This window comes from Gordonia sp. WA4-43 (assembly GCF_020520305.1).
Taxonomy (GTDB): Bacteria; Actinomycetota; Actinomycetes; order Mycobacteriales; family Mycobacteriaceae; genus Gordonia; species Gordonia hongkongensis.
This window is the reverse complement of sequence record NZ_CP084736.1, coordinates 4,482,282-4,539,952: the sequence shown is the minus strand read 5'-3', so window position 1 is coordinate 4,539,952 and position 57,671 is coordinate 4,482,282. Positions and strand designations below refer to the sequence as shown.

General features: G+C 67.7%; 51 protein-coding genes, 1 pseudogene and 1 riboswitch (2 of these 53 cut by a window edge). Of the genes and pseudogenes, 20 read left to right on the top strand and 32 right to left on the bottom strand.

Features of this window, described 5'->3' with window-relative positions; translation table 11 throughout:
- The 3 genes from LEL84_RS20535 to LEL84_RS20525 form a co-directional block, all read right to left on the bottom strand.
- Positions 1–408 carry the 5' portion of an Hsp70 family protein gene (locus LEL84_RS20535; RefSeq protein WP_226512640.1) on the bottom strand. The gene continues 1,377 nt to the left of window position 1, outside the view, so 408 of the gene's 1,785 nt are visible here — the first part of the coding sequence; it begins with the start codon at positions 406–408; its stop codon lies beyond the left edge, outside the window.
- Between the two features lie 45 nt (positions 409–453).
- On the bottom strand, positions 454–2,307 hold the full coding sequence (locus LEL84_RS20530; RefSeq protein WP_226514372.1) for a dynamin family protein: 1,854 nt from the start codon (positions 2,305–2,307) through the stop codon (positions 454–456).
- Between the two features lie 69 nt (positions 2,308–2,376).
- A complete protein-coding gene (locus LEL84_RS20525; protein WP_226512639.1) occupies positions 2,377–3,759 on the bottom strand; it encodes a dynamin family protein in 1,383 nt (460 codons plus the stop codon).
- A 159-nt stretch (positions 3,760–3,918) separates the two neighbouring features.
- Here LEL84_RS20525 and LEL84_RS20520 point away from each other — a divergent pair, with 159 nt between their 5' ends.
- The 7 genes from LEL84_RS20520 to glsA all read left to right on the top strand — a co-directional run bounded on the left by LEL84_RS20520 (position 3,919) and on the right by glsA (position 9,355).
- Positions 3,919–4,278 (top strand): hypothetical protein, encoded by a 360-nt coding sequence (locus LEL84_RS20520; protein WP_226512638.1) that lies wholly within the window; start codon positions 3,919–3,921, stop codon positions 4,276–4,278.
- Positions 4,279–4,341: 63 nt separating this feature from the next.
- Positions 4,342–4,881, top strand: a complete 540-nt coding sequence (locus LEL84_RS20515; protein WP_068970782.1) for an RNA polymerase sigma factor — start codon at positions 4,342–4,344, stop codon at positions 4,879–4,881.
- A gap of 137 nt (positions 4,882–5,018) precedes the next feature.
- The gene (locus LEL84_RS20510) at positions 5,019–5,345 is read left to right on the top strand and encodes a hypothetical protein (protein WP_058251199.1); all 327 of its coding nucleotides are present in this window, start codon (positions 5,019–5,021) and stop codon (positions 5,343–5,345) included.
- A gap of 59 nt (positions 5,346–5,404) precedes the next feature.
- Positions 5,405–6,286, top strand: coding sequence for a helix-turn-helix domain-containing protein (locus LEL84_RS20505; RefSeq protein ID WP_226512637.1), 882 nt, complete (start codon positions 5,405–5,407; stop codon positions 6,284–6,286).
- 381 nt (positions 6,287–6,667) lie between these two features.
- Positions 6,668–7,483, top strand: a complete 816-nt coding sequence (locus LEL84_RS20500; protein WP_396266600.1) for an endonuclease domain-containing protein — start codon at positions 6,668–6,670, stop codon at positions 7,481–7,483.
- Positions 7,484–7,695: 212 nt separating this feature from the next.
- Positions 7,696–8,067 carry a glyoxalase superfamily protein gene (locus tag LEL84_RS20495; RefSeq protein ID WP_058253291.1) on the top strand — a complete coding sequence of 124 codons (372 nt, stop codon included), beginning with the start codon at positions 7,696–7,698 and terminating at the stop codon, positions 8,065–8,067.
- Positions 8,068–8,089: 22 nt separating this feature from the next.
- Positions 8,090–9,355 (top strand): glutaminase A, encoded by a 1,266-nt coding sequence (gene glsA / locus LEL84_RS20490; protein ID WP_226512635.1) that lies wholly within the window; start codon positions 8,090–8,092, stop codon positions 9,353–9,355.
- Here glsA and LEL84_RS20485 read toward each other — a convergent pair.
- The gene (locus tag LEL84_RS20485; RefSeq protein ID WP_226512634.1) at positions 9,352–10,374 is read right to left on the bottom strand and encodes an AraC family transcriptional regulator; all 1,023 of its coding nucleotides are present in this window, start codon (positions 10,372–10,374) and stop codon (positions 9,352–9,354) included. The two genes, glsA and LEL84_RS20485, sit on opposite strands and share 4 nt — an antisense overlap.
- A gap of 116 nt (positions 10,375–10,490) precedes the next feature.
- Here LEL84_RS20485 and LEL84_RS20480 point away from each other — a divergent pair.
- From LEL84_RS20480 to LEL84_RS20460, 5 genes and pseudogenes are all read left to right on the top strand, one after another.
- Positions 10,491–11,944 (top strand): annotated as a pseudogene (locus tag LEL84_RS20480) (aldehyde dehydrogenase).
- 56 nt (positions 11,945–12,000) lie between these two features.
- The gene (locus LEL84_RS20475) at positions 12,001–12,798 is read left to right on the top strand and encodes a maleylpyruvate isomerase N-terminal domain-containing protein (protein WP_226512633.1); all 798 of its coding nucleotides are present in this window, start codon (positions 12,001–12,003) and stop codon (positions 12,796–12,798) included.
- 65 nt (positions 12,799–12,863) lie between these two features.
- The gene (locus tag LEL84_RS20470; protein WP_226512632.1) at positions 12,864–13,700 is read left to right on the top strand and encodes an SDR family oxidoreductase; all 837 of its coding nucleotides are present in this window, start codon (positions 12,864–12,866) and stop codon (positions 13,698–13,700) included.
- A gap of 31 nt (positions 13,701–13,731) precedes the next feature.
- A complete protein-coding gene (locus LEL84_RS20465) occupies positions 13,732–15,246 on the top strand; it encodes an acyl-CoA synthetase (RefSeq protein ID WP_205334027.1) in 1,515 nt (504 codons plus the stop codon).
- Between the two features lie 321 nt (positions 15,247–15,567).
- On the top strand, positions 15,568–16,548 hold the full coding sequence (locus tag LEL84_RS20460) for an alpha/beta hydrolase (protein WP_165630493.1): 981 nt from the start codon (positions 15,568–15,570) through the stop codon (positions 16,546–16,548).
- A 60-nt stretch (positions 16,549–16,608) separates the two neighbouring features.
- Here the strand turns inward: LEL84_RS20460 and LEL84_RS20455 are convergent, their stop codons facing one another.
- The 16 genes from LEL84_RS20455 to rplJ all read right to left on the bottom strand — a co-directional run bounded on the left by LEL84_RS20455 (position 16,609) and on the right by rplJ (position 39,340).
- Positions 16,609–20,565 carry a DNA-directed RNA polymerase subunit beta' gene (locus LEL84_RS20455; RefSeq protein ID WP_226512631.1) on the bottom strand — a complete coding sequence of 1,319 codons (3,957 nt, stop codon included), beginning with the start codon at positions 20,563–20,565 and terminating at the stop codon, positions 16,609–16,611.
- Positions 20,566–20,629: 64 nt separating this feature from the next.
- Positions 20,630–24,136, bottom strand: coding sequence for a DNA-directed RNA polymerase subunit beta (locus tag LEL84_RS20450; protein WP_226512630.1), 3,507 nt, complete (start codon positions 24,134–24,136; stop codon positions 20,630–20,632).
- A 343-nt stretch (positions 24,137–24,479) separates the two neighbouring features.
- Complete coding sequence (locus tag LEL84_RS20445; protein ID WP_319005250.1) at positions 24,480–25,271, bottom strand: hypothetical protein; 792 nt, start codon at positions 25,269–25,271, stop codon at positions 24,480–24,482.
- Between the two features lie 281 nt (positions 25,272–25,552).
- Entirely contained in the window at positions 25,553–26,206 is a 654-nt protein-coding gene (locus tag LEL84_RS20440) for a hypothetical protein (RefSeq protein WP_065629321.1), read from the bottom strand.
- 102 nt (positions 26,207–26,308) lie between these two features.
- A complete protein-coding gene (locus LEL84_RS20435) occupies positions 26,309–27,550 on the bottom strand; it encodes an MCE family protein (RefSeq protein ID WP_226512628.1) in 1,242 nt (413 codons plus the stop codon).
- Complete coding sequence (locus LEL84_RS20430) at positions 27,547–28,890, bottom strand: MCE family protein (protein ID WP_159370212.1); 1,344 nt, start codon at positions 28,888–28,890, stop codon at positions 27,547–27,549. The genes LEL84_RS20435 and LEL84_RS20430 overlap by 4 nt, the downstream gene beginning before the upstream one ends.
- The gene (locus LEL84_RS20425; protein WP_058253303.1) at positions 28,890–30,221 is read right to left on the bottom strand and encodes an MCE family protein; all 1,332 of its coding nucleotides are present in this window, start codon (positions 30,219–30,221) and stop codon (positions 28,890–28,892) included. The genes LEL84_RS20430 and LEL84_RS20425 overlap by 1 nt, the downstream gene beginning before the upstream one ends.
- A complete protein-coding gene (locus LEL84_RS20420) occupies positions 30,221–31,327 on the bottom strand; it encodes an MCE family protein (protein ID WP_065629320.1) in 1,107 nt (368 codons plus the stop codon). Before LEL84_RS20420 ends, LEL84_RS20425 begins: the two co-directional genes overlap by 1 nt.
- Before the next feature lie 5 nt (positions 31,328–31,332).
- Complete coding sequence (locus LEL84_RS20415; protein WP_058253304.1) at positions 31,333–32,415, bottom strand: MCE family protein; 1,083 nt, start codon at positions 32,413–32,415, stop codon at positions 31,333–31,335.
- A complete protein-coding gene (locus LEL84_RS20410) occupies positions 32,412–33,779 on the bottom strand; it encodes an MCE family protein (protein WP_068970875.1) in 1,368 nt (455 codons plus the stop codon). The genes LEL84_RS20415 and LEL84_RS20410 overlap by 4 nt, the downstream gene beginning before the upstream one ends.
- A 1-nt stretch (position 33,780) precedes the next feature.
- On the bottom strand, positions 33,781–34,662 hold the full coding sequence (locus LEL84_RS20405) for an MlaE family ABC transporter permease (RefSeq protein WP_058253306.1): 882 nt from the start codon (positions 34,660–34,662) through the stop codon (positions 33,781–33,783).
- A 2-nt stretch (positions 34,663–34,664) separates the two neighbouring features.
- Positions 34,665–35,471, bottom strand: coding sequence for an MlaE family ABC transporter permease (locus tag LEL84_RS20400; RefSeq protein ID WP_226512627.1), 807 nt, complete (start codon positions 35,469–35,471; stop codon positions 34,665–34,667).
- A gap of 2 nt (positions 35,472–35,473) precedes the next feature.
- Positions 35,474–36,700, bottom strand: a complete 1,227-nt coding sequence (locus LEL84_RS20395) for an ABC transporter ATP-binding protein (RefSeq protein WP_226512626.1) — start codon at positions 36,698–36,700, stop codon at positions 35,474–35,476.
- A gap of 373 nt (positions 36,701–37,073) precedes the next feature.
- Positions 37,074–38,033, bottom strand: a complete 960-nt coding sequence (locus tag LEL84_RS20390; protein WP_226512625.1) for a hypothetical protein — start codon at positions 38,031–38,033, stop codon at positions 37,074–37,076.
- 299 nt (positions 38,034–38,332) lie between these two features.
- Entirely contained in the window at positions 38,333–38,722 is a 390-nt protein-coding gene (gene rplL, locus LEL84_RS20385; protein WP_004019500.1) for a 50S ribosomal protein L7/L12, read from the bottom strand.
- An 87-nt stretch (positions 38,723–38,809) separates the two neighbouring features.
- The gene (gene rplJ / locus LEL84_RS20380; protein WP_004019499.1) at positions 38,810–39,340 is read right to left on the bottom strand and encodes a 50S ribosomal protein L10; all 531 of its coding nucleotides are present in this window, start codon (positions 39,338–39,340) and stop codon (positions 38,810–38,812) included.
- 279 nt (positions 39,341–39,619) lie between these two features.
- Here rplJ and LEL84_RS20375 point away from each other — a divergent pair, with 279 nt between their 5' ends.
- Both LEL84_RS20375 and LEL84_RS20370 read left to right on the top strand, forming a co-directional pair.
- Positions 39,620–40,807, top strand: coding sequence for a glycoside hydrolase family 76 protein (locus LEL84_RS20375; RefSeq protein WP_065629264.1), 1,188 nt, complete (start codon positions 39,620–39,622; stop codon positions 40,805–40,807).
- 212 nt (positions 40,808–41,019) lie between these two features.
- The gene (locus tag LEL84_RS20370) at positions 41,020–43,047 is read left to right on the top strand and encodes a CocE/NonD family hydrolase (protein WP_065629263.1); all 2,028 of its coding nucleotides are present in this window, start codon (positions 41,020–41,022) and stop codon (positions 43,045–43,047) included.
- A gap of 6 nt (positions 43,048–43,053) precedes the next feature.
- Here LEL84_RS20370 and LEL84_RS20365 read toward each other — a convergent pair whose 3' ends face one another.
- Positions 43,054–43,572: a TIGR04338 family metallohydrolase gene (locus tag LEL84_RS20365; protein ID WP_226512624.1), complete on the bottom strand. Its 519-nt coding sequence runs from the start codon at positions 43,570–43,572 to the stop codon at positions 43,054–43,056.
- 44 nt (positions 43,573–43,616) lie between these two features.
- Here LEL84_RS20365 and LEL84_RS20360 point away from each other — a divergent pair, with 44 nt between their 5' ends.
- Positions 43,617–44,558: a YhjD/YihY/BrkB family envelope integrity protein gene (locus LEL84_RS20360; protein ID WP_058253352.1), complete on the top strand. Its 942-nt coding sequence runs from the start codon at positions 43,617–43,619 to the stop codon at positions 44,556–44,558.
- Here the strand turns inward: LEL84_RS20360 and LEL84_RS20355 are convergent.
- The 6 genes from LEL84_RS20355 to LEL84_RS20330 all read right to left on the bottom strand — a co-directional run bounded on the left by LEL84_RS20355 (position 44,555) and on the right by LEL84_RS20330 (position 47,913).
- The gene (locus tag LEL84_RS20355) at positions 44,555–45,385 is read right to left on the bottom strand and encodes a DUF2786 domain-containing protein (RefSeq protein WP_058253315.1); all 831 of its coding nucleotides are present in this window, start codon (positions 45,383–45,385) and stop codon (positions 44,555–44,557) included. The genes LEL84_RS20360 and LEL84_RS20355 overlap by 4 nt on opposite strands.
- A gap of 10 nt (positions 45,386–45,395) precedes the next feature.
- Positions 45,396–46,097 (bottom strand): YoaK family protein, encoded by a 702-nt coding sequence (locus LEL84_RS20350; RefSeq protein ID WP_226512623.1) that lies wholly within the window; start codon positions 46,095–46,097, stop codon positions 45,396–45,398.
- A 50-nt stretch (positions 46,098–46,147) separates the two neighbouring features.
- Positions 46,148–46,606, bottom strand: a complete 459-nt coding sequence (locus LEL84_RS20345) for a VOC family protein (RefSeq protein WP_226512622.1) — start codon at positions 46,604–46,606, stop codon at positions 46,148–46,150.
- Entirely contained in the window at positions 46,603–47,079 is a 477-nt protein-coding gene (locus LEL84_RS20340) for a helix-turn-helix domain-containing protein (protein ID WP_226512621.1), read from the bottom strand. The genes LEL84_RS20345 and LEL84_RS20340 overlap by 4 nt, the downstream gene beginning before the upstream one ends.
- A gap of 21 nt (positions 47,080–47,100) precedes the next feature.
- Positions 47,101–47,373 carry an excalibur calcium-binding domain-containing protein gene (locus tag LEL84_RS20335; protein ID WP_226512620.1) on the bottom strand — a complete coding sequence of 91 codons (273 nt, stop codon included), beginning with the start codon at positions 47,371–47,373 and terminating at the stop codon, positions 47,101–47,103.
- Between the two features lie 150 nt (positions 47,374–47,523).
- Positions 47,524–47,913, bottom strand: a complete 390-nt coding sequence (locus tag LEL84_RS20330; RefSeq protein WP_226512619.1) for a hypothetical protein — start codon at positions 47,911–47,913, stop codon at positions 47,524–47,526.
- A gap of 125 nt (positions 47,914–48,038) precedes the next feature.
- On the opposite strand from LEL84_RS20330, the gene LEL84_RS20325 reads away from it, so the two are divergent.
- Positions 48,039–48,923 carry an alpha/beta hydrolase gene (locus LEL84_RS20325; RefSeq protein ID WP_226512618.1) on the top strand — a complete coding sequence of 295 codons (885 nt, stop codon included), beginning with the start codon at positions 48,039–48,041 and terminating at the stop codon, positions 48,921–48,923.
- A 2-nt stretch (positions 48,924–48,925) separates the two neighbouring features.
- Here the strand turns inward: LEL84_RS20325 and LEL84_RS20320 are convergent, their stop codons facing one another.
- A complete protein-coding gene (locus LEL84_RS20320; protein ID WP_226512617.1) occupies positions 48,926–49,879 on the bottom strand; it encodes an L-lactate dehydrogenase in 954 nt (317 codons plus the stop codon).
- A gap of 116 nt (positions 49,880–49,995) precedes the next feature.
- Positions 49,996–50,174: riboswitch (cobalamin riboswitch) on the top strand.
- Positions 50,175–50,220: 46 nt separating this feature from the next.
- Between LEL84_RS20320 and LEL84_RS20315 the strand changes: the two genes are divergently transcribed.
- From LEL84_RS20315 to LEL84_RS20300, 4 genes are all read left to right on the top strand, one after another.
- Complete coding sequence (locus LEL84_RS20315; protein WP_226512616.1) at positions 50,221–51,300, top strand: FecCD family ABC transporter permease; 1,080 nt, start codon at positions 50,221–50,223, stop codon at positions 51,298–51,300.
- 23 nt (positions 51,301–51,323) lie between these two features.
- On the top strand, positions 51,324–52,130 hold the full coding sequence (locus LEL84_RS20310) for an ABC transporter ATP-binding protein (protein WP_226514371.1): 807 nt from the start codon (positions 51,324–51,326) through the stop codon (positions 52,128–52,130).
- 11 nt (positions 52,131–52,141) lie between these two features.
- Positions 52,142–53,221, top strand: a complete 1,080-nt coding sequence (locus LEL84_RS20305; protein WP_226512615.1) for an ABC transporter substrate-binding protein — start codon at positions 52,142–52,144, stop codon at positions 53,219–53,221.
- 205 nt (positions 53,222–53,426) lie between these two features.
- Complete coding sequence (locus tag LEL84_RS20300) at positions 53,427–55,055, top strand: HNH endonuclease signature motif containing protein (protein ID WP_226512614.1); 1,629 nt, start codon at positions 53,427–53,429, stop codon at positions 55,053–55,055.
- Between the two features lie 70 nt (positions 55,056–55,125).
- On the opposite strand, the gene rplA is transcribed toward LEL84_RS20300, so the two are convergent.
- From rplA to secE, 4 genes are all read right to left on the bottom strand, one after another.
- Positions 55,126–55,842, bottom strand: a complete 717-nt coding sequence (gene rplA / locus LEL84_RS20295) for a 50S ribosomal protein L1 (RefSeq protein WP_065629251.1) — start codon at positions 55,840–55,842, stop codon at positions 55,126–55,128.
- Positions 55,843–55,924: 82 nt separating this feature from the next.
- Positions 55,925–56,359 (bottom strand): 50S ribosomal protein L11, encoded by a 435-nt coding sequence (gene rplK / locus LEL84_RS20290; protein WP_004021736.1) that lies wholly within the window; start codon positions 56,357–56,359, stop codon positions 55,925–55,927.
- 75 nt (positions 56,360–56,434) lie between these two features.
- On the bottom strand, positions 56,435–57,313 hold the full coding sequence (nusG, locus tag LEL84_RS20285) for a transcription termination/antitermination protein NusG (RefSeq protein ID WP_137809759.1): 879 nt from the start codon (positions 57,311–57,313) through the stop codon (positions 56,435–56,437).
- Between the two features lie 70 nt (positions 57,314–57,383).
- Positions 57,384–57,671, bottom strand: the 3' portion of a protein-coding gene (secE, locus tag LEL84_RS20280; RefSeq protein ID WP_137809758.1) for a preprotein translocase subunit SecE. The gene runs 186 nt beyond the window's last position; 288 of the gene's 474 nt are visible here — the last part of the coding sequence; the start codon falls outside the window, past its right edge; it ends in the stop codon at positions 57,384–57,386.

The following is a 57,671-nucleotide window of genomic DNA, read 5'->3' as shown; positions in this document are numbered from 1 at the left end:
GCGCCGGAGGACGTTCTTGCGTCGCTCGCTCCAGCGGTCCGGATGGGTCAGCACGATCGAGTCGAACATCGGCAGTCCGCTGTGGCGCAACGCGGTCTGGTGCACGTGCCGCAGCACGGCGGCGATCAGATCCTCGACCGGCCAGAACCGGTCGCCGAGTTCGATCTCGCCGTCGTCGATACGCGACTTCGGGGTGTCCTCGAAGGCGTCGGGTGCCTGCAACCTCCGCTGCACCGCGTCGTGACCCACCACGACGGTTGTGTCAGCCGCGAACACCGCCGACGGCATCGCGGGTCCACCCGGGCCGAGCGGCACGATGACCGGCTCGCCGAACCCGACCCGGTACGCGGCCGCGGTGTTGCTGGTGCCGAAGTCGATACACAGTCGCCGCCTGCTCTCCTGCGCCACGTGGCCACCTCCTCAGGTGCAGATCGTTACACATGACAGCGGGTTTCATCCGGCGGGCGCTCGAAGTACCCGGGCGATCGACTTGCGCACGTTGTCGACCGCGATGATCTGGTTCCGGAGATCCTGCGCGATCTTCTCCCGCTCGGCCGCCGACTTCTTGGCATCGGCAGCGGCGTCGTTCAGGATCTTCGTCGACTCCGCGAGGAGCCGCTCGAGCAGTTCGTCGTAGGCGATCTGCAGGTCACCGCTGGCCTGCGCCTTGATCGACTGCAGCTGCGACCGGACGTCGGCCTTCATGTCGGCGACCGCCTTCGTCAGCCACTTGCGATGATTCTCCTTGCCGACCTTCGACGCCCGGAACCCGACGACGACGCCCGCCCACACCGGCACCGCCACCACGTTGACCACCGGGATGATCGCCAGCGGGCCGCCGGCGGCGACGATGGAGAGCAGGATCGGGTCGACCATGTTCTTCCACGGCGAGATCTTCTCCTGCTCACGGAGCTTGAGCTCGCCCGCGCTGCCGGCGATCTGCCCGACCAGCTCGTCGGAGATGGCGGCATCGGCGAACAGTGCGTCGGCGATCCGCTCGATCCCGGCCACGAACGAGGCGCTCACCTCGCGCGCGGCGGCCTCGAGGTCGACGGTCATCTGCGCGATCAGCTCCTGGCCCGCCCGGTGCGGTTCGTAGAAGCGCAACTTGTCGATACGCGTGGACCACTGGCCCAGCAGTTTGTCGAAGCGGTCGCGCATGAGGTCGTCGGTCTGCAGCGACGCCGCGGTGATGTCCTGCGTGAGTCGCGCCCGCCATTCCCGACGACGATCCTTGAGGCGCTGGAGCCGGTCGCGTTCGGCTTCGATGTCGGCTCGTTCGGCGGGAGTCGCGGTGGCGGCCTTCATCTCCAGGACCAGACGCGTGCGGACATCGTCGAGCCCGGCGAATGTCAGCTGCAGCGCGTTGCGCACCGGCGACGCGGCCCCGTCGCGGACCAGCGGTGTCAGGGCGTCGACGAGTTCGGGAACGCCCGACGCCGCGAGGGCCCGTTCGCGACGGTCGGGGTCGCCGATCGCCGCGGCCTGGGCGGCGATGCGGTTGGACACACCGATGATCGGGATGTGCGCGAATCGAGGTGCGTTGGCGCCGATCAACTTTCGGTTCTCGGCGACGATCGTCCGCCACTGCCGCATCACGAGGTCGGTCTTGGTGACCACCAGCACCACCGAGGCGACCCCTTCGCTGACACTGCGCAGGAAGTCGAGTTCGGGTGCGCTGAGCGGTGCGGTCGCGTCGCACACCATCACCAGCACCGACGCGCCGCGAGCCGCGCTGACCGCGGCCTCGACGTGTTCGGGGACCAGCGACCCGACGCCCGGTGTGTCGACGACGGTGACGCCGGGCAGCACCGTGGCGTCGACCCCCACCCGGGCCGAGACCGGCGGCACGAGAACGGAATCGATGGGCGTGCCGGGCGCGAGGCGTTCCGCCGGCACCCCGTCCGCGTGGCGTCCGCCGACGGTCACCCAGTCGGACAGTTCGGTCGCCGGGATGCGGTGGGCGGCACCGGGGAACTCGACGAGCGCGGTGCCGGCGGGCAGGTCGTCGGAGGCAGGGGTGAACCGGACGTACACCGAGGTGGTGATCTCGGCGTCGACGGGCGCGAGGTCGCCGACCCCGAGAAGCGTGTTGACCAGCGAGCTCTTGCCCCGGCTGACCTCGCCGATGACGACCACGGTCCCCTGCGGCGCCGGTCGGTCGCGGACGCGGGTCGCGCGGTCGGCGATGGCGTCCTCGCCGCGCTTGCGCAATGCGTCGATCGCCGAGCGCAGGACCGCCTCCGGCGTCGGCGTCGCACTCTTCGCCGGGGCCTTCTCGAGTCCCTTGGCCCCAGCCCCGGACATGGCGGCGGGTTCGCTGGAAGTCACCGTCTGCTCTCCTCGTTCACCCTGCGCTCCTCGTCGTCCATCACGTCAGTTGACCCACAGTCCGCGCCGGACGAGTTGGTAGGTCTGCTCGAGCACCAGCAACGCCTCCCGTTCGGCCGACGTCGCCGCGAAGGCGCGCCGCGACCGGCAGTCGGTGGCCCGCTGCCGCGCGGCGTCGGCGATCACCGGTGGTGCGGCATTCGGCGGCAACGACAACAGCACGCGCACATCGCGACTCGCGACGACGACGTTGAGCTCGCCGACCAGTTCGCTGTCGGGCTGCCACCGGGCGAGGGCCTCGAGCGCGGCGATCTCGCGGAGCCGGTGCAGCGCCGGGGACGTCTCGGCCTCGTCGATCGCCTCCAGGAAGACGTCGCGTCGCGGACTGCGGTAGGCCGACTCGCGCAGCGCGGCCAGCACCGTGCGGGCCTTGAGGATGTCGCCGACGGCCAGGAATCGTCGGCCGATGGCCAGCCGCAACTCGTCGATGCCCGAAACCCGGTGCAGCCATTCGCTGTACGCCCGTGCACCCTGCCGCGCGATCTCGCCCCCGACGTCCATCGCATAGGTGCCCACAAGTTGCTCGAGCCGGCCCAGTTCGTCGACGTCGATCCCCGGCGGCGCGGGCATCCCGCCGTCGAGGATGGTCAACAGCTCCCAGGACTCGAGCTGTCCGCGGCGCGAGATCTGGGCGGTCTCACGTTCGGTGACCCCGCAGACGCCCGCCTCGGCCATCAACCCGGACACCGCGACCACGGCGCCCGCGATCGCCGGGAAGCGTCGCCAGACCCGGCGAGCGATCTCCTGCGCCTTGAGCATCGGGTTGTCGGCGGCGATGAGGTCGGCCTGGGAGATCACCAGGATGGTGTTCTGCGCCGACGCACCGGCGTCGGCGAGGAAGGCGACCTCGTCGGCCTTCGGTCCCGCGGCGTCGTCGAGCAGGAAGAGTACGACGTCCGGCCGGGCCAGCCTGCTCTGGCCACCGAACACCCGCCGGGTCGCGATCTCGGCGGTGTCGGTGAAACCCGAGAGGCCGGGGGTGTCGATGACGCGGAAGCGCTCGCGCAGCAACCGGGAAGGGGTGTGGACGATCGCGTGGTCGATGTCCTCCGGTGGCCGGCCGAGGTCGCCGCGCATGGGTCCGGGGAGTTCGGTGACCGTGCCGTCGAGTCCGATGACCTCGACCCGCTGCGGGTTGCCCTCGGTGTAGAGGGCGGCGACGCGGGTGCACTCGGCGCGGTCGGTCGGGGCGACGCGGTCCCCGACGAGGGCGTTGAGCAGCGTCGACTTGCCGGAGCTGACGCGTCCGACGAGCGCGACGGTCAGCGGTTCGGCGAGTCGGGCCCGCAGGGCGGGAATCGTCGCCGGGTCCGGCGCCAGCAGGCCCACCTCGTCGAGCAACTGCTCCACGCGACCACGCACGGTCATGCGCTGTTCCACGAGATCTGACCTCCCGAGACTTCTTCCGATCCGGCGGGAACATTCCGGGCTCGGCGACACTCCTAGGTACGTGCCGAGAATTGTCCATCACTCCTCGGCGCCCGGCAGTCGACCGGATGACAGAGATACCTGCGGAGGCGAACGACCATGACCGACGACCTTGACGATGACAGCGGCTCCGGGGAGAGCGGCTTCGACGACTGGCTGCGCGACACCGACCCGCCCGGCGAGCTGAGCGTGCCCGAGGGCGCGTGGGAGACCGCCGTCGGAACCGCGTTCGACCCGTCGTACGAACTCGACACCGACCTGACCGCCGCACCCGGGCCGGATCCGGCGGACGAGGAGTTCGACGGCGAGGTGTCCGCGGAATCCGACCTCGCGGGTGACGATCCGATCGGTGGCGACTTCGGGGACGACTTCGAAGGCAGCTCCGACGACGTCTTCGGCGACGACGAGGATTCCGTCGTCGACCCGGTGGCGGACGGGACGTTCGATGACGACTTCTGAGCTGCGCGGCACCGAAAGTCGCGATGTGCTGCCATGGTCGGGGCACGGCCCTACGATGAGCGGGTGCAGTCGTTGATCGACGAATCCACCTCTGGCGCGGACCTCCTCGAACGCGCCCGCGCCGGCGATCAGGCGGCCTTCACCACGCTCGTCGAACAACATCGAGACCGGCTGTGGGCCATCTGTTTACGCATCACCGGCAATCAGCACGACGCCGAGGACGCCATGCAGGACGCGCTCGTCGCCGCATGGCGGGCGATCGGCAACTTCCGTGGTGACGCGCAACTGTCGACCTGGCTATACCGCATCGGGTCCAACGCGGCGCTCGCCCGGATCCGCAAACGCACCGACGCCGACGACATCGCCGACCACGACCCGATGAGCCATCTGGACGTCGCGGCGCAGGTCGTCGTGTCCGACCGGATCGCCGAGGCGTTGGCGCAGGTCCCCGACGCCTACCGGGCGACCTTCGTGCTGCGCGTCTACGGCGAGCTCAGCTACTCCGAGATCGCCGAGGCCCAGGGCATCGGCCTGCAGACCGTGCGCAGTCGCATCTCCCGCGCGCGGTCCCTCCTGTCGGAGTTGCTCGCCGATCTGCGCTGACGGGGGTACTCCCCGCGAATGATCCCGACGCGACTTCGAGGCCGTGGGGAACAAACCGGGGCAGACTCACCTCCAAGTAACCAGAAGCACTTCACAACCCCCCGGCACCACCGCGCCGAACCCCGAAAGGACCCACCATGAGCACCGAGATCCCCGCCGACGCCGTTCTCGTCGACACCGATGGCGACGGAGCCGTCGACGCCGCACTCACCGATGTCGACGGTGACGGCACCACCGACGCCATCCTCGACACCGACGGCGACGGCCAGGCCGACTCCATCGCCTACGACACCAATGCCGACGGCGAGATCGACATCATCGAAGCCGACACCGACGCCGACGGCCTCACCGACATCGCCGTCGCCGACACCGACGGCGACGGCACCTTCGACACCGCCGTCGACGACGAAGGCAACGTCGAGGTCGGCGACTTCGGCAGCATCGACGGCGGCGACGCCGTCTGACGTCTGACGTTTCCATAGCCCGGAGCCGCGCTGAGCGAGGCTCCGGGCTATAAAGCTGTGTGGGAACGATCGGCGGAATCGAGTTCGCGGTACCGGTCTGGGCGACGGCGACCGCGCTGGTACTGGTGCTGGTGGTCGCGTGGGTGTTCGGCGTCGTCGCCAGGTGGTTGCTGCGCCGACGCGCCCGCCTCGACGCGACGACGGCGATGGTGCTGTCGATCCTCGGCACCGCGCTCGGCCTCTACATCGCCGGCCTCGTCGACAAACACCTCCGGGTGTGGAGCGTGACGACGATCGTGTTGGGGCTGATCAGTTCGGTCGTCGCGGTCGGCGCGTACGGCCTGCTCGCGGCGCGGCTGCAACGGCAATCCAATGCCCCTGTCGCGCAACTGCTCTCCGACGGCGAATCCGATCGGCTCGAGTTCAAGTCGACCGCCCGGGTCAACCTGCGCAGCGGCGAGAAAGACCCGCGGATGGAGCAGGTGATCGTCAAGACGGTGTCGGCGTTTCTCAATTCCGACGGCGGCACCCTGCTCATCGGTGTCGCCGACGACGGCACACCGCTCGGTCTCGAACCCGACTTCGCCACACTGAAGGTGCCCGACGCCGACCGTTTCGAACTGTGGCTGCGCGATCTGCTGACCACCACTCTCGGCCAGAACACCGCGGCGGCCGTCGGCATCACCGTCGAATCGGTCGCGCGGCCCGACGGGTCGGGGGACGTCCCGGTCTGCCGGGTGACGTGCTCACCGTCCCCGCGGCCGGTCTATCTGCGGGCCGGGAAGAACGCCCCGCCCGAGTTCTGGGTGCGCGCGGGAAACTCCACCCGTCAACTCTCCGTCGACGCGGCCGCCGACTACGTCATGCACCGGTGGCCGCTCGGCGCCGGACGGGCGATCGCGGCCCAGGTGCGCGCCGCCATCCGGTTCTCGGCGGGGTGAGCCGAAGTCTCGTCCCCATGAGCGACCTCGAAGGGCACATTGCCCTCCCACGACACTCACGGGGACGACACTTTCCACACCCGGCCCGACGAAGCCTAGGAACCGGCCCGTCGCGCCTGGCCACGCCCAAAGCCGGCACGACTACCGCCTGTGACCACCCCGGAGCCACCCATATCCGCACCACGGTCCGGTTCTCTGCGGGGTGAGTCAAAGTCTCGTCCCCATGAGCGACCTCGAAGGGCATATTGCCCTCCCACGACTCTCACGGGGACAACACTTTCCACACCCGGCCCGATCTGACGAAACCACCGACCGGTTCCGTGCGTCAAAGCAGGTGTGACTTCGGATTGTGGCGTGTACTCGCTGAGAGAACTGACCGCGATGGGCTGGGCGCCCGATGCCATTGCGCAGGCGCGCAAGGCCGAGACCCTGACGTCGCTCCGATACGGCTGGGTGCGGACGTCCGCGGCGGACCCCCACGTCGTGTCCGCGGTGACGGCCGGAGGTGCGCTGTCCTGCATCAGCGCGCTGCGGTTCCATCAGCGGCGCGGCCTGCCGGATCTTTGGATACCGCCGGGCCACAACGAGACCCACGTTCGTCTCAGCAAACACGCGAAGTCCGCCACGAAGGCCAGCGGCCCGTTCCGGTGGTGCCAGGGCTTCGGCCGCCCGCTCCCCGTGACGACGGCCGTCGACCCGATCGCCGTGGCGGTCGGCTGCGCCGCACGGTGCCTTCCGGCCGAGGAGTGGATAGCGGTGGTCGACTCGGTCCTCAACGCCACCGACTTGACCATCCCGGACCTCCAGGCCGAGATGGGTCGTGTAACCCGTGCGGTCTCGGCGATGTTCGACCGATGTGATGCCCGTTCGCAATCCGGCACCGAGTCGCTCGTCCGGCTCCGGCTCATCGCCGCGGGATTCGACGTGGAGGTGCAACCGTCGATCGGCGACCGCGAACACGCTGATCTCCGCACGGGTTCGTTGCTCATCGAGTGCGACGGCGAGTCGTACCACTCCGACCGAGCCGCATTCCGCAACGACCGTCGGCGGGACCGGATGACCATGCTCGACCGCTGGATGACGATGCGCCTCACCTACGACGACGTGCTGTACGACTGGGAGGAGGTCCTCGAGGAGATCCGCGCGCTGACACGCCCCGACCGGCACCGCATCCGCCGACGGGGCGACCCTTCGTGACGGCCCTCCGCCAGCTCCGGGCGCTCCTCAGCTCAGGGAGCAGGGGGCAGGGCGTTCTTTCGGATTAGGGAGCAGAGGGAGGGCATCGCTTGCACCCCACACAGCAGCGGTTCTGAGGTTCTTTCGGATGCGGGCGAACGTCTCCGAATAAGGACCGTAACTGTCCGCATGCCCTGAGAAGCTGTTGTCACACCACAACCCCAGGAGGAACCGTGAACTGGACACTCGAACTCGTCATCCTGCCGGTCAGCGACGTCGACCGGGCGCGAGACTTCTACTCCAAGATCGGATTCAACGTCGACCACGATCACGTCGTGTCCGACGAGATCCGGTTCGTCCAGATGACCCCGCCCGGGTCGGCGTGTTCCATCGCCTTCGGCAAGGGACTGAGCGACGCGGAACCGGGATCGGTGAAGGGTCTGCAGGTCGTCGTCACCGACATCAACGAGGCCCGCGAGCAGCTGCTCGCGGCCGGCGTCGACCCCGGCGAGATCGACGAACAGGCGTGGGGCCACTTCGTGTACTTCGACGATCCGGACGGCAACCACTGGTCGGTGCAGTACATGCCGTACCGCCAGAACTGAGCCCAGGTGGCTACCGTGGGATATGCGCTCCCCCATCGACGACTACCTCGAACGCGTACTCCACGAATGCCGCGACGACGACGGCGGTGAGGTCGCGACCGGCAATCGTGAACTCGAGCAGGCGGATCCGTCGTCGTTCGGTATCGCGTTGGCCACCATCGACGGCACCGTGTACACCGCCGGCGACGCCGACCACGAATTCTCCATCCAGTCCATCGGCAAGGTACCGGCCTACGCGCTCGCCCTGCGCGACCGCGGGCTCGACGCCGTACTCGAACGCGTCGACACCGAACCGTCCGGCGACGCCTTCAACGAGATCTCGCTCGAGGCCGAGACCGGCCGGCCGCGCAACGCGCTGATCAACGCGGGCGCCGTCGCCGTGCACGGGATGATCAACGGCGCGGATCCCAACGAACGCGTCGACCGCGTCATCGACCTCGTCAGCACTCTCGCCGGACGCGAGGTCTCGGTCGACAAGGAGGTCCACCGCGCCGAACTCGCCTCCGACGACCACAACACCGCGCTGGCCTACCTGCTGCGCTCGGCGGGCAAGCTCGACTGCGAACCCGACGAGGTCGTCGACGGGTACGCAGCCCAGTGTTCGATCCGGGTCTCCTGCCGCGACCTCGCCGTCATGGGGTCGGTACTCGCCAACGGCGGACTGTCGACCGGCGACGACGAGCGCCTCCTGGAAGGCTGGATCACCCGGCACGTCCTGTCGGTCATGGCCACGTGCGGCATGTACGACGGCAGCGGCAGCTGGATGGCGACGGTCGGAATCCCCGCGAAAAGCGGTGTCAGCGGCGCGATCCTGGGCGTATTGCCCGGCCAGGTAGGGCTCGCGGTGTGGTCGCCGCAGCTCGACAGACAGGGCAACAGCGTACGCGGCGTCGCCGTTTTCGAACGGCTGTCGCGCGACATGGAACTGCACATGATGCACGTGGCCCCCACCGGTCGGCCCGCGCTGCGATCGGTGACCGAACACGACGGCACTACAGTCGTCGAGCTGCAGGGCGACGTGCGCTTCGCGGGTGCGGAAATCCTCGCCAACCGTGCGTGCGAGGGGTTCGGCACCGACGCCGTCGTCCTCGATCTGACCCATGTCCGCGTGATGGACGACGCCGCCCGACGACTGATCGGCGAGGTGGCCCGCCGCCTCGGAGACGACTACGACGTCCGCATAGAAGACCCCGATGACATTTTCGACGACGCTTCGGCTGACGACGACTTCTCTGATGGCGACGACACCCCGGACAGCGACGACACCCCGACCGTCGGAGACTCCTAGAGATCTCGGGACGAGTCCTGGCCCGGGGCAGTCAGCTCGCGGCGCTTCGCCAGCGGCGGCACGCCGAACCAGCGTCGGCAACTGCGGGTCAGCGTGCTCTGCTCGGAGTATCCGATCTGCCGCGCCACCGCCGCCAGCGGGACACCCCGATTCGACAGCAGTGAGACGGCGAGGTCGCGGCGCGCGTCGTCGACGAGTTGCTCGAACGTCGCGCCCTCGTCGGCCAGACCCCGCTGCACCGCACGCGGGTGCATCATCAGCAGCTTCGACACCGCCTCCAGCGTGGCCGCCCCCGCCGGCAGGGCGCGCACGATCAGCGCCGAGACCGCCTCGCCGAAGGCCCTCTCGCGATCGTGTCCGGTCATGAACCGGATGGCCACGTCGTAGGCCAGGGGGTCGACCCGCCGCAACGTCTGTTGCATCACCCCGCGGGGAAAGACCACCAGGTTGGCCGGCGCCTCGAACTCGACCGGGCAACCGAAATAGTAGGTGTAGACGCGCGGCTCGGACATCGGCGGGTGCGCCAAGGTGATCCGGTTCGCGCGGAAGCCGTGGCCCAGCGTCATCGCGAACGTCGACCGGGTGACGCCCATCGCGAGTTCGACGACGTGCGGCCGGTACGGCACACGCTGCAGCACGGTATCTAACTCGTAGGCGACCTCCCGCTCGCCGTAGTGCATCTGGGCGGTGATGGCCGGGCTGTACACGTGCGCGAAGGCCGAGACCTGTCGAAACGAGTCGCCGACGGTCTCGGCGTTGCGGGCCGCGATCGCGACCGGGCCGAGGATGTCGGGGTCCTGCCGGGCGGCGAGGCGCAGCCCGAAGTCGGGGACGTCGAACTCGGCCGCGCACAAACCGATGACCGTCGACAGAGCGGTGAACGGGACGAACCGGTCGTACGCGCCGACGACGGCCGGGTCGATGCCGACGCGGCCGAGGATCGCGCGGGCATCTCCATCGTGTTCGGCAATCAGCTCGGGTAACTGACTGAGCGAGGATGCGCAGATCAGGTCGGCCATGGCATCAACTGTCAAGAAGTCGTCATGAGATGTCAAGAAATCCGACCTGGGTGGGAGTGATCATGGACACACGCCGCCGACCGTTCGACGGCCGACACACTCAGCGAGGAGTACCCATGACCACCATCGACACCATCCGCAAGAGTTTCTTCATCGACGGCGGCTGGCGCGCGCCGGCCGGTTCGGCGACGATCCCGGTCATCTCCCCGCTCACCGAGGAGCAGTTCGGCTCGGTACCCGAAGCCACCACCGCCGACGTCGACGCGGCCGTCGAGGCCGCCCGCACCGCGTTCCGGTCGTCGGGCTGGCGCGAGGAGTCCCCTGCCGACCGTGCCGCACACCTGCGCCGGTTCGCCGACGAGCTCGACAAACGCGCCGAGGACCGCGCGTCGGCGGTGACGTCCGAGAACGGCATGCCGATCGCGCTGGCGCGGTTCGCCGAGGGCGCCGCGCCGGTCCAGCTGCTGCGCTATTACGCCGACCTCGTCGAGGCCACCCCGGTGGGGAGACGCGTACCAGCCAGCCGTTGCCCGGCTCGACAATCGTGCGCCGCGAGGCCATCGGCGTCGTCGGAGCCATCGCACCGTGGAACTTCCCCGCGATCCTCTCGATGTTCAAGATCGCGCCCGCGCTGGCCGCCGGCTGCACCGTGGTTCTCAAGCCATCCCCCGAGACGAGCCTCGACGCCTACGTCCTCGCCGAGGCGGCCATCGCCGCCGACCTGCCCGCCGGTGTCCTCAACATCGTCAACGGCGGCAGCGAGATCGGCCGTCACCTGGTGTCGCACCCGCACGTCGACAAGGTCGCGTTCACCGGCTCGACCCCGGCCGGCCGCGAGATCGGCCGCGTCTGTGGCGAACTCATCCGTCCGGTGACCCTCGAACTCGGCGGCAAGTCCGCAGCGCTGGTGCTCGACGACGCCGATCTCGAGCAGACCGTCGGCGGACTCGCCACCGCCTCGCTGCTCAACACCGGCCAGACCTGCTACATGTCCACCCGAATCCTGGTGCCAGGCAGCCGTTATGACGAGTACCTCGATGCGATCAGCGCGATGTGCGCGTCGCTGCCGGTCGGCGACCCGATGGACGAGAACGTCGCGGTCGGTCCGCTCGCCAGCGGCCGGCACCGGGATCGGGTGCTGTCGCTGATCGAACGCGGCCGCACCGAGGGTGGCACGGTCACCACCGGTGGCGGGACGCCGTCGGGGGTCGACCGCGGGTTCTTCGTCGAACCAACCGTTTTCACCGGCATCGACAACTCGGCCACCATCGCCCGCGAAGAGGTCTTCGGTCCCGTCCTCACCGTGCTGCGCTACGACGACGTCGACGACGCCATCGCGCTCGCCAACGATTCGTCGTACGGGCTCGGCGGAACGGTGTGGACCTCCGACCCCGATCGCGGCGTCGACGTCGCCCGTCGCGTCGAGACCGGCTCGTTCGGCGTCAACTACTTCAACCTCGACTGGGGTTCGCCCTTCGGTGGCGTCAAGGCCAGCGGCATCGGCCGCGAGCTCGGCCCCGAGGGCCTGGCCGCCTACCAGAACCTCAAGTCGATCTTCCTGCCCGCCTGACACCCGTCTCGTCCATTCACACTCGTACACAACATATTCCAAGGAGGCGATCGGCCATGTCCGATGCTGGAGTCACTGCTGCCAAGGCACTGGTGAACGACACCCTCGCCCTGCTCGACCGGCTCACGCCCGCCCACTGGGCGGCCGACAGCGCCTGCCACGGCTGGCGCGTCCACGACGTCGTCACCCACATGGGCTTCTTCTTCAACTTCATCGCCGACCCCGACCTGGTCTTCCCCGACAATCCGAGCGGAAAGTCCGAGCGACTCAACGACGCCGCGGTACGCGAGCGGGCCGACTGGTCGTCGGAACAGGCTGTCGAGTATTACCGCGCGCAGTCCGAGGCCGGCCTCGCGACCCTGGCCGCATTGCAGGGCGAGGACCTTCGTGACCAGCCGCTGGACATGCTCGACCTGGGCACCTACCGGCTGCGCCAGCTCAGCGACGCCGTCGCCTTCGACCACCTCGTGCATCTCACCAGCGACCTGATGCAGCCGTTCGGACCGCTGGACGCCGCCGAGGTGTCAGTGAGCGCGGCCATCGATCCCGCCATCGACTGGATGATCGCCGGCCTGCCCCAGATGAACGGTGCGGCACTGTATCCCACACTCGAGAGCCCGATCGGCCTGCGGCTCACCGGCGCGACGGACCGCTCGTTCGTCATCGACCGCGACACCGCGGGCGCGATCGTCACCGTGCGCGAGACCGCCGACCTGCCGGCCGATGTCGCCACCTCCTCGGCCACCGACTTCCTGCGCTGGGGCACCACCCGCAGCGCCTGGCGGTCGGCGGTCACCGTCAGCGGCGACCGGCAGCGCGTCGCAGGCGTCCTCGACGCCGTCGACATCGTCTGAACTCACTCATCGCCAGACGCATCCACGTCAATTCGTCTCACCCAGAACAGAAACGGAGTACCCCCATGTCCGAGTACCTGAAGGACAAGGTCATCGTCATCACCGGCGCCGGTAGCGGCTTCGGCAAGCTGATCGCGGAGAAGACCGCGGCCGCCGGCGCGCACGTCGTCGGAGTCGACGTCAACGCCGACAACGTCAACGCCGTCGTCGAGGGCATCCGCGCGGCCGGTGGTTCGGCGCTCGCCCAGGTCGCCGACGTCACCGACATGGAGCAGGTCGCCGCGGCGGCGAAGGCCACCGTGGAGCAGTTCGGCGCCATCGACGTCCTCGTCAACAACGCCGGTGTCATGCCGCTCGCCTACTTCGCCGACCACGCCCGCGCCTGGCAGAAGTGGCACGCCGCCATCGACATCAACATCAAGGGCGTCGTCAACGGCATCTCCGCGGTCTACGACCAGATGATCGCGCAGGGTCGCGGCCAGGTCGTCAACATCTCGTCGATCTACGGCAATGCCGGCATCGAGGGTTCGGGCGTGTACAGCGCGACCAAGGCCGCGGTCACCACCATCTCGGACTCATTGCGCATCGAGGCCAAGGGCAAGATCAAGGTCACCACCGTCAAGCCGACCGGCATCACCGGCACCAACCTCGCCAGCTGGATCGTCAACGACACCGCGATCATGGGCCTCGTCGGCCAGCGCGGCGCCTCCTACGGCGAGCACGTCACGGCCCTCATGAACGACGACCTGCCCGCCGAACTCACCGACGTCGACTCCATCAAGTACTGGCTGATCAAGCCCGAGGATCTCGCCGACGCCGTCGTCCACGTCATCGACCAGCCGTGGGGCATCAGCCTTTCCGACGTGACCGTGCGTGCCAGCGGCGAGGACTACCTGTACTGATCGACCGGTTCGACCCGCTAGGAGCTTTCTGATGTACCCCGGAGCCCACCTCTCCACCCGACCCAACGATCCCGCGGTCCTCATGGCCGACTCTGGTGAAACGGTCACCTTCACCCAGTCGGAGACCCGGTCGATCCAGGTCGCCCGAGCCCTGGCCGACCGCGGCCTGCGGCCCGGCGACCACCTCGCGGTGCTCGCCACCAACACCGCGCGGATCTTCGACATCTATTGGGCGGCAATGCGGTCGGGCCTCTACCTGAGCATGGTGAACTGGCACCTCACCGCCGCCGAGAGCGCCTACATCGTGACCGACTGCGGCGCGAAGGCTCTCATCGTCGACGCCGCTCTCGCCGACCTCGGCGCCGAGCTGGTCCCGCTCACCCCCGGCGTCGAGACACGTTTCGCCTACTCCGGCCGGATCGAGGGTCACGAGGACCTCGACGCCGCCGCGGCGACGCAGTCGACCGAACCGCTCGCCGACCAGCCGCGAGGCGCGGACATGCTCTACTCGTCCGGCACCACCGGACGACCGAAGGGCATCAAACCCGAACTGCCGAACCGGCAGGTCGACGAGCCCGGCGACACCATGATCGCGATGAACCAGTCCGTGTGGGGCGTCGGTCCCGACACCGTCTACCTGTCGCCGGCACCGCTGTATCACGCTGCGCCGCTTCGCACCTGCGCCTCGGTGCAGGCGCTTGGCGGCACGGTGGTGGTGATGGAGCGGTTCGACGCGGAACGGGCGCTGGCCCTCATCGAGGAACACCGCGTCACCTATAGCCAGTGGGTGCCGACGATGTTCGTGCGCATGCTCCGACTTCCCGAGGAGGTGCGGGCCCGGTACGACACGTCGAGCCTGAAGGTCGCGGTGCACGCCGCCGCGCCGTGTCCCGTCGACGTCAAACGGGCCATGATCAACTGGTGGGGTCCGATCCTGTCCGAGTACTACTCGTCCACCGAGCTCAACGGTCTCACCATCGTCGACACCCCGGAGTGGCTGGAGTACCCGGGCACGGTGGGGCGCGCCGTCCTCGGCACGATCCGGGTCTGCGATCCCGAGGGCACCGAGGTGCCGCCGGGAACGATCGGCACGATCTACTTCGAGCGCGACCGGCTGCCGTTCGAGTACCACAATGACCCCGAGAAGACCAGTGGCGCACAGCATCCCGAGCATCCGACATGGACGACCACCGGCGATGTCGGTTACGTCGACGACGAGGGCCACCTGTTCCTCACCGACCGCGACTCGTTCCTGATCATCTCCGGCGGGGTGAACATCTACCCGCGGGAGATCGAGGATGCACTCCTCGCCCACCCGTCGGTGCTCGACGCCGCGGTCATCGGCGTACCCGACCCCGATCTCGGCGAGCGGGTGACGGCGGTCGTGCAACCGGTCTCGGGGCAGGACGCCGGCGACGAGCTCGCCGATGCATTGTTGGATCACCTCCGACCGCGGATCGCGAAGTTCAAGCTGCCCCGTGAGGTCATCTTCCGAGACACCCTGCCGCGCACGCCGACCGGGAAGTTGGTCAAGCGCAAGCTGTGACCCTTCGAGGCAGGGAGCGGACGCGGGCGTCCGACATTCATGCTCCCTGAGGTGCGAGCAAAGCGAGCCACGAAGGGGCTCGCAAGGTCCCTCACCAGGCCCTTCGTGGCTCGTCGACCTCGACGCGCTCCTTCGTCGCCTGCTCGGCCCGGCGGCTTGCGCTCCTCGCACCTCAGGGAGCATGGGTTATGCGGTTCTTCGGATTGGGGAGGGGTGGGGGGGTCGCTTTCGCTCCTCTGCACCACAGGGAGCGGAGGCCGGAGGGGGTCGCGCTCCCTGAAACCGCGCACCGTGGCGTCCGGCCGGTCCTAGACTTGCCGGATGTCGGGAGGATTGTTCCGCTGGTGCATCGCGGTTGTTGCCGCGATCGTGGTGTTCGTCGGTGTGACACCGTCGGCAGTGACAGCAGCGCCGGCGGCCGTGTCGTCGTCCGACATCGCCACCGAATGTGCGGGCAAGCCCGTCCGGGTCGCGGTCCGGTGGTACTTCCCGCCCGGTGAACCCTCGGCGATCGTGTGGTTGCAGCACGGCTTCTCCCGTACTGCGGCCAATCTCGACTCCGTGGCCCGCGCGTATGCGAAATCCGGGTTCCTCGTCGTGAGCCCGACGCTGGACTCGGTCAACCTCGGCGGGTGTGCCGTCGCCTACAACATCGCCGACAACGCGGCGTTCGCGCGGACCATCGGCGGGGTCTTCGGTTCCGGCCGGGACACCGGCAGTCCGCTCGCGACAAGCCTTCGCGAGGCCCGTGATTCCGCCCACCGCCCCGACGTGACGATGCCGTACCGAATGATCTTCTCCGGACACTCGGCCGGCGGCGAGTTCGTCGTCGTGGCGGCCGACGCACTCCGCCGCGCCGACCCCGTCGCCTACCGGCGCCTCGCCGGCCTCATGCTGTTCGATCCGGTCAACTCGTTCTTCGGGGTCAACTTCGCCACCGCCGCAGCATCTCTCGCCGCCGCCGGGCTACCGATCCGGGTCATCGCGTCGCAACCGTCGGTATCCAACAACTTCGGGCAAGGCGTGTCCGTCCTCCAGGAGACAACGCGGCAGGAGTTTCTCGGCTCGCGCCTGGTGACCGGAATCCACATCGACGCCGAAGGCGAGTCGACCGATCTGATCGGCGAACTGTCCGAGCTTGCGGTGCCGCGTCCCCGCAACGGACGGGTCATCCGCGCACTCGCCACTGGCTGGTCGTCGGACATGGTGGCCGACACCGCGACCCCGACCTACTACCCCGGCGGCCGTTACTACGACCTGCTGCTCGAAACCCGCACCGTCACAACACTTCCCGTTCCCTAGAAACGACGCGGCCCCCGCACTCGCGATGAGTGCGGGGGCCGCGTCGTCTTGTCCTAGCGCCTACCGGTAGTCGTTGGAGAACCCGTAGTCGTCCAGCGGCACCGCAGCGCCGGCCGGAGCACCGAAGGTGCCGTCCGGGCTGTAGTAGGTGTCGTCGTAGGACGGCACCGCGTACGCCGCGGCACGAGCCTCTTCGGTCGGCTGAACCTGGATGTTGCGGTAGCGGTTGATACCGGTACCGGCCGGGATCAACTTACCGATGATCACGTTCTCCTTCAGACCGATCAGCTTGTCGCTGCGGCTGTTGATCGCCGCGTCGGTCAGGACACGCGTGGTCTCCTGGAACGACGCCGCCGACAGCCACGACTCGGTCGCCAGCGAGGCCTTGGTGATGCCCATCAGGACCGGACGTCCGGCTGCGGGCTCGCCACCCTCGGTCACGACCTGGCGGTTGGCCGCCTCGAACTCGGCACGCTCGACGAGCGAACCGGGCAGGAACTCGGTCGAACCGTGATCGATGATCGTCACGCGACGCAGCATCTGACGCACGATGGTCTCGATGTGCTTGTCGTGGATCGACACACCCTGGCTGCGGTAGACCTCCTGGACCTCGTTGACCAGGTGGATCTGCACCTGACGGGGACCCATGACACGAAGCACCTCGTGCGGGTTGGCCGAGCCCTCCATGAGCTGCTGGCCGACCTCGACGTGGTCACCGTCGGCGAGGAGCCGCTCGGAACCGTCGTCGTGCTTGAACACGCGCAGACGCTGACGCTTCGAGATCTTGTCGATGACAACCTCTTCCGAACCATCGTCCGGGATGAGGGTGATCTTGTAGAAGCGGTCGTCGTCCTCGAGGCGCACCCGGCCGGAGACCTCCGCGATCGGTGCCACGCCCTTGGGGACGCGGGCCTCGAAGAGCTCTTGGACACGCGGCAGACCACCGGTGATGTCGTCACCGACGCCACCCTGGTGGAACGTACGCATCGTCAGCTGGGTACCGGGCTCACCGATCGACTGGGCCGCGATGATACCGACGGCCTCGCCGATGTCGACGAGCTTGCCGGTGGCCATCGAACGGCCGTAGCACATCGCACACACACCGGTGCCGGTCCCACAGGTCAGGACCGAGCGGACCTTCACCTGCGTGATGCCGGCGGCGAGCAGGGCCTCGATGGCCGGGTCGCCCAGGTCGTGACCGCGCTCGACGATGACGTTGCCGTCGGCGTCGACCGCGTCCTGCGCCAGCGTGCGGGCGTAGGTCGAGGTCTCGACGTGCGCGTCACGGATGAGCGTGCCGTCGGCCTGCTTCTCGGCGATGGTCGTGGTGATGCCACGCTCGGTGCCACAGTCGGTCTCGCGCACGATGACGTCCTGCGACACGTCCACCAGACGACGGGTCAGGTAACCCGAGTCGGCGGTACGAAGCGCGGTGTCGGCCAGACCCTTGCGGGCACCGTGCGTGTTGATGAAGTACTCGGCCACGGTCAGGCCCTCGCGGAACGAGGACTTGATCGGACGCGGGATGAACTCACCCTTCGGGTTGGTCACCAGACCCTTCATGCCCGCCAGCGAGCGGATCTGGGTCATGTTGCCCGCCGCACCCGACTTCACGATCATCGGGATCGGGTTGTCGTCCGGGTAGTGCGCCTCCATGGCCGCGCCGACCTCTTCGGTCGCCTGCTTCCAGATCTCGACGAGGGAGTCACGACGCTCGTCCGGGGTGAGGGCACCGCGCTGGAACTTGCGCTCCAGACCGTCGGCCCGCTCCTCGTACTTGTCGAGGATCTCCGCCTTCTGCGGCGGCACCAGCACGTCGGCCATCGAGACGGTGACGCCCGAACGGGTGGCCCAGTAGAAGCCGACGTCCTTCAGCTTGTCGACGGTCTGGGCGACCACGATCATCGGGTAGCGCTCGGCGAGATCGTTGATGATCACGGCCTGACGCTTCTTCGGCATCTGCTCGTTGACGAACGGGTACTCGATCGGCAGCAGCTCGTTGAACAGCACACGGCCCAGCGTGGTCTCGATGTCCCACGGCGAGCCGTACTTCCAGCCGTCGGGGAACTGCTCGGCCTCGATGTCGGCCGGCGGACGCTGGTCGGTCAGACGCACCTTGATGCGCGACTGCACGGTCAGCACACCGCGGTCGACGGCCATGATGGCCTCGGCCGGGGTCGAGTAGACACCACGCTCGACGTCGTCGCCGTTCGCCGGGGTGTACTCGCCCGCCGCACCCTCCTTGAGGGTGGTCAGGTAGTACAGACCGGTCACCATGTCCAGACGCGGCATGGCGAGCGGACGGCCCGACGCCGGCGACAGGATGTTGTTCGACGACAGCATCAGGATGCGCGCCTCGGCCTGCGCCTCCGCCGACAGCGGGAGGTGCACGGCCATCTGGTCACCGTCGAAGTCGGCGTTGAAGGCCTCGCACACCAGCGGGTGGAGCTGAATGGCCTTGCCCTCCACCAGCTGCGGCTCGAAGGCCTGGATGCCGAGGCGGTGCAGCGTCGGTGCACGGTTCAGCAGCACCGGGTGCTCGGCGATGACCTCTTCGAGGACGTCCCACACCGCGGGGCGCTGACGCTCGACCATGCGCTTGGCCGACTTGATGTTCTGCGCCTGGTTCAGGTCGACCAGACGCTTCATCACGAACGGCTTGAACAGCTCAAGAGCCATCAGCTTCGGCAGACCGCACTGGTGCAGCTTGAGCTGCGGGCCGACCACGATGACCGAACGGCCCGAGTAGTCGACGCGCTTGCCGAGCAGGTTCTGACGGAAACGACCCTGCTTGCCCTTGAGCAGATCGCTCAACGACTTCAGCGGGCGGTTGCCCGGCCCGGTGACCGGACGGCCACGACGACCGTTGTCGAACAGGGCGTCGACCGACTCCTGCAGCATCCGCTTCTCGTTGTTGACGATGATCTCGGGAGCACCCAGATCGATCAGTCGCTTGAGGCGGTTGTTGCGGTTGATGACGCGGCGGTACAGATCGTTCAGGTCGGAGGTCGCGAAGCGGCCACCGTCGAGCTGCACCATCGGACGCAGCTCCGGCGGGATCACCGGCACGGCGTCGAGGACCATGCCCAGCGGCGAGTTGCCCGACTGCTGGAACGCCGCGACGACCTTGAGTCGCTTGAGCGCGCGCAGCTTCTTCTGGCCCTTGCCGCTGCGGATGGTCTCGCGCAGCGACTCGGCCTCGGTGTCGATGTCGAAGGTCTCCAGGAGCTTCTTGATCGCCTCGGCACCCATCGAACCCTGGAAGTACTCGCCGTAGCGCTCTTCGAGCTGGCGGTAGAGCTTCTCGTCGATGATGAGATCGCCCGGGGCGAGCTTGACGAACTTGTCCCAGATCTCCTCGAGACCGTCGAGCTCACGCTGTGCGGCGTCGCGCATACGACGCATCTCGCGGTCGGCGCCGTCGCGCACCTTGCGGCGCACGTCGGCCTTGGCGCCCTCGGCCTCCAGCTCGGCGAGATCCTGCTCGAGCTTCTGCTGACGCTCGTTCAGGTCGACGTCGCGCTGATCGGCGACGGACTTCTTCTCGACCTCCATCTCGGCCTCGAGCGTCGAGAGCTCGTTGTGCCGGAGCTCGTCGTCGACCGCGGTGATGACGTAAGCGGCGAAGTAGATGATCTTCTCGAGATCCTTCGGCGCCAGGTCGAGCAGGTAGCCCAGCCGGCTCGGCACACCCTTGAAGTACCAGATGTGCGTGACCGGGGCGGCCAGCTCGATGTGGCCCATGCGCTCACGGCGCACCTTGGCCTTGGTCACCTCGACGCCGCAGCGCTCACAGATGATGCCCTTGAAGCGGACGCGCTTGTACTTGCCGCAGTAGCACTCCCAGTCGCGGGTCGGGCCGAAGATCTTCTCGCAGAACAGGCCGTCCTTCTCGGGCTTGAGCGTGCGGTAGTTGATCGTCTCCGGCTTCTTGACCTCACCGTATGACCAGTTGTGAATATCGTCGGCCGTCGCAAGGCCGATCTTCAGTTCGTCGAAAAAGTTGACGTCGAGCACTTGTTACCTTTCCAGAGCTCTGTTGTCAGTGGCCGGGGCGGACCCCGGCCGGGTGAGGGTCAGGTCAGTTGGCGAGATCGTCGACGGTGGCCGACTCGTTGCGCGACAGGTTGATGCCGAGGTTGGCAGCGGCGCGCTCCAGGTCCTCGTCGTCGGTGTCGTGCATCTCGATGGCGGCGCCGTCGGAGCTGAGTACCTCGACGTTCAGGCACAGCGACTGAAGCTCCTTCAGCAGCACCTTGAACGACTCGGGGATACCCGGCTCCGGGATGTTCTCACCCTTGACGATCGCCTCGTAGACCTTGACGCGGCCCACCACGTCGTCCGACTTGATGGTCAGCAGTTCCTGCAGCGTGTACGCGGCGCCGTAGGCCTGCATGGCCCAGCACTCCATCTCACCGAAGCGCTGACCACCGAACTGCGCCTTACCGCCCAGCGGCTGCTGGGTGATCATCGAGTACGGGCCGGTCGAACGAGCGTGGATCTTGTCGTCGACCAGGTGGTGCAACTTGATGATGTACATGTAGCCGACCGACACCGGGTACGGGAACGGCTCGCCGGAACGACCGTCGAACAGCGTCGCCTTGCCGTCGCCGTTGACCATGACCTCACCGTCGCGGTTCGGCAGCGTCGAGGACAGCAGTCCGGTCAGCTCCTCCTCGCGGGCGCCGTCGAACACCGGGGTGGCGGTGTTGGTGTCGGGCTCGGCCGAGTACATGTCCTCGGGCAGACGCGACGCCCACTCCGGCACACCCTCGGCGACGTTGATGTTCCAGCCGGCCTTGGCCACCCACCCGAGGTGGGTCTCCAGGATCTGGCCGATGTTCATACGACGCGGCACACCGTGCGTGTTCAGGATGATGTCGACGGGGGTGCCGTCGGGCAGGAACGGCATGTCCTCCTGCGGGAGGATCTTGCCGATGACGCCCTTGTTGCCGTGACGACCGGCGAGCTTGTCGCCGTCCTGGATCTTGCGCTTCTGGGCCACGTACACGCGGACCAGCTCGTTGACGCCGGGAGCCAGGTCGTCGTCGTCCTCGCGGCTGAACACGCGCACGCCGATGACCTTGCCGGTCTCGCCGTGCGGCACCTTCAGCGAGGTGTCGCGGACCTCGCGGGCCTTCTCACCGAAGATGGCACGCAGCAGACGCTCTTCCGGGGTCAGCTCGGTCTCGCCCTTCGGGGTGACCTTGCCGACCAGGATGTCGCCGTCGCGGACCTCGGCACCGATGCGCACGATGCCGCGCTCGTCGAGGTCGGCGAGGACCTCGTCGGAGACGTTCGGGATGTCCCGGGTGATCTCCTCGGCACCGAGCTTGGTGTCGCGCGCGTCGATCTCGTGCTCCTCGATGTGGATCGAGGTGAGCACGTCCTCCTCCACGAGCCGCTGGCTCAGGATGATCGCGTCCTCGTAGTTGTGGCCCTCCCACGGCATGATCGCCACGAGCAGGTTCTTGCCGAGCGCCATCTCACCGTTCTCGGTGCAGGGGCCGTCGGCGAGGACCTGGCCGGACTCCACGCGCTGACCCTCGTCCACGATCGGACGCTGGTTGGCGCAGGTGCCGTGGTTGGAGCGCGCGAACTTGCGCATCCGGTAGGTGTCGCGGGTGCCCTCGTCGGACATGACGGTGATGTAGTCGGCCGAGACCTCTTCCACCACACCGGTCTTCGACGACACGATGACGTCACCGGCGTCGACGGCGGCACGCAGCTCCATGCCGGTACCGACCAGCGGCGACTCGTTGCGCACCAGCGGCACGGCCTGACGCTGCATGTTCGCACCCATCAGGGCGCGGTTGGCGTCGTCGTGCTCGAGGAACGGGATCATCGCGGTCGCGACGGACACCATCTGACGCGGCGAGACGTCGAGGTACTCGACATCGGTCGCGCCGACGAACTCCACCTCGGAGCCCTTCTTGCGCACCAGGACACGCTCGTCGGTGATGCGTCCGCTGCCGTCGAAGTTGGTGTTCGCCTGACCGATGAGGAAGCGGTCCTCCTCGTCGGCGGTCATGTACTCGATGTCGTCGGAGACGACGCCGTCGACGACCTTGCGGTACGGGGTCTCGATGAATCCGAACGGGTTGACCCGCGCGTACACCGAGAGCGAACCGATCAGACCGATGTTCGGACCCTCAGGGGTCTCGATCGGGCACATGCGGCCATAGTGCGACGGGTGCACGTCGCGCACCTCGAGGCCGGCACGCTCACGGCTCAGACCACCCGGGCCCAGCGCCGACAGACGACGCTTGTGGGTCAGACCCGACAGCGGGTTGTTCTGGTCCATGAACTGCGACAGCTGGCTGGTTCCGAAGAACTCCTTGATCGCCGCCACGACGGGACGGATGTTGATCAGGGTCTGCGGGGTGATCGCCTCGACGTCCTGGGTGGTCATACGCTCACGCACGACACGCTCCATACGCGAGAGGCCCACGCGGATCTGGTTCTGGATCAGCTCGCCGACGGTACGCAGGCGACGGTTGCCGAAGTGGTCGATGTCGTCGACCTCGACGGGCACCTCGACGCCACCGGGGACGGTCATGTAGGTGGTGGTGTGCGGGTCGGCCTCGTGCAGACGCACCAGGTACTCGACGGTCGCGATGATGTCCTCGCGGGTCAGCGTGGACTCGCCCACCATCGGGTTGCCCGTCAGGCCCAGCTTCTTGTTGACCTTGTAGCGGCCCACGCGGGCGAGGTCGTAACGCTTGTCCTTGAAGAACAGGTTCTCCAGGAGGTTCTCCGCGGACTCCTTGGTCGGCGGCTCACCCGGGCGCAGCTTGCGGTAGACCTCCAGCAGCGCCTCGTCCTGGCTGCCGGTGTTGTCCTTCTCCAGCGTCGACATCATGATCTCGGAGAACCCGAACCGCTCGGTGATCTCCTCGGCGGTGAAGCCGAGCGCCTTGAGCAGCACGGTGACCGGCTGACGGCGCTTGCGGTCGATACGCACACCCACGGTGTCGCGCTTGTCGACGTCGAACTCGAGCCACGCACCGCGACCCGGGATCACCTTGACGGTGTGCAGGGTCTTCTCGGTGGTCTTGTCGATCGAGGCGTCGAAGTACACGCCGGGGCTGCGCACCAGCTGGCTCACCACGACACGCTCGGTGCCGTTGATGATGAAGCTGCCCTTTTCGGTCATGATCGGGAAGTCGCCCATGAAGACGGTCTGCGACTTGATCTCGCCGGTGTTGTTGTTGATGAACTCCGCGGTGACGAACAGCGGCGCCGCGTAGGTCATGTCCTTGTCCTTGCACTCCTCGACGGAGGCCTTGACCTCGTCGAAGTGCGGCTCGGAGAACGACAGGGACATCGAACCGGAGAAGTCCTCGATCGGGGACAGCTCGTGGAGGATGTCCTCGAGGCCACCGGTCGGGTTCTCGTCGCCGCGGGCGATCGCCTTCGCGCGCCACTCCGGCGAACCGACGAGCCATTCGAACGAATCGAGTTGGAGGTCGAGGAGGCCCGGGACCTCCAGCGGCTCGCTGATCTTTGCAAACGACGCGCGATGCGGCGCGCCGGGGATTGTTGAGGTGGACTGGCGGTTGACTGCCAAGATGCGTCCTTCCAACACGACGTTATTCACAACCTAGATGTGCAGTACGTGGCTTGATGGGCCGTTCGCTGGTGACACCCTGGAATCGGCGATCACCGCAGCACACACGTCTAGAGAGTGGCCGAAGAAGGATCGATAGATGGACAGGAGGCAGCCAGCGCAACGTCCAACTGTAGCAGAAAATAGACGCACTTTGTCAAGCCGTCTGGAAAGCGATTTCGCGCGGGTGGCTGCCTGCACGTCGATCGCTGGTCACAGCCTGGCCCGACATCGCCTCCACGTCAAGCGCTACGCGCGAATTTCGCGAAGTCGGTGTCGAACTCGGCGTCCGACCTGGTGATGAGGGGGCGACGCACCTCGATCAGAAGGGCTCGACCGCCCGGATCCGCCACTGGTCGCCCTCACGCACCATCGCGAACTGGGCGCGCGGTGCACCGCTGTTGGTGGCCATGCTGTTCTGCGTCTCGCTCACCACCAGGTTCGCGATGACGGTCGCGGTCGCGCCGTCGTCGGCGCCAGAGAGGTCCCGGACGCCGATCGCGTCGACCCGGCACTCCGCACCCGTCTTGGTCTGCGTGATCAGCTCGCGCTGCGCCTTCAGCGTCTCGTCGAACTCCGTGCGGGCCTGCCCGGTCAGCGCGTCCTGCGCCCGCCGCTGCCACTCGTCGAGTTCGGTGTGGTCATACCCGAACACCGCGCAGATCCGCTCCTGGGCCTGCGAGGTGAGCTGCGATGTCGACTCCTGGTCCACGAACGCCTTGTTCGGTCCGATCTCGGCGCCCGGATGGAACGCGAGGATGGCAGCGATGACGAACAACACGGCCGCGATGCCCGCCAGCACTCCGGTACGGATGCCGAGGGGATTGCGGGAGGCACCCCTCCCCCGCCGGTCCCGCTTGCCGGGACGCCGGCCCATCGGCCGGTTCGGCTTGTCCGACGACCCGGCCGGCGCCGGGGTGTCTCCGCGGCGCAGGGTCGAGACCCGCGCGACCGGTTTGGTCTTGGGTTTGGGCGACTCGGCTGTGGGCGACTCGGCTGTGGTCGACTCCGCCGTCGCCGACTTCTCGAGGCTGACGGCGTCGGTTTCTGCGGTGTCGGTTTCCGCGGTGGCGTCACCAGGCCCTTCGTGGCTCGTCGCTCTCGCTCCTCGCACCTCAGGGAGCAGTGGGGCTTCCGCTCTCGCTCCTCGCACCTCAGGGAGCAGTGGGGCTTCCGCTTTCGCTCCTCGCACCTCAGGGAGCAGTGGGGCTTCCGCTTTCGCTCCTCGCACCTCAGGGGGCAGTGGGGTGTCAGCCTTCGTGGTGTCGTCACCAGGCCCTTCGAGGCTCGTCGCCTTCGCTTCTCGCACCTCAGAGGGCGGGGAGGTCCGGCCGGCGACCTTCGGGGTCGGGCGGCGCTTCGGGGTGGGCTTCTTCTTACCGCGGTCCGGTGCCATCAGTTGCCCCCTTCCGGAGCCGGGGCCGGGGCCGCGGGGGCAGGTGCGCCACCGCCGTCGGCGTAGGCGATGCCCTCCAGACCGAGGATGTTCTCGGCCTTCCAGGTGTCGCCGTCCTTGGTCATGCTGACGTCGAAGCCGCGTGTCTCGTCGATCCCGGGCTGGCCGGGGCGTTCGAGCGTCGTCACGACGTAGACGAGCACCTTGGCCTTCTGCTCGTCGGCGTCGACCTCGCTCGGTGCGCTGCGCAACAGTCGCGCGTTCAGCTTGGCGGTGTTCGGTCCGGCGGTCCCGAGCATGTCGAGCACGTTGCCGCCCTCACCGTCTTTCTCACTGCCGAGCACCTCGTCCTTGGCCTTCCCGGTCAGGGACGCCTCCGCACGCTTGCGGAAGCCGTCGACGTCGGCCGGGTCGATCGTCGTGATGTTGAGGACGGCCTGCTCGGCGGCCTGGGTGGCGGCGTCGCGCGTCTCCTGCGCCGGGTACTCGTCGAAGTAGACGTTGTAGGCCCGCACACCGAACACGGCGACGAGCACCACGCCGACCACGACCGCCACGGCAGCCAGGACGAACGGTGCGGACTTCGCCGCCCGCCGCAGGGCGGGACGGGGGCCACCGGGCTTGTTCTCTGTCGGTTCTGCGGTGCCAGTCATCGGGAACACACTGTATATATCGCTCCTGAGCGCAAGCCAAGGCCGAGGTTCGGACCGTGGGAGGTCCGATCAGGGGCGGCGACGCTCGTCGGGTGGTCGGGTCTAGCGCGGCCGGACGCCGAGCAGCGCTGCGAGCTGCTGGGCGAGCGGGTTGAGGTTGAGCTTGTCGGGATCCTTCTTGGGGGTGTTGTCCCACGGCTGCGGGTACGCCGGGTTGGCGTACTGGGCACGCTCGGCACTGCGGACACCCGTCGGATTACCGAAAGGCACCGTACATTTCGCCTCGGTGTTGAACGCGAAGTCGTCGTAGCGGACGTCGAAGTCCGGGTTCTGGCGACGAGCCTCGGCCAACACCGCGTCGGTGCTCTCGTATCCGCGCGTACAGGCCGCGGGGTTGTTCGTCTCGAGGACGACACCGAAGTGGATCTGGCCGTCGCCCGGCGCGGGTGCGTGGCTGCCCGCCGACAGCGCGGAGAGCATCGCGAACGTCGTCGACGTCGTGTAGGTCGCCGGCTCGATCGTGCGGGCCACCTCGGCGAGATCCTTCACGACCTTCGACAGGTCGTTGCCGTTCTTCTGGATCAGCTCCGAGATCTGCGTCGCCGACAACGTGCCCGTGGTGAGCAGTCGCCGCAGGTCCGGATCGGCCGAGGCGAGGGTCGCGGTCACCAGGTTCAGGTTGCGCGACCAGGTCAGGATCGCGTCGGACTGGTCGGCCTGCGTGTCGAGCACGACGTTCGAGTTCTGGATGAGCGCGACCGTCTCGCTCAGGTTGTCGACGCCGGCCCGCGAGAGCTTGCCGAGCGAGTCGACGAGGCGGGTCAGGTTCTCGCCCTGGCCGTTGAACGCGTTGCCGAGTTCGGTGATGACCGTGTTCAGGTCGTCGACCGGGATCGAATCGGTGAAGTCGATCGCCGAGGCCACCACGTCCTCGAGCGGCTCGGGCAGCGCGTACTTGGTGATCGTGTCGCCGCCCTTCAGGTACGGCCCCTCCGACGACGTCGGCTGCAGATCGACGAACTGCTCACCGATCGCCGACCGGTTCGCGACGACCGCGGTCGCCGACGCCGGGATCTCCGGCCCACCCGAGTCGATGTCGAGAGCGACGTCCACGCCGTCGGGCGTCAGCGTCAGCTTGCCGACGCGACCCACGGGCACACCCTGATAGGTGACCTCGGCGTTGGTGAAGATGCCGCCCGAGTCGGGCAGCTTGGCGGTGACGGTGTACATGCCGACACCGGCCAGTTTGTCCAGACGGGCGTACTTCGCGCCCACGTAGACCAGCGCCACCAGGCCGACGACGACGAACACGATCAGCTGGATCTTGACGAGCTTGCCGATCATCGTCCACCTCCTGACGGGTCGGATGCCGGGTTCCCGGCGGACGCCGCCGGAGCGAGCCCCATGGCGGCCAGCGGACCGTCGAGGATGCCCTGACCGGGCACCGCCGGGGTCGGCATCTGTCCGGCCGCATCGGCCGGGCGTGAGAACGACGCGGGGTAGGTGCCACCCGACGGCGGGGTGTTCGGTCCCGGACGTGAGTTCGGGGCCGGCGGGAGCAGCGTGATCGTCGGCCAGCCGTAGCGCGGGCCGTTGCCGCGGTAGTACGGGTTGCGCCGGTCGACCGGCACGTTCACCCGAGCGGGCGGGACGTACCTCGGGGTCCCCTGGCCGACACCGAGCGCCTCGAGCTGATTGAGCACGCGGAGGTCCAGCGTCATGAACAGGTTGGTCGAGTCACCGCGCACCCCCGGCAGCAACCAGTCCGGGAACGGATGCGTGAGCATCAGCGGCGCGGCGGTGATCAGATCCGGAGCCGCCGCGGCGAGCTGCGTCAGCACCGGCCGCAACGCCTTCAGGTCGTTGATCAGCGCCTTGCGCGACTTGCCCAGCACGTCGGTACCGACCTGGCCGAGCTCGTCGAGCTTGGTCAGCAGTTCGACGAACTGCGGACGCTGCTCCTCGAGCACCTCGACGCCCGCGGGCAGCTGCTTGAGGATGCGGTCGATCTGCGCGGTCTGCGCGGCGGTCCGGGTGGACAGCTCGGCCAGGCCGTCGATCGCGGTGATGATGTCGTCGCGCTGACGGTTGAGGCCGGCGATCAGGTCCTCGGTCTCGCCGATCAGGTCGCGCACCTTGTCTGTCCGGCCGTCGAGTGCCTTGTTGAGCTCGGTGACGATCGGCTGCAGCTGGTTGAGGCCACCGCCGTTGAGCAGCAGCGCGAGCGCCCCGAGGACCTGTTCGATGTCGGTGGCGGTCCGTGTCCGCGACACCGGGATCGGCTGGTCCGGGTTCTGGCGCGGCGCGTCGGCACTGCCGTCGGGCTCGGTGAGCGACACGAACTTCTCACCGAGCAGCGAGGTCTGCTGCACGCTCGCCTCGGCCTCATCGGACAGGTCGACGTTGTTCTGCACCTCGACGGTGACCTGGGCGAACCACTGATCGTTGGGCACCTCGACCTTGGTCACGCGCCCGACCGGGATCCCGTCGCGTTTGACCATCGACTGCGGCACGAGGTCGAGCACGTCGTCGAACTGGATTTTGTAGGTGCGCGCGTTGTCGCCGGTGTTCACTCCGCCGGGCAGCGGGATCGACTGGATGCCGTTGGACATACAGCCGGTCACCAGCAGGGTCAGCGACAGCGCGGCGCCGGCCATCGCCGTACGCATCGACGTGCGGTTCATCAGTTGCCTCCCCGGGGTCGCGGGGTGGTCGACGAGGAGGCCGGGGCCCGCTCCGACGGCGGGTTGCCGATCTCCGGATCGGGGTTGCCCGGGACGGTGCCCGGCACCGGCGCACGCTGCAGTTTGTTGTTGCTCATGATGCCGAAGGGCAGCACGGGCAGCAGCGGCTCGAGGACGCCTTCCTGGATCTGCTCACCGATCTCCTCGCACTGGCTGATCAGCGGCCGCAGGGTGTCGCTGAACTGATCGGCGGCCGGGTTGCCCGGCAGCAGCTTGCCGAGGTCGAGCAGGCGACACTGGGCACCGATCAGATCCTGCAGGTCCGGGATCGTCAGGCGCATCGACAGCGTGCCCGACTCGGCGTCGTAGGCGTTGATCAGGTTGTTCACCGTGATCGGCAGCACGGTCAGGACCTCTTTGAGGTTGTTCTTCTGATCGAGCAGGGCCTGGGTCGTCGGCTGCAGGTCCTTCACCGTCTCCCCGATCTGCTCACGGTTGTCGGCGAGGAACGTCGCCACGTCGCCGAGAGCGATCGACAGCTTGTTCAGCGCCGCGGCGAGCTGCTCGCGCTCACCGGCGAGGAACTGGTTGAACGAGGCCATCTGCGTGTTGAACTGCCGCACCTGGGCGTCGTTCTCACGCAGCGCGCCGACGAAGACGTTCAGGTTCTTGACGGTGTCGAAGAGGTTGCCGCGCGAGTCGCTGAGCGTCGTCGACGCTTTCGACAATCCCTCGATGGCCGCGCCGAGCTTCTCGCCGTTGCCCTCGAGGTTCTCCGCGCCGGTGGTGACGAGTTCACTCACCGCACCCTGCCGGCCGGTGCCGTCGGTCTTGTTGGCGCCATCGGGTCCGAGAGCGTCGGACAGCTCCTTGACACTCGCGTAGATCTGGTCGACCTCCACCGGGACCATCGTCTGGTCGACGGAGAGGGTGAGGTCGCGAGGCGCCTTCTCCCCGCCCGTGTAGGCCGGGGTCAGCTGGACGTAGCGATCCGCGACGACCGACGGGATGATCTGCACCGCACGGACATCCGCGGGCAGCTCGACACCGCGGTCGACGGTCATCGTCACCTTGACGGTGTCGCCCTCCGGCGTGACCGAGTCGACCTTGCCGACCGCCACCCCGAGCACCCGGACATCGGAGCCCTCGTAGATGCCGACCGACCGCTTGAAGGTCGCGGTGATCTTGGTGGTGCCGACCGAGGTGAACACCCACCACAGCGCACCCGCGACGATGAGCGCGAGGATCAGCCCGATCACGAGCACCACGATGTGCCGCGGCGTGAACCAGCGACCGGGACCCGAGTTCTGGGTCAGGTCTGGTGCGGTCATCAGCCGACCCCCGTTCCGGCCTGGTTCTCCATGGCCTGCTTGTTCGGCGGCCGCGTCGTGTTCTGCTGCGGCAGTGCCGGCGGCAGGAGGTTCACGACCGACGACTCGAACCATCGACCGTTGCCGAGCACGTTCGCGTACAGGCGGTAGAAGGGCGCCATGTACTTGATCGAGTCGCGGATGTTCTGGTTCTGCCGCTGCAGCAGCTCGTTCACGCCCTTCAGCGCGTCGAGTGCCGGTCCGATCTGTTCCTCGTTGTCGCGCACGATGCCGGTGAGCGAATCACCAAGGCTCGTGGTGCTGGCCAGCAACGCCGAGATGTTGCGCTGGCGGTTGTTCAGCTCGTCGAGCAACTGACCGGCGCCGCCGATGAGGCGCACGAACTCCTCGTTGCGGTCGGCCAGGATCTTCGAGGTGTCCTTCGTCGCGGCGAGCAGTCGCTGCACCTCTTGGTCGCGGCTCGAGATCGTCTGCGACAGACGGGCGATGCCGTCGAGCGCCGGTCCCGTGGTACCCGCGGTCCCCGAGAAGGTGTCCGACAGCACGCGCATCGACTCGGCCAGCTGGTCGTTGTCGAGTTCGCCGATCTGCTCGGCCGCACCGGAGAACGCCTCGATGACGTCGTACGGGGCGACCGTGTCGGTCAGCGGGACGTCGGGATCGGCGGGCTCGCTGCCACGCGGATTCAGCGACAGGAACTTCTGACCGAGGATCGTCTTGATCTGGATCGTCGCCTGGGTCTGGTCACCGATCCAGGTGTTCTCCACCCGGAAGGTCACGTTGACGCGGTCCCCGTCCAGGGTGACGTCGTCGACCTCGCCCACCTTCACGCCCGCGACGCGGACCTCGTTGCCCGGCTTGAGGCCGGCGGCCTCGGTGAACTTCGCCGTGTAGCGCGCACCCGCGCCGAGCAGCGGCAGTTCGGCGAGATAGAACGAGCTGAGTCCGAGCATCATCAGGATGAGGATGCCGATGGCGCCGATGCTGACCGGGCTGCGCCGGCCGCCGAAGCGCCGGTGCGGATGCTGCACCGGGGCGTCAGCCGCGTCGCGTTCGTCGTCGTTCACATTCGGGTCACGCGGGTTCGGATCGTTGTTGTCTGCCATCGTGGTCACCCCCCTGGCCGGTCGTCGGCCCAGCAGCGCGTCGCCGCACTGGTGTAGAGCACATGGTTGATGTCGGGCAGCGGGACAAGCGGTTGCGTCAGCACCGGCGACTTGCCGTTGCCCGCCACCACGTCGATACCGCACAGGTAGAACTGGAACCAGGAACCGAATGTCGCTGCGCGGCCGATCTTCTGGAGCTTGATCGGCAGATTGGTCAGCGTCTCCTCGATGTCCTCGTCGCGCGCGTTGATCTGATCGGCGAGCGACTTCAGGCCGGCGATGTCGCCCTGGATGGACGGCCGCGTCGCACCGAGGATGTTCGCCGTGACCGAGGTCAGATTGGAGACCGAGGTGATCGCCGAACCCACCGAACCGCGTTGCGCCGCAAGGCCTGTCACGAGCTTCTCGGTGTTGTCGAGCAGGCTGGTGAACTGTTCGTCGTTGCGGTTGACGGTGTCGAGGACCTTGGTGAGGTTCGTGATCAGCTCACCGATGACCTTGTCCTTGTCGGCGATCGCGTTCGTCAGATCGGCGGTGTCGCTGACCAGACGGGTGATCGAACCGCCCTGACCGTCGAAGATCGCGATGATCTGCTCGGTCAGCTTGTTCACGTCGGAGGCCGAGAGCTGTTGGAACAACGGACGGAATCCGTTGAACAGCTCGGTCAGGTTGACCGGCGGGTGGGTGTCCTTGACGCCCGGGTTCAGACCGAAGGTGTGCCCCTGCGCGACCGTCTGCGACGGATCGCCCGCCCCGCGCTCGAGCGCGAGGTACCGGAGCCCGGTCAGGTTGCGGTAGCGGATGAAGAGCTGGGTCCCGTCCGGCAGCCGGTCGCGGTCGACGTTGAACGCGACCTTCGCCTTGTTGCGGTCGTAGACCTCGACGCTCTCGACCTGTCCCACACGCACACCGGCGATGCGCACGTCGTCGCCCGGGTTGAGCAGCGTGGCGTCGGTGAAGACGGCGTTGAACTTCGCGTCCCCGTCACCGCCCGCATTGGCGATGGTGACGGCGAGCAGACTCGTGGTCACCACCGTGACCACGCCGAAGATGACCAGCTTGATCAGCGGTCCGACGATCGACTTCATTTGATGTCGACCTTCGCACCCTGCAGCGCACCGCCGCCGATCATGGTCACCCAGGTGGGCACCTCTTCGGGCGCCTTGCCCGAGGTGGCGCCGTAGATGACCTGCAACTGCTTGCGGTAATCCGGGTCGTCGAACGGGTTGGACTCCACCGCGACCGGCTTCGCACCCGACGCGGCCGAGACCGACCCCGCGGGCACGCCGCTGAACTGCGGCTGCGGCAACTCGGGCATCGTGCGCGGACCGGGGTTACGTGACGGCGGCTGGTAGCTGCCGTCGGCGAGCGAACCACCCGGGTACTGCGGGAACGGGCGGTCGCCACCCATCTTGGGGTCGTAACACACAGCGGGCGGATCGAGGTCCATGAAGCGGGGTTCGTCCTGGTTCGGTAGGTAACGGCCACGGGGGTTGACGAACTGCAGGTTCACCCGCACACCCGGATTGTCGGTGCCCTGGCCGACGATCTTGCGCGACTCCGGGATCAGACCCGCGAAGTTGCGGAAGGTGCACACGAACACCGGTGACTGCTTGGCGAGTCCGACGAGGAGTTCCTCGGAGTCGACGGCCAGGTCGATGAGGTCGGTGCGGTTGGCACGGAGCCAGCCGGTCAGGTCGTCGGACGCGACACCCAGGGTGGCGATGAGGGTCCGCAGGTCGTCCTGGCGTTCGACGATGGTGTTCGTCGTCGTGCGCAGGGAGTCGAGCGCGTCCACCACGTCGGGCAGCGCCTCGGAGTAGGTCTGCGAGAAGCTGGCCAGCCCCTCGAGGGTGCCCTCGAGTTCGGGCAGGTTCTCGTTGATCTCGCCGAAGATCTGGTCGAGCTCTTCCAGCGTCGTGCCCAGCTGTTCTCCGCGGCCAGACAACGCCGACGAGAGCGAGGTCAGCGTGGCGTTCAGATCCTGCGGCGGGATCGCCTCGAGGACCGGGAGCAGCTTGTCGAACAACTGCTGGATTTCCAGCGCGTTGCCGCTCTGGTCGGTCTGGATCGTCGCACCGTTGCTCAGCGTCGGCCCGGAGTTGTCCTCCGGCACCTGCAGGGCGACGTAGCGCTCGCCGAACAGGGTCTTCGGCAGGATGCGCGCGGTGGTCTCGGCCGACAGCGTCGACGCCTGATCGGGGTTGAGTCCCAACACGACTTCGACGGAACCGTCGGGTCCGGGCTTGACCTCGCGCACCTCGCCGACGGTCATGCCGCGGGCCTTGACGTCGGCGTTCGCCGGCAGCGCGTTGCCGGTCGAGTCGGTCAGCAACGTGACGTCGGTGAACTCGGTGAACGTCTTGTTGAACTTGGTGATCGTCAAGGTGAGGAACAACGCGACCACGAGGAAGAAGACGAGTCCGAGCAACCGTTTACGCAGCAGCGTCACGCTAACCTCCCACTCGCACGGTTGTCGTGGTGCCCCAGATCGCCAGGCCGAGGAAGAAGTCCAGGACCGCGATCAGCACCAGAGCCGCTCGAACCGCGTGCCCGACGGCCACGCCCACACCCGCGGGACCGCCCGAAGCGTAGTAGCCGTAGTAGCAGTGCACGAGGATGATCACGAACGCGAAGACCAGCACCTTGCCGAACGACCACAAGACGTCGGCCGGTGGCAGGAACAGGTTGAAGTAGTGGTCGTAGGAGCCGCCGGACTGGCCGTTGAAGACCGTCGTCACCACGCGGGAGGCGAGGTACGCCGACAGCAGGCCGAGCACGTACAGCGGGATGACCGCGATGAAACCGGCGATCACTCGGGTCGACACCAGGAACGGGATCGACGGCACGGCCATCGTCTCCAGCGCGTCGATCTCCTCCGAGATCCGCATGGCGCCGAGCTGGGCGGTGAAGCCGCAACCGACGGTCGCCGACAGCGCGAGACCCGCCACCAGCGGCGCCACCTCGCGGGTGTTGACGTAGGCGGAGAGGAAGCCGGTGAGGGCCTGCGACCCGATCTGGTCGAGCGCGGCGTACCCCTGCAGGCCGACCACGACGCCGGTGAACCCCGACATCAGCACCATCACGCCGATGGTGCCGCCGATGACCGCGAGTCCGCCCGATCCGAACGCGACTTCGGCGAGCAGGCGCAGGACCTCGCGCGTGTAATGCACGATCGTCTTCGGCATCCACGCGAGCGTCCGGCCGTAGAACGACATCTGCTCGCCGGCGCCGTCGAGCACCTTCAGCGGCTTGCCCAGCTGCTTGCGGGCCTCGTACATGTAGTACTCGGGCCGGCTCTTGGCGATGGTCACACCGCCCCCACCTTCGGTCACGTCTAGCTCCCCTTCGGTGGGACGACCTGCAGGTAGACCGCAGTGATGATCAGGTTCGCCAGGAACAGCAGCAGGAACGTGATGACGACGCTCTGGTTGACCGCGTCACCGACGCCCTTCGGACCGCCCTTGGGGTTGAGGCCCTTGTACGACGCCACGACGGCGGCGAGCACACCGAAGATCGCGGCCTTCAGGGTCGAGACCCAGAGGTCGGGCAGCTGTGCCAGCGCACCGAACGACGCGAGGTAGGCACCCGGGGTACCGCCCTGGACGACGACGTTGAAGAAGTAACCACCACCGATGCCGATGACCGCGACCAGACCGTTGAGCAGCATCGCCACCAGGACCATCGCCAGCACACGCGGTACGACGAGGCGCTGGATCGGGTTGATGCCGAGCACCTCCATCGCGTCGATCTCCTCGCGGATGGTGCGCGAGCCGAGGTCGGCGGCGACGGCCGACCCGGCCGCACCCGCGATCAGCAATGACGTCACCAGCGGTGAACCCTGCTGGATGACGACGAGCACGCTGGCCGCGCCGGTGTAGGACTCCGCGCCGAGCTGCTTGATGAGCGAACCCGTCTGCAGCGAGACGATCGCGCCGAACGGAATCGCGATCAGGGCGGTGGGCAGGATCGTCACACTGGCGATGAACCACGCCTGCTGGATGAACTCCCGCCACTGAAACGGGCGCACAAAGGTCTGGCGTGCAACATCGACGAAGAGCTGAACGATATTGCCGGTCTGTGACAGGGCACCTGTCCCGGCTTGCGCGATTCGGTCGACGCCACGCGTGGTGGCACTGCTCATCCCTAGGGTGTCCGCCCTTCGTTCCCATCAGCACGATGGCTGGGCTTGGTCAGTGCATCACCGGGTGTGTGCCACTGTTCGGTCGGGGCATCGCTGCCGCCGTAGTCGATGACGTCGGTCTTGGAGTCCGCGACGGCGACGTTGCCCGGCGCGGTGGTCCACTCGTTGCCGGAGCCGTTGTTGCCGGACGGGCCGTTGCCGTTCTCCATGTTGTCGGCGTGCTGGCGGCTCTCCTCGCGGATCTGGTCTTCCTGCTCCTGGCTGCGGCGGATCGCCTCCTGGGCGTTCTGGGGCAGGTCGGGCAGCATCGCGTGCACACGCTCGCGGTGCCGGGCGATCGCCTTGCGTTCGGGCATACCGGGATTGGGCTGCACCTGCGGAATGATCTCGGTGAAGTCCTCCTTGGTACCACCACCGGAGATACCCGCGGCCTGCATCGCCTCTTCCTGCTTCTGGACCGCCTCGTCCTTCTCCTCGGACATACCGATCGGACCGAACCGGTCACCGGAGAGGAACTGCTTGACCACCGGCTGCTCCGAGGTCAGCAACTGCTCACGCGGACCGAACATCACCAGCTCCTTGCGGAACAGCATGCCGATGTTGTCCGGGATCGTGCGCGCGATGTTGATGTTGTGGGTCACGATCAGGATCGTCGCGTCGATCTGGGCGTTGATGTCGATCAGCAACTGGCTGATGTAGGCGGTACGCACCGGATCCAGACCCGAGTCCGGCTCGTCACACAGGATGATCTGCGGGTCGAGGACCAGCGCGCGCGCCAGACCGGCACGCTTGCGCATACCGCCGGAGATCTCACCGGGAAGCTTGTCCTCGGCACCGGTCAGACCGACCAGGTCGATCTTCTCCATCACGATGTCGCGGACCTCGTTCTCCTTCTTCTTCGTGTGCTCACGAAGCGGGAACGCGATGTTGTCGAACAGGCTCATCGACCCGAACAGCGCACCGTCCTGGAACAGCACACCGAACAGCTTGCGGATCTCGTAGAGCTCCTTGGCCGAACACTGCGTGATGTCGGTCCCGTCGATGATCACCGAACCCTGCTCCGGATGCAGCAGACCGATCAGGGTCTTCAGGAACACCGACTTACCGGTACCCGACGGACCCAGCAGCGCCGAAACCTCCCCCTCCGGCAGGGTCAGAGTGACATCACGCCAGATGTTCTGCGAACCGAACGACTTGGTGAGTCCTTCGACGCTGACCTCAACACCCACAACTTCCTCCAGACGATCGCTGCCCCCGAGGCGGCCACGGTGTGACCGCGCACCAACCGGCGGCATTTGTGGTTGGGGTCACTCTAACCGACCCGTCCCCGCCCACAACGCCGCCGCGTGGTTCTCGGTGATGGCTGCGGGAAACCTACCGCCCGGTAACTCTCGCCGCGACGATGACAATATCCGATCGTTCGCGGTGAGGGAAGTCGGGCCGGCCCCTCGATGTGACGGCCACCGCAGACCTGGGCTCCACCTGCGGAACACGATTTCGACGGCTCAGCACCGCGCGTCGGGGTCGAGGCGCGGGTGGTCGTCGTAAGTGCGTCGAATGCGTAATCGCATTCGATGGGGACTGTGTTAGCTCTGCGTACGGTCAGGCCGCGGGCGAACCTGTCGTCGTCAACCACGGTCGTAGTAGAGCCACGAGTTCTCGGCGTTCGAGAGTCGACCAGGTCCAGCGGATCACCATGATCCCAAGAGCGCGCAGCGCGTCCTCCCTGCGCTTCTCGCGGATCAATGCATCACGTGGCTCTTCGTCGGGGCGGAGTAGCCGACCGTACTTCTGGAGGCCGTCGAACTCACCGATCACCCGGCCGTCCCAGTCGAAGTCCGCTCGTATTTCTCCGTCCGGTGTCGAGAACGAGCTCTGCAGGCGGGGTGCCGGGAGTCCGGCGACGATCATCTGCGCGCGGCTCCACGACTCACCGACGCTTTCCGATCGACGGTTCGAACACGCCAGCGCTCTGCGAGCAGTGCCGACGTTCTTCCATCCCGTGCGTGCGTCGAGCATGGCCGCCATCGTGTCGTGATCCGCGTCCTTCGCCAGCGCCCGGTCGAAGACGACGACCCCCTGGGCGAAGTCACCGGCCATCGCGATGTCGACCGCGGTGCGTTCGACACTCGTGACCGACAATCCGTCCACTGTGACCGTCTCATCGCGGCCCAGCGGGCCGTTGTGGACATGACGGTGTCCGCGCACATAGCCGCCACTGGATTTCGCGGCCTTCGTCAGGTGCACCGTGGTGCGATCGGGATGCAGGGTGTCGAGCCCGAGAAGCGCGGCGGCCGATTCGTGACTCAGTGTCGAGATGCCGCGGTCGCGCGCCGATGTCGCCACGGCTATGGATCGGTGCCGGAAGAGCAGATCGGCGCCCGCCGGCCCCTCGAACCGCGCTCCCCCCTCGACCCACACCCCCGGCGCCAGCCGCAGGAGTTGACCGCGTCGGACTGCAGCGGCGACGACGTCGTCCCCGACACCGGCCCGCAGGGTCGCTTCCCGACGAACGAGACCGTATCGGTCGACGGGCAGTTCATGAGCGAAGGGCGCAGGCATGGGACTTGGACGCACGGACCGCCCCGTCGGTTTCATCCGCCGAGCCGGGTCTCCTACCGAGCCGGCCAACCTCTTGGTCGCATGCGACTTCATGTCGTCGATGCGACTTCGATCGAGGTCGCAACGACGAAACGAGATCGCATGCGACCTCAATTCGCGGGCCGGTGGGCGGGCGAACCCCGACCCAGCGCCCTCCCGACCCAGCGCCCTCCCGACCCAGCGCCCCTCCCCGGGACAGCAACGAGCCCGGGACAGCGATGCTGTCCCGGGCTCGTGAAACGCTTGCGCGTGAGTCGGTCTTACTTGACCGAAACCTTGGCGCCGGCCTCTTCGAGCTTGGCCTTGGCAGCCTCGGCGGCCTCCTTGTCGACCTTCTCCAGCAGAGCCTTCGGAGCGCTCTCGACGAGGTCCTTGGCTTCCTTCAGGCCCAGGCCCGAGACGACCTCGCGGACGACCTTGATGACCTGGATCTTCTTGTCGCCGGCACCCTCGAGGATGACGTCGAACTCGTCCTGCTCAGCAGCGGCCTCGGCGCCACCGGCAGCCGGGGCACCGGCAGCGGCGACGGCGACCGGAGCCGCAGCGGTGACCTCGAAGACCTCTTCGAACTTCTTCACGAAATCGCTGAGCTCCAGCAGGGTCAGTTCCTTGAACTGATCGATGAGCTCGTCAGCGGTGAGCTTCGCCATGGTTGGCGTCCTTCCTGTCAGTCCCCGTACGGGGCTTTGGTGTTCATCCCCGTACGGTTCGGGGATTGGTGTGGTGCGGCGGACGACCTATTCGGTCTCGCCGGCTTCGTTCTTCTTCTCCTGCAGGGCCGCGGCCAGGCGCGCCACCTGCGAAGCCGGCTGGTTGAACAGACCGGCGGCCTTTGCCAAGTTGCCCTTCATGGCACCGGCGAGCTTGGCCAGCAAGACCTCACGGGTCTCAAGGTCGGCGATCTGCTCGATCTCGGCAATGGACAGCGCGCGGCCGTCCATGTACCCGCCCTTGATGACCAGCGCCTTGTTGTCCTTGGCGAACGTCTTGATCGCCTTCGCGGCCACGACCGGCTCACCTTCGATGAAGGCGATGGCGGTCGGACCGGTGAACAGCTCGTCGAGCCCTTCCACGCCCGCCTCAGCAGCGGCACGCTTCACCAGGGTGTTCTTGGCGACGGAGTAGGTTGCACCCTCACCGAGGGAACGTCGCAACGTGCTGATCTGGGTGACGGACAGGCCACGGTATTCCGTGACAACCGTCGCCGTGGAGCTCTTGAACTGCTCCGCGATCTCCGCAACTGCGGCGACCTTTTCGGACTTGGCCATACTTCGCCTCCTCTCCTCGTCACTATGAGTTGGTCGAGTCCAACAAGAGAGCGACGGGCATCGGGAGGCGATCGAGGGCCAAGATGACAAACGCCCCGGCACACAGGCACGGGGCGTGAACGCACACACTGTTCGTGTGGAGCGACATTCCTCGTTCATCCTGCGTGGGCCGGCGACCTCGTCGCGCCTTCGTCCGGGAAATCCCGACGACCAACGGTCTCTGGTTGAACCGATACGACGCACGGGTGTGCATCACATCGACGACTAGGCTACGCGGACGTGGACGAACAATCCAAATCGTCGGACCTGCGGGACCCCAACGCCCGCGCACAGGCCGCCGCGGACGCCATCTACGACCGTCACCTGCAGCGGGCCTTCTGGCTGCCGGGGACACGTGCCGGAGCTGTCGCCTGGCCCATCGGGCGCGTGCAGGCCCAGTTCGGATCCTGGCATTACTGGTGGCAGGCACACCTCGTCGACCTGCTCGTCGACGCCGCGATCCACCGTGTCGGCTCGGACCGCTCCTTCGACCCCGACGTCGCCGACGACGCCAACCGGCTGCTGCGCGGCATCCGGATCCGCAACGGCGGCCGCTGGACCAACAACTATTACGACGACATGGCGTGGCTGGGACTGGCCATCGAACGCGCCGACCGGCACCTGCACCTCGACCATGCGGGCGGACTCCGCGTCCTCGCCGGGCAGATGCTCGACGCCTGGGTGCCCGCGGACGGCGGCGGAATCCCTTGGCGCAAAGCCGATCAGTTCTTCAACGCACCGGCCAACGGCCCGGCCGCGATCCTGCTCGCACGCACGGGTCACGTCGAACGCGCCGTGGCGATGTGCGACTGGATGGACGCCAACCTCGTCGATCCCGACACGCACCTGGTCATCGACGGTCTCAAGAAGCTGCCCGACGGTTCGCTGAAGCCGGAGACCGGCACCTACACCTACTGCCAGGGCGTCGTGCTGGGCGCCGAACTCGAGGCGTTGCGGGCGACCGGAGATCGCCGGCACCTCGACCGGCTGGCCCGGCTGCTCGGCGCCGTCGAGCACCACTCCTGCACCGACGGGGTGATCAACGGCGGAGGTGGCGGCGACGGCGGCCTGTTCCACGGCGTGCTGGCCCGCTACCTCGCACTCATCGCCACCGACCTGCCCGAGGTCGACGGTTCGGATGAACTCCGTACGCGGGCAGCCCGGATCGTGACCCGTAGCGCGGACGCCGCATGGGCCCATCGCACCGAGTTCGCCGGCCGGGTGATCTTCTCCAGCGACTGGCGACGAACCGCGGTGATCCCGACCGACGCCGGCACGAAAGCCCAGTTCGTGGCAGGCGCCGTCAATCCGTCCGAGGTCCCGGAGCGGGATCTGTCGGTGCAGTTGTCGGCGTGGATGGTGCTCGAGGCGGCGGCCGCCATCGACCTGGGTTTACCTGAATGTGACCAGGAACACACACGGCCATGACCAAAAGACGCCACCTCGTTAGCCATCCGATACCGGCGCTGAGTTATCCTTCAGCGACTACGTGAAGTGACCTGGACCACACTGTAATCCGCAGCCAGCGGACGGGCCGGGAAGCAAGCGACCGACACGACGGGGTGTCGGTGTCCACCCGGCCGTCTCGATCCGTGCAACAACTCGGGTGCGACACCTCATCCCAGGCAGGGTGATGCACCATGACGTACCAGCTGGATCCCACACAGCCGCGCGCCCGTGTCGCTCCGTCGACACGAACCCGCACCACTGGTGCGCCGCATTTCGGCACGCTCCCGCTGGGTGATCCCACCGGCGGCGCCGACGGTATCCGCTGGCGCGAGCAGGTCGACGGCAAGCAGCTCTACCCGCGCGTCGTCATCGACCGGAACGTCTCCATCACCATGAGCGACGGCGTCGTCCTGCGCGCCACGGTCATCCGGCCCGCCAACCGGTTCGGGCAGACGATCCTCACCCCCTATCCCGCGGTCATCAACATCAACCCGTACAACCGCGCGGCCATCGACTTCATCGACCAGACCCTCCACGCCCCCGTCCTCGGCAAGGCACTGCACACCGCATCCCGGTCGATGGACGCGACGGGCACGGCCCTCGAGGGACTCACGACGTTGACACAGACCCTGTCGGGCGGCGTCTTCGACGTCTTCGGCATCAATCGCAACCTGGTACGCAGCGGGTACGTGCAGGTCGTCGTCGACGTCCGCGGAACCGGCGCGAGCCTGGGTAAATGGCAGATCCTCGGTCCTCGCGAGCAGCAGGACTCGGTGGAGGTCATCGATTGGGTGACCGAGCAGGAGTGGTGCGACGGGACCGTCGGGATGGCCGGCTGGTCGTACTCGGCGATCAACTCGCTGCAGGCCGCGGACAAGCGGCCGCCACAGCTGAAAGCCGTGTTCGCCGTAGAGGGTTGCGACGACCTGGTGCGCGACATCTACATCACCGGCGGCATGCCGTCGGCCTTCATCCCGGTGTGGTTGTCCGCGGTCAACATGCTCAAGTGGGTTCCCAACCCCGCCAACGTGATCCGCGACCTCGTGCGCGGCGACGCGGTGCGCTGGGCGATCGACCGGGTGAAGTCCCCGGCCACCGAGATCCCCTCGCTGCTGTGGGGGTTCCTGACCGCCCGTGATCCACGCATCTTCGACGACCCGTACTTCGACGCCCGCGACCCGATCGTCGACCGCATCGAAGCACCCACCTTCACCGTCGGCGCCTGGCATGATCTGTTCGGCCGCAGTGCAACCGGGGTGTACGAGCGCCTGCAGATGGAGCCGGGCCGCAAGCAGATGATCGTCGGCGACGGCTATCACCTCGACGTGGGGTCGGGATACGGCGGCAAGTTCGCTCCCCCGCGTCTGGACGTCCTCGAACGCGCGTGGTTCGACCGCTGGCTCAAGGGCCACCGCAACGGGATCGAGTACTACGGGCCGGTCACCATGCTGCAGCAGGGCGGTGCGTGGACCGCGGGGCAGAGCTTCCCCCGTCCCGGGGTGGCCCCGACGCGGCTCTACCTGACTGCCGAACCGTCGTCGACCGCCGACCATTGCGTCCACGACGGTTCGCTGAGCACCACTCCCGCACAGGGTGTTTCGTCCCTACACGTCCGGCCCGACACCCGCGGACTCCGGTCCCGGGACATGACCCAGGTGACCGCGGGGGCGACGCTGGCCCTCGGCGCGGACTTCGCCCGGGATGCGCGATACCAGGAGCGGGGCGCGTTGTCGTTCACCACGGAGCCGGTCGGAGAGGCCACCCCGATCAGCGGCGCCATGAACTTGCGCCTCAACGTCGCCACCACGGCACACGAGGCCGTCTGGGCGGTGACCGTGAACGACGTCGCTCCCGACGGTACGTCGGTGGTGCTGACCAACGGTGCGCTGTCGGCGTCGAATCGCGCACTGGATCAATCGAAGTCGACGTACGCCGACGACGGCAGCCTGCTCTCGGCGCACCACTATCTGTCCCGCAAGCGCAAGCTGCCGGTGCCCGCCGACGAACCGATCCGCCTCGACGTCGACCTCGTCCCCACCGACGCGGTCCTGCAGCCGGGCCATCGGCTCCGGGTCGACGTCTACGCCGCGAGTCTCCCGCGTTACCTGACGCTCGTGCCCGACCTCATCAAGGCACGCGGCCGCCGACACCAGCGCCTGGTCCTCGACCCCGACCACCCGAGCCACCTGACGCTGCTCGCCGGCGACGGGCTGCGCTGAGATCATTCACCCCACCCCGGAATCCGACAGCACGACGCGATAGACGAACGCGGCTTCGGGCCCCAGTACGAGCCCGACGAGTTCGATGAGCGTCAGCACGAATCCGCGCCCGTGAGCCGGGCCGGTCGTGCCGTCGAGGTGATGGGCGAGCTCGTGCAGCACCACCAGTTCACGCAGCGCCCAGCGTCCGTCGGCCGCCGACGGGATGGCGATCTCGGCGGCGACCGGCACACCGTCGGATCTGCGAACCCGCGCCGCGTAGTGCGCGGACCGCTGGCCGCGCCGTGCGCGGACCGACACCGGATGCGACGCGCGCTCGAAACTCGACCGCACACCCGGTAGCGCGAGCACGCGGCCCACGTAGTCGTCGACGGCGTCGATCGAGGCGAAGCGCGCCTCCGCGGGGAGGGTGACCTCGGTGCCGGCGAGTTGCACCGTCCGTGACGACGACACGTTGTCGAACAGGCGATGCACGAGGTGCTCGGCCTCATAGAATCGTGCGCGCCCGGTGTCCCGTTCACTCACGGCATCGCCGATGATGAGAGACCCCGGAGCCGATGGGAGACTTCATGCGCCGTCCCGACCTCGATGCCGTACGCGAGCGCGTGATGCGGCTGCCCGGCGCCTCCCTGATGCTCCGCATCGTCATCGACATGGCTCGGGGCAATCTCACGGACCGGTCGATGACCCTGGCCGCGCAGGCCTTCACCTCGATCCTCCCGGTCGTGATCCTGGTGCTCACCCTGCCGGGCGCCAGCGTCGTCGACGACGCACTGACCCAGCTCGGTATCCCCGTCAGCAGTCTCGACACGCCCACGATCGACGACCCGACCTCGGCGACGACCTTCGGCATCGTCGGTGCGCTGATGACCATCGCCGGCGCCACCTCCCTGTCCCGTGCCCTCGGCCGAATGTATGTGTCGATCTGGGACGTCGCCAAACTGCCGTGGAGCAGCTTCTGGCGATGGGTCGTCGTCGTCTTCCTCATCCCCGCCGCGGTCACCGTGCAGGGTCTGTCCACCGGAGTGGAGGCCACCTCGCTGTTCGGCATGCACATCGGCGATCGGGGCGTCCTGGGAATCGGGCTCATCGTCGCCGTGACCGTGTTGATCTGGTCGGTCACCTTCACCGCGATCCCGCGGCTCCTGGTGTCGTCGCAGGTACCGATGAAGCTGCTCGTCCTCAACGGCCTCGGTACCGGTATCCTCATCACCGCCCTACTCGCCGGCAGCCGCGTCGCACTGCCGACGCTCGCGGCGGGCACCATCCGCAGTTACGGCACCCTCGGTGTCGTCTTCGTCGCGATCAGCTGGCTGTTCGTGTTCGCACTCATCCTCGTCGTCACCGCCATCGTCGTGCACGCCGTGGCAACGGACGAGGGTCGTCTGGGCCGGTGGGTGCGGCGGTGGGCCGGCACACCGACACCGTTCGTCCCGCACCCGTCTGCATCCTGGTACGACCGGCCTCCCGGGAGTCCGGTGGACGCCCCGCCCACGCGCGTGGAGCCCTAACCCTCCAAAGCACCACGCGCACCGCCGAACTCGCGGTCGGCGCCGATCTTCGCGCGACGTCCCGCGCGGTCGCCGGCGCGGCGTGCGGCCTCCGAGTAGCCGGCCGAGGCGCTCGACGGACGCCACGTCCCGCGAGCACTCGACTCCGTCCGGTAGAAGTCGGTGACCTCGATCTCCTTGTTGCGCAACGCGACCGCCGTCGAGCGCGTGGTCTCCCCGGAGTCGCGTTCGGCGGCCAGGGCCTCCGCACGCGCGGCGTCGCGGGCCTCGGCGAGACGCTTGCCGATGCGTTCGGCGAACGCCGACTGGAAGTTCAGCCGCGCCGTGATCGGCGACAACGGCTTCTCCTCGATCACCCGCCGGGCTCGCCACCCGTTCCCGCGGGTGACGACCCGCGCGAACGTCTCGCCCTTGTAGGCACCCGACCGCAGGTAGGCGTCGCTGGCCGCGACCATCTGCACGATCAGCGACGTGTAGAGGGCCTCGCAGGCGTCGATGTCGGCTTCGTACCCGTAGGCGAGCACGAAGGTCGAGTTGCTCGCCACGTCGACGGTCACGTCGTTGGCGGCGGTGATGGCAACGAAGAGCTGCACATAGGTCCGCAGTCCGCGTTTGCCGGGCTCGCCGATCGCGATCTGTCGACTGATCGGGGTGACCTTCTTGCGCGCCGCGGGGTCGTGGGCCCGCGCCACCGCCAGGTCGATCGACGACGCCGTGGCGAGCCGCTGGGCGGCCTGCATGAAGGTCTCGGCTTCGTGCTCGTTGTCGGTGTTCTCCGCTTGACGGAGAAGGGCGGAGATCCGGGTGAGCAGCTTGTCGTCGCGCATATGTTTCAGACTATCCAGCGGCCCGTTCGGTTCCATCTGAGCGCGAATTGCCCCGAGACAACGTCTCGGCAACCCGCAGGAGGAGGGTGCAGGCGGCGATCGCGACCCCGGCCCACAACCCGGCGACACCCCAGTGACGTTCTGCGAAACCGCCGCACACCGCGCCCAGGACGAACACCGGCCACATCCAGAACACCGCCAGCCACGCCCACGGTCGATCGGTACCCAGCGAGGCGACCAGCTCGTGCGCGGACTTCACCAGCGTGCCGGTGACGTACGTCAAGCCGCCCGGCACCGCCGACGTGTGCGACAGCGCCGAGTTGATCGCTCCGGTCGCCGTCGCCACCACGACCATCCCGGCCGTCGGCGACGCGGTCAGCGCGACAACGGTGCCGGCGAGAAGCGTCACCGTCACGGCCACGAGAACCCAGACCGGCGAGTGCTGTCCGCCCCAGCGACCGAGTGCCGCGCCGCCCACGGCCCCGCCGAAGAAGGCCGCGACGAGTCCGGCGACGATCGCGATCGTCGACCACCGGCCCGCGGCCGTCGACGCTCCCAGGATCGTCGAGTTACCCGACATGAAGGCGACGAAGCTGCCTTTGAGCACGACAAACGCGATGGCGTCGACCAGCCCGGCCAGGAACAGCAACGCTGCCGCGATCGCGTAGTCCGGGTGCTTGCTGCTCAGGTACCTGTCGAGTCGGACCGCCATGGGCACGAATCTAACGCCTACGTGGCCGCCGGGATGTTCGGCGGACCACCTCACTCGTCCGGCGCCCAGCGGCCGATGTCGTCGGCTCCGATCGGCCGGTCGGCGGCGGTGCGTTGGGTCATTCGCAACGCATTGCCGAACGGGTCCCGGAACGCACAGTCGGTGCCGTAGGGCTGGTCTTCGGGGTCCTGGGTGAACTCGACGCCGCGTGCGACGAGCGCCGCGTGGGTGCCGCGACAATCGTCGGTCGACAGGATCGTCACCGGCATCGCCCCCTGCGTCACGAGGTCGCGGACCTTCGCGGCGGTCTCGTCGGAAAGCGCGGGCGGCCCGGGCTTCTCGAGCAGGATGAGCCGGTCGGGTTGACCGGGCGGCGCGATCGTCAACCACCGCATGAAACCCATGTCGACGTCGGTGTCGACCGTGAAACCGAGTGTGCCGACGTAGAAGTCGAGTGCGACGTCCTGATCGAGGACGTAGACGGAATGGATACCGATGCCGTTGATCATGCGCCCGACGATACGACCGGCGGCCCGGCCGGCGCTTCTCCGAAATCGCTCACTTCGGCCGCTCGCGGGACCCCGGTGGCAGCATCGCTCGGCCTGGTCCACCGGCGCACGAAGCAACCGGGAACGGGAATCGGAGCGACACGCTGCCGGTAGGCCATGGGACTGGAGCCGACGAGTCGGCTGAACGTCCGGCCGAACGTGCCAGGACTGTCGTAGCCGACCAGCAACGCGACGTCGAGCACCGGGACGTCGGTGGTCCGAAGGAGGGCACAGGCCCGCTCGATGCGCCGACGCTGCAGGTAGCGGTGCGGCGTCTCCCCGAACACGGCCCGGAACCGGCGGATGAAGTGCGACGGCGACATCAGCGCGATGCGGGCGAGCGTTGCGATGTCGAGGTCGTCGGCGTAGGAGCGGTCGATGGCGTCGCGCGCACGGAGCAACCGGCGGTTCTCGTCCTCGACCTGGGTGAACACGTCACCCAGTGTGACGCACGCTCAGTGCTTCTCGCAGGCGATGCCGTCCCCGTCGCGGTCGCTCTCGGAGTTCGCCTCGTACAGATCGTCATCGACGGTGAACGTCGTGACCGGCGTACCCGATGTGGAGTCGACGGCGCCGGCCTGGCCGACACCGTGGGGATAGTCGGCGTTGAGTTCCGAGCAGTTGGCGTAATCGGTGGCCGCCGCGGCGGGTGCCGCCACCAACAGCGGAGCGACCGTCATCGACGCCGCGGCCAGGAATCCGAGAACCATCATTCGCGAGCAACGCATCGTGCTTGACCTTCTTCGTAGTGTCCCCCGACACCTCAACGTGACGAGGTGACACTACGGGTTCCGGCCGGCGAACAGCGCATGCGACGCGAAGATTGGTCCGGCCGACGGACACGCCATCGGCCGGACCCGGGATCGGAAGGCGCGGGGTCAGCGAGGCGGCTGTTCCTTCAGCAGCGCACTGCCGAGCGGGACGCCCCAGCTGTACATCGTGCCGACATATCCGTTCTTGGTGCGCCGAAACTCCGTACGCGCGAACCACTGCATCACCGGGTCCGCAGTGTGCGCCACGACGCCGCCGTGTGGAGTCTGCTGGATCTGCTGACGCTGCAGATTCCACGGCCCGATCCCGTAGTAGTCGGTGTACATGCCGTTGCCGATGACCCGCGCATTCGACTCCGGCATCGGAACGAATCCGTAGATGAGTTGCTGCTGTTTGTAGTTGCCCGGCTTGATCTTGGCGTCGGAATCACCCGCGCCCACAGTCAATCCGAATACTGCCGCTCCGGCGATCAACGCCCCCGCTATCAATCTCTTCACGACGGCAGACGCTAGCAGCGTCGACGTCGGGTTCCATCTCGCTTTCCACAGCCTCCGGCAAGCCTGCCACTCGACAACGCGTATTGGTACAGTCCGGCCAGGAAACCACCGACAGCGGGGAAACGATGATCAGGAACGACGTCGAGTTCGATTCGTCCGGGACGACATGCCGGGCCTGGTCGTACCGGCCCGAGGGAACCACTCCGGCGCCGGTCATCGTGATGGCGCACGGGCTCGGTGCGGTCCGGCGGATGCGCCTGGACGCGTTCGCCGAGCGCTTCACCGCCGCGGGATACTCGTGCCTGGTGTTCGACTACCGCCACTTCGGTGACAGCGACGGCGAACCGCGACAGCTGCTGTCCATTCGCCGCCAACTCGACGACTGGGCCGCGGCAATCGCCTTCGCCCGAACACTCAGCGGTGTCGACACCTCACGGATAGTGCTGTGGGGCACCTCCTTCGGCGGCGGACACGTCCTCGTCGCGGGCGAACGCGACGGCCGGGTGGCCGCAGTGATCTCCCAGTGCCCCTTCACCAGCGGCGTCGCATCCACCGCCGCGCTGGGCGTGGCGTCCGGGGCAAAGGTGACCGTGCGCGCGCTCGCGGATCTGGCGGGTTCGGCACTGGGCCGTCCGCCGGTCACCGTCGGCCTCGCCGGTGCGCCCGGCTCGGCCGCCCTGATGACGGCACCCGACGCGGTGTCGGGATACCTACCGCTGGTGCCCGACGACCTGGAGTTCATCAACGAGGTCGCCGCGCGGGTCGGTCTCGCCATCCCGCTGCACACGCCTGGTCGGGCATTGCGAAAGCTCACCTGTCCCACGCTCGTGTGCATCTGCGACAAGGACACCGTGGCGCCGGCCGGACCGACTGCCCGGTACGCCCGCCGCGCCCCGGCAGCGCGAGTGATTCGTTATCCGGCAGGACATTTCGACATCTACGTCGGCGACGACTTCGAGCGGGTGGTCGCCGATCAGCTCGAGTTCTTGCGCGGGACCGTCCCCGTGTGACGTCAGAACCCGAACCGCGCCTGCATCCCGCGCAGCGTTTCCGCCGATGCCAGCAGACCCGCCCGCTCGGAGTCCGACAGCGGGACATCGAGCCGGGTCTGGGCACCACCGCGGTCGACGACGGTCGGCAACGAGAGGCACACGCCGTCGAGCCCCTCGATACCGTCGGCCCGCGTCGACACCGGCAGCACCCGGTGTTCGTTGTTCAGGATCGCTTCGACGATGCGCGTCGAGGCCAGACCGATCGCGTAGTTCGTCGCCCCCTTGCCCTCGATGATGGTGTACGCGGCGTGCACGACCTCGTGGTGAATACGTTCGCGCGCAACGACGTCCATCGCCGGACGGCCGGGTAGCGGCGTCCACGAGGTGAGCGGCACGCCCCCGATCGACGCCGAACTCCACAGCGGGATCTCGCTGTCGCCGTGTTCGCCGACGATGTAGGAGTGCACGCTCTGTACCGCGACCCCGCAGTGCTGCGCGATCAGGAACCGCAAGCGGGACGAGTCCAGCACCGTGCCCGACCCGAAGACCTGGTGCGGTGACAACCCGCTGATCTCCTGGGCGGCGTAGGTGACGATGTCGACGGGATTGGTGACCATCACATAGATCGCGTTCGGGGCCACCGCCAAGACCCCGGGGAGGATGGCGCGTGTCAGACCGATTGTCGCCTCGGCCAATTCGAGACGCGACTGCCCTGGCTTCTGCTTCGCGCCGGCGGTGAACACGACGACGTCGGCGTCCGCGCACACCGAGACGTCGTCGGATCCGATGATGTCCGCCCGCGGCACGAACTCGAGGCCATGGGACATGTCGAGCACCTCGGCGGTCACCTTGGCGGCGTCGATGTCGAGGAGGGCGATGGTCCGTGCGACACCTCGAATGAGGGATGAGTAGGCGATCGCGGTGCCCACCGCACCCGCCCCGATGATGGCCAGCTTCGTGTCTCGTACGTCCATCGGTTCACCGTTTCCGCGTCGGGTTCGTCGATCGTCGGCACCAGCCTAGGTGCTCGGAAGTCGGCTGTCCGGGCTGCGCCGGCCGACCGCGCGTTCGGTCGGCGGTCGATGTTGATAGCGTGGGCGCCGAGAACGGTCACACCCGCACACGTGGGTGTCAGGGAACCCGGTGTGAATCCGGGACTGGCGCGCAACGGTATGGGAGACGGATTCGGCGCGGACACCGGGGCGACCCGGGAAGGCGCCGGCGCCACGATCCCGAGTCCGATTACCGGCCGTTCTCGCTCGAGTCCATCGTGTATCTCGCGCACAGATACCCAGACCGATAGGCAGTACCACCCGTGTCCCGTCGTACCGACGGCACGACCGAGAGCGCGACCGCCCCGTCGGTCCGGCGACTCCCGTCGACGCCGCTAGCCGCAGTACTGTTCGTCCTCACCCTCCTCAGCATCGCCCTGGCCACCGCTTTCGGCGCGGAGACCATCCCCGTCGGCGACGTGTGGCACACCGTCGTCGGCCGGATGACCGGGGCCGAGCTCGACTCCGCGCACGCCGTCATCATCTGGGATCTCCGGTTGCCCCGGTCCGTGCTGGCCGCGCTGGTCGGAGCCGGGCTGGCGCTGGCCGGCGCACTCATGCAGGCCCTGGTCCGCAACCCGCTGGCCGAGCCGTACCTGCTGGGTGTGTCCGCCGGCGCGGCGGTCGGGGCCACCGCGGTGATGACCCTCGGCGTGCTCGCGGGACTGGGCGTCTGGGCGCTGTCCGGCGGGGCGCTGCTCGGCGCGCTGGCCGCCACCGTCACGGTGTACCTGGTGGCCCGCGCCCAGGGCGGGCTGACCGCGCTGCGACTCATCCTGTCCGGGGTGGTGTTGTCCTCGGCGTTCATGGCGTTGTCGTCGCTGCTGGTGTTCACCGCCGCCGACCCGCACGCCGCCGACAACGTGATGTTCTGGATGCTCGGCAGCGTCGCGGGCGCCACCTGGGCGAAAGTGCAGATCGCCGGGGCGGTCGTGCTGGTCACCGTCGTGGCCATGCTCGCCATCCACTCCTGGCTCGGTGCCTACGCGGCCGGCACCGACACCGCGACGTCGCTGGGCGTGCCGGTACGCGCGATGCGCAACGCGCTGTTCGGTGTCCAGGGTCTCCTGGTCGGCGTGCTCGTCGCGGTGGCGGGCGGCATCGGCTTCGTCGGTCTCATCGTCCCGCACGCGGCGCGACTCCTGGTCGGCGCCACCCACCGCGCGATGTTGCCGGTGGCGGTCTGCGGCGGTGCGCTCTTCCTGGTGTGGGTCGACGTGATCTCGCGGGTGGCGGCCGCACCGCGAGAGATGCCGCTGGGCATCGTGACCGGCCTGATCGGGGCGCCGATCTTCCTGTTCCTCATGGGACGACGCCAGTACGTGTTCGGGGGAGGCTCGTGATCGACCCCGCCCGCGCATCGTCGATGTCGTTGCGCGCGAACGCGCTTGCGTGCCGTCGAGGTGGCCGCGTCGTACTGCGGGATGTCGATCTCGCGGTCCCCGCCGGCACCCGACTGGCCATCGTCGGGCCCAACGGTTCCGGCAAGACCACCCTGCTGCGCACGCTGTGCGGTCTCGAACGCCCGGCCGCCGGCACCGTCGAGGTGAACGGAAACGACCTCCACCGCATCCCCTCGCGACGCCGCGCCATGTCGATGGCCGTGGTCGGCCAGGAGGAACAGCCCTCCGCGGAGCTGACGGTCGCCGAGGCGGTCGGCCTCGGCCGGACCCCGTACCGGTCGGCCTGGTCCACCGGAAGTTCCGACGACAAGACGGTGGTCGATCGCGCGTTGATCCAGGTCGGGCTCGATGGCTGGAGCACCCGCTCGTGCACCCAGCTGTCCGGCGGCGAACGGCACCGCGTCGTGCTCGCCCGCGCGCTCGCTCAGCAGACCCCGATCGTGGTGCTCGACGAACCCACCAATCACCTGGACGCCGCCTGGCGACTACGACTGATGGAGATCCTCAACGAGCTCGACGCCACCGTGGTCGCGGCGATGCACGACCTGGACTTGGTGTTGCGTCACTTCGACTCCGTCGCAGTGGTTTCCGACGGCGGGGTCATCGTGCACGGGCCACCGGTCGAGGTGCTGACGCCGGCTCTGCTGGCCGACGTCTTCGAGGTGTCCGGCACCGTCGTCGATCATCCATCGACGGGCCTGCCCCATCTGCTCCTGAACACTCCCACCACCACACCCGCCCCCAGCACTCTGACGAAAGACATCCCGTGAGAGGACATCCTTTGACCATACGTACGTCCCGAGTCCCCCCGACCGTCGCCATCGTGGCGGCGGCTCTGACGCTGGGAACTGCCACAGCCTGCGGTACCGACAGCACCGCAGCGTCGGAAAACACTGTCACCATATCGAATTGCGGAGCCGACGTCGCATACCCGCAACCCCTCGGCCGGTTGTTCGTCAACGACGGCGGCATGATCGCGATCGCACTCGCCGCCGGTGCCCGTGACAACATGGTGGCGGTCAGCGCGCTCGCCCGGGACAAAGACGTCCTGCGGCTGGAGTACGGACCCCAGGTCGACACCCTGAACGAGGTCGCGACCGAACGTCCCACCCTCGAGAACATCGTCGCGGCGAAACCCCAAGTGCTGTATGCCGGATACAACTACGGCATGAGCGAATCGCGCGGGATCACACCCGAGATCCTCGCCGGACACGGCATCGACGTGTACCAGTTGTCCGAGGCGTGCCGGCAGACCGAGGGCGAGGCGCAGCGCGGCACCATGGACCCGTGGGTCGCGCTCGACACCGATCTGCGCAACATCGGCACCCTCACCGGCAATCCCGAGCAGGGCGCCGCCGCGGCCGACGAGGTGGCCGACCGCCTCGAGAAGCTGCGCGCCGCACCACAACCCGCCGCGAAACCGACGGTCTTCGTCTTCGACAGCGTCTCGGACACCATCTTCTCCTCCGGATCCTTCGGCGGCCCGCAGGGCATCATCGACGCCGCGGGCGCGCGCAACGCGACCGAGGACATCGAGGACACCTGGACCGCCGTGAGCTGGGAACGCCTCACCACCGCGGACCCCGACGTCATCGTGTTCGTCGACTATCCCGGCCAGTCGGTCGAGGAGAAGATCGCCGCCTTGCGCTCGAATCCGGCGAGCCGGAACCTGAAGGCGGTGCGCGAGAACCGCTTCGTGAACCTGCCGTACGCGATGTGGGTGTCGAGCCCACTCAACATCGACGCCGCCGAGATCATGCGCGGCGTTCTCGAGAACCACGGCCTCGCACCGGAATCCGGTATCACCCCGTCCCTGGATGTCGCGCAATTGGACCTCGGGGGCAACAACTGGCTGGAGTGAGTCGCGGGACGCCCCGTTGAACACGTGGGGCCGCGGCGATCGTCATGCCGCCGCCCCACGGAGTAGTCGGTGGACCCCCTACCACGAGGCACCGACAAGTTACCGGCTCCGAATAGCGTTGCACAACATCAGTTTTGGCTTGCAACGCGCTCGCAACGGTGTACACTCGAACGTACATTCGCGGCAACGGTTCTCGGGGGTGACCATGTCTGACGAACAAGCGGCGCGGCGACCGCGCGCCCTCGAGTTGGTGGCCGACCTGCACCGCATCCTCGGTGAGTTGCAGACCGTGGACCTGTCGCCGTGTACCGATGCCGAACTCGCCGACGTGGCCGCGGAGACCGAACGCGCCATCGCGCGTCTGACCGTCGCCGGAGACCGGCAGATCGATCAGGTCGAGGCCCGCGACCTACCCCGCAAGGCCGGCTGCCGCACCCTCATGCAGTACATGACACACCGGCTACGAGTCTCGAACCCGATGCGCCGCCGTAAGCAGATGGACGCCACCGCCCACCGCACCAGCCTCGGCGGCGAACTCCTCCCACCCGAATACCCCTGCCTCGCCGAAGCTTTCGCACAAGGCACAGTCGGCACCGCCCACGTACAAGCCACCCTCGACGTCCTCGACCGCATCCCCGGCACCATCGACCACGATGTACAGGTCGCCGCTGAACGACAGATGGCCGAGATCGCCGAAGCCCACACGCCCGCCGACATCACCCAACTCGGCTCGCGGCTGCTTGCCCACCTCGACCCCGACGGCACCCTGTCCGACGACACCGACCAGAAACGACGCCGCGGCCTGTGGATAGGACGGCAACGCGCCGACGGCACCGCCAAAATCTCCGGCACCCTGACCCCCGCACTCGCCGCCCGACTCACCATGATGTTCGCCGTCTGGGGCAAACCCGGACTCAACAACCCCGACGACCCCGCCTCACCCAGCGGACCGGCCGGCACCGCCGACCCCGAAGCCCTCACCGCCGCAGCCGACCGCGACGGTCGCACTCTCGCCCAGACCAATCACGACGCACTCGACGCCGCACTCGCCGCAGGCTTCGCCGACGGAACACTCGGCACCTCGCACCGAGGGCTACCCGTGCAACTGATCATCAAAGCCGACCTCAACGACCTCATCCGCGAAGCCGGACTCGCCACCACCGCCACCGGCACCCTGCTGCCCATCCGGGACCTGATCACGATGGCCGCCGACATGCAACCCTGGCTCGCGATCTTCAAAGACGCCACCACCGTCCCCCTGCACTTCGGACGGGGCAAACGCCTGGCCACCCGCGAACAACGCCTCGTCTCCTTCGCCCGCCCCGACGGGGAAGTGTGTTCGGCACCCGGGTGCGATCAACCCGCCACCCACGTCGAGCTTCATCACGCCGAACGAGACTGGGCCAAGGGCGGTCTCACCGACATCGACGACCTCGCCCCGGCCTGTCCCCGTCACAACCGCATGGTCGGCGACCAACCCGGCCAATACACCACCCGCATCGCCCGATCCGGCCCCGACGAAGGCCGCTGCCTCTGGCGATTGAACGCCGAACCCGGCGCACCGCCCAACCCCGAACACATCAACCGCCGACCCGACATACCCCGGCGGTTCGCACAACACCTGAACACCGTGCGCAACGAGATCCACGGACCTGCCACCAGGTCCGGCGACCAGTCGCGCCCCGACGCCGTCGGCTACGGCGACCGCGGCCGGCGCCTCGAACTCGCCTACCGCGAACTCGTCCATCCGCGAACACCGCCGGAGCACCTCACCACCCCACCGCTGACCCCGGTCGAAGCAGCACTCGCACGCATACTCGCTGACCACGCGTGATTGCACACGACACGAGGGGCCCGGCATCGGAATGCCGGGCCCCTCGTGGGTGTCAGTGCGCCTGATCAGATCAGGCCTGCGGTGCCTCCGCGAAGTTGCGGGTGACCGCCGGGTCGACCGGGATGCCCGGGCCCGTCGTCGTGGAGACGGTGACCTTCTTGATGTAGCGGCCCTTGGCGGCCGACGGCTTGGCGCGCATGATCTCGTCGTAGGCAGCGCCGTAGTTCTCGGCCAGCTTGGCCGGGTCGAACGAGGCCTTGCCGATGACGAAGTGCAGGTTCGCAGCCTTGTCGACGCGGAAGTTGATCTTGCCGCCCTTGATGTCGTTGACGGCCTTGGTGACGTCGGTGGTCACGGTGCCCGTCTTCGGGTTCGGCATCAGGCCGCGGGGTCCGAGGACACGCGCGATACGGCCGACCTTGGCCATCTGATCCGGGGTGGCGATCGCGGCGTCGAAGTCCAGCCAACCGCCCTGGATGCGCTCGATCAGATCCTCGGCGCCGACCTCGTCGGCACCGGCGGCGGTGGCCTCGGCGGCCTTGTCGCCGGCGGCGAACACGATCACGCGGGCAGTCTTACCGGTGCCGTGCGGCAGATTGACGGTGCCTCGAACCATCTGGTCTGCCTTACGGGGGTCGACGCCCAGCCGGATCGCGACCTCGACGGTCGCGTCGGTGTTCTTCGACGACGTGTCCTTGGCCAGCTCCACAGCCTCCAGCGGGCTGTACAGCTTGGTCTTGTCGACCTTCTCGGCCGCGGCCGCGTAGGCCTTGCTCTTCTTGCTCATTGCTCTGTTCCTTCTCCGCCGTCAGTCGGCGGGGTGTGTGGTGCGGGCCGAGCCGGCCCTCCCACGGTGATGATGAGGTCTGTCAGCCTTCGACGGTGATGCCCATGGACCGAGCAGTACCGGCGATGATCTTCGCGGCCTGGTCGATGTCATTGGCGTTCAGGTCTTCGGCCTTGGTCTTGGCGATCTCACGGACCTGGTCCATGCTCACCTTGCCGACCTTGTTGGTGTGGGGCTCGCCGGAGCCCTTCTGCAGGCCGGCGGCCTTCAGCAGGAGCTTCGCAGCCGGCGGGGTCTTCAACTTGAAGTCGAAGGAGCGATCTTCGTACACAAAGATCTCGACCGGGATGACGTTGCCGCGCTGCGACTCGGTCGCCGCGTTGTACGCCTTGCAGAACTCCATGATGTTCACGCCGTGCTGACCGAGCGCCGGACCCACGGGCGGGGCCGGGTTGGCCTGGCCTGCCGAGATCTGGAGCTTGATGATCCCGGCGAGCTTTTTCTTCTTGGGAGGCATCTTCTGTTCCTTGCTTGTTTCCTTGCGAATTCACGCCCGCTGGAGACGTGAAAGTTCTGGGTTGGTGGTCCGGCCCTAGATCTTCTCGACCTGGTTGAACCCGAGCTCGACCGGCGTCTCGCGACCGAAGATCGACACGAGGACCTTGACCTTGCGCTGCTCGGCGTTGACCTCGCTGATCGACGCGGGCAGCGTGGCGAACGGGCCATCCATGACGGTGACCGACTCGCCGACCTCGAAGTCGACCTCGATGACGTTCGACGCGGCGGCCGCTGCGGCCTCGACGCCCTCGGCGGCGGCACCACGCGACGCGGCGGGCTTCTTGGCCTCGGTCCGCGGCATCAGGAACTGCAGCACCTCGTTGAGCGAGAGCGGCGACGGCTTGCTGGTCATCCCGACGAAGCCGGTGACACCCGGCGTGTTGCGCACGGCGCCCCACGACTCGTCGTTGAGCTCCATGCGGACGAGGATGTAGCCCGGCAGCACCTTGCGGTTGACCTTCTTGGGCTGGCCGTTCTTGATCTCGGTGACCTCTTCGGTCGGCACCTCGACCTGGAAGATGTAGTCGCCGACGTCGAGGTTCTGCACGCGGGTCTCGAGGTTGGCCTTGACCTTGTTCTCGTAACCGGCGTAGCTGTGGATCACGTACCAGTCGCCGGGCGCGCGGCGGAGCTGCTTGCGCAGTTCCTCGACCGGATCGACCTCAACCGCTTCGACCTCGGCCTCTTCGACAGGGGCCTCGTCGGCGGCGGCCTCGTCAACCGGGACCTCGTCGGCATCCTCGGAGACGGTGTCCTCGGCGGGGGCCTCGTCACCCTCGACGACCGCGTCGTCGGCGACCGCGTCACCCTCGGTGTCCACCGCGTCGGTCACGGCCGCGTCGACAGCGTCGACGTCGGCAGCAGCCACGTCGACGGAATCGGTCGAGGCGAGTTCGTTCTCCGGGGTGCTCACTGCAGCCCACGCTCCTTATGGTTCATCTGGCGGTCGTGTTCCTCGTCGCCGGCCGAGCCCACCGCGTGGGTCAGCCGAACAACCAGAGCACGCCCTTGGCGAAGGCGAGGTCGAGGCCGGCAATGAACGCGGTCATCACGATGACGAACACGAGCACGACGATCGTGTAGGTGATCATCTCGCGCCGCGTAGGCCAGATGACCTTCTTCAGCTCGGCGACGACCTGCGTCAGAAAGACCCAGATCCGTACGAACGGATTCCGGCTCTCCTCGGCAGACGCCTTTTTCTTGGTCTTGCGTTCCTTGACGGCGACCGACCCCGTGTCGGAGTCGGCGTCACCGTCGGTTGCACCCGCCGC

What these genes read in the sequence shown, in the direction of transcription:
- LEL84_RS20530 (WP_226514372.1), bottom strand. Translation starts at nt 2,307, where the DNA reads ATGTCCGGGGCTGGGGCCAAGGGACTCGAGAAGGCCCCGGCGAAGAGT.
- LEL84_RS20525 (WP_226512639.1), bottom strand. Translation starts at nt 3,759, where the DNA reads ATGACCGTGCGTGGTCGCGTGGAGCAGTTGCTCGACGAGGTGGGCCTG.
- LEL84_RS20520 (WP_226512638.1), top strand. Translation starts at nt 3,919, where the DNA reads ATGACCGACGACCTTGACGATGACAGCGGCTCCGGGGAGAGCGGCTTC.
- LEL84_RS20510 (WP_058251199.1), top strand. Translation starts at nt 5,019, where the DNA reads ATGAGCACCGAGATCCCCGCCGACGCCGTTCTCGTCGACACCGATGGC.
- LEL84_RS20500 (WP_396266600.1), top strand. Translation starts at nt 6,668, where the DNA reads ATGGGCTGGGCGCCCGATGCCATTGCGCAGGCGCGCAAGGCCGAGACC.
- glsA (WP_226512635.1), top strand. Translation starts at nt 8,090, where the DNA reads ATGCGCTCCCCCATCGACGACTACCTCGAACGCGTACTCCACGAATGC.
- LEL84_RS20485 (WP_226512634.1), bottom strand. Translation starts at nt 10,374, where the DNA reads ATGGCCGACCTGATCTGCGCATCCTCGCTCAGTCAGTTACCCGAGCTG.
- LEL84_RS20475 (WP_226512633.1), top strand. Translation starts at nt 12,001, where the DNA reads ATGTCCGATGCTGGAGTCACTGCTGCCAAGGCACTGGTGAACGACACC.
- LEL84_RS20470 (WP_226512632.1), top strand. Translation starts at nt 12,864, where the DNA reads ATGTCCGAGTACCTGAAGGACAAGGTCATCGTCATCACCGGCGCCGGT.
- LEL84_RS20465 (WP_205334027.1), top strand. Translation starts at nt 13,732, where the DNA reads ATGTACCCCGGAGCCCACCTCTCCACCCGACCCAACGATCCCGCGGTC.
- LEL84_RS20460 (WP_165630493.1), top strand. Translation starts at nt 15,568, where the DNA reads ATGTCGGGAGGATTGTTCCGCTGGTGCATCGCGGTTGTTGCCGCGATC.
- LEL84_RS20440 (WP_065629321.1), bottom strand. Translation starts at nt 26,206, where the DNA reads ATGACTGGCACCGCAGAACCGACAGAGAACAAGCCCGGTGGCCCCCGT.
- LEL84_RS20435 (WP_226512628.1), bottom strand. Translation starts at nt 27,550, where the DNA reads ATGATCGGCAAGCTCGTCAAGATCCAGCTGATCGTGTTCGTCGTCGTC.
- LEL84_RS20430 (WP_159370212.1), bottom strand. Translation starts at nt 28,890, where the DNA reads ATGAACCGCACGTCGATGCGTACGGCGATGGCCGGCGCCGCGCTGTCG.
- LEL84_RS20425 (WP_058253303.1), bottom strand. Translation starts at nt 30,221, where the DNA reads ATGACCGCACCAGACCTGACCCAGAACTCGGGTCCCGGTCGCTGGTTC.
- LEL84_RS20420 (WP_065629320.1), bottom strand. Translation starts at nt 31,327, where the DNA reads ATGGCAGACAACAACGATCCGAACCCGCGTGACCCGAATGTGAACGAC.
- LEL84_RS20415 (WP_058253304.1), bottom strand. Translation starts at nt 32,415, where the DNA reads ATGAAGTCGATCGTCGGACCGCTGATCAAGCTGGTCATCTTCGGCGTG.
- LEL84_RS20400 (WP_226512627.1), bottom strand. Translation starts at nt 35,471, where the DNA reads ATGAGCAGTGCCACCACGCGTGGCGTCGACCGAATCGCGCAAGCCGGG.
- LEL84_RS20390 (WP_226512625.1), bottom strand. Translation starts at nt 38,033, where the DNA reads ATGCCTGCGCCCTTCGCTCATGAACTGCCCGTCGACCGATACGGTCTC.
- rplL (WP_004019500.1), bottom strand. Translation starts at nt 38,722, where the DNA reads ATGGCGAAGCTCACCGCTGACGAGCTCATCGATCAGTTCAAGGAACTG.
- rplJ (WP_004019499.1), bottom strand. Translation starts at nt 39,340, where the DNA reads ATGGCCAAGTCCGAAAAGGTCGCCGCAGTTGCGGAGATCGCGGAGCAG.
- LEL84_RS20370 (WP_065629263.1), top strand. Translation starts at nt 41,020, where the DNA reads ATGACGTACCAGCTGGATCCCACACAGCCGCGCGCCCGTGTCGCTCCG.
- LEL84_RS20360 (WP_058253352.1), top strand. Translation starts at nt 43,617, where the DNA reads ATGCGCCGTCCCGACCTCGATGCCGTACGCGAGCGCGTGATGCGGCTG.
- LEL84_RS20355 (WP_058253315.1), bottom strand. Translation starts at nt 45,385, where the DNA reads ATGCGCGACGACAAGCTGCTCACCCGGATCTCCGCCCTTCTCCGTCAA.
- LEL84_RS20350 (WP_226512623.1), bottom strand. Translation starts at nt 46,097, where the DNA reads ATGGCGGTCCGACTCGACAGGTACCTGAGCAGCAAGCACCCGGACTAC.
- LEL84_RS20345 (WP_226512622.1), bottom strand. Translation starts at nt 46,606, where the DNA reads ATGATCAACGGCATCGGTATCCATTCCGTCTACGTCCTCGATCAGGAC.
- LEL84_RS20335 (WP_226512620.1), bottom strand. Translation starts at nt 47,373, where the DNA reads ATGCGTTGCTCGCGAATGATGGTTCTCGGATTCCTGGCCGCGGCGTCG.
- LEL84_RS20325 (WP_226512618.1), top strand. Translation starts at nt 48,039, where the DNA reads ATGATCAGGAACGACGTCGAGTTCGATTCGTCCGGGACGACATGCCGG.
- LEL84_RS20320 (WP_226512617.1), bottom strand. Translation starts at nt 49,879, where the DNA reads ATGGACGTACGAGACACGAAGCTGGCCATCATCGGGGCGGGTGCGGTG.
- LEL84_RS20310 (WP_226514371.1), top strand. Translation starts at nt 51,324, where the DNA reads ATGTCGTTGCGCGCGAACGCGCTTGCGTGCCGTCGAGGTGGCCGCGTC.
- LEL84_RS20300 (WP_226512614.1), top strand. Translation starts at nt 53,427, where the DNA reads ATGTCTGACGAACAAGCGGCGCGGCGACCGCGCGCCCTCGAGTTGGTG.
- rplA (WP_065629251.1), bottom strand. Translation starts at nt 55,842, where the DNA reads ATGAGCAAGAAGAGCAAGGCCTACGCGGCCGCGGCCGAGAAGGTCGAC.
- rplK (WP_004021736.1), bottom strand. Translation starts at nt 56,359, where the DNA reads ATGCCTCCCAAGAAGAAAAAGCTCGCCGGGATCATCAAGCTCCAGATC.